The organism is Flavobacterium rivuli WB 3.3-2 = DSM 21788 (assembly GCF_000378485.1).
GTDB classification, from domain to species: Bacteria; Bacteroidota; Bacteroidia; order Flavobacteriales; family Flavobacteriaceae; genus Flavobacterium; species Flavobacterium rivuli.
In genome coordinates, this window is the sequence record NZ_KB899971.1 from 230687 (window position 1) to 276329 (window position 45643).

The following is a 45643-nucleotide window of genomic DNA, read 5'->3' on the forward strand; positions in this document are numbered from 1 at the left end:
GGGCAGCGAAACCATATTTATATTCATGCTTTGTCTTGTGTTTGTATACTTCCTGCTAAGTGCACAGTACGAGAGTTATATATTGCCATTTGCCGTATTGCTGTCGTTACCGTTTGGCCTTGCAGGTGCTTACCTGTTCTCTATTATCTTTAAGCTAAACAGTAATATATACTTACAAATATCGCTTATTATGCTTATTGGGCTACTTGCCAAGAACGGTATCCTTATCGTAGAGTATGCGCTGGACAGGAGGCGAAAAGGCATGCCTATTGTAGAGGCGGCTATAGAGGGTGCTATTGCACGTTTCAGGCCTATCTTAATGACATCGTTTGCATTTATCTTTGGCCTTATGCCGTTAATGTTTGCCAGTGGTGCAGGTGCAATAGGTAACAAATCTATTGGTACAGGTGCTGTGGGTGGTATGCTTATAGGTACCATATTAGGGGTATTTGTTATCCCGGTACTGTTTGTAATTTTCCAAACGCTGCAGGAAAAAATAAGCGGCCCCGCAAAAGAGGGTTATGATGATGACGATGATGACGAAGACGAAGAGCCTGTACTGGCCCTGCCCGAACATACGCCACAAGTATAATTTAGAACACAAAACAAAAATGATAACTAAATATAAGATACCGTTTTTTGCAGCACTTGCCGCTACGCTATTGCTTAGTGCCTGCGTTACAAAAAAATATGAGCGCCCTGCGACTATAAAAACAGAAGATGCCTTTAGGGACTTAAAGGGCACTGATACTGTTACTATGGCAAAAATGCCGTGGGAGAAACTATTTTCTGACGATAAGCTTAAAGCACTAATTGCAAGAGGGCTTGCGCAGAATGTAGACCTTAAAAATGCCGTAGAAAATATGGTGCAGGCACAGGCTACACTAAGGCAGGCAAAGCTGGGATACTACCCTACGCTTAGTGCCAATGCCGATGTTACGCACAACAAGCAATCACGGTCTGCATTAAACTTTCCTGCGGGTATAAACATCCGTACGCTTACAGATACCTACAGGGCATTTTTAAGCACCTCGTGGGAGGCAGATATTTGGGGTAAGTTAAGCGCTACTAAGCGTGCGGCACTTGCCAGCTACCTGCAAACAGATGCGGCAAAAAGGGCGGTGCAAACCCAGCTTATTGCAGATATTGCTAATGCTTACTATAACCTTATTGCCCTTGATGAGCAGCTAAGGATTACCGAAGAAACGGTAGACACAAGGATTAAGAACATAGAGGTTGTAAAAGCCCTTAAAGAGGCTGCTATTGTAAACGGAGCCGCCGTTGTACAAGCAGAGGCTAACCGCTATGCTGCCGAGGTTACCATACCCGATTTAAAACAAAGCATCCGTGAGACAGAAAATGCACTAAACATATTGCTGTCTCAGCCACCGGGAGCTATAGACAGGAACCAGCTTGCCAGCGAGCTTGTTTACCAGGATCTTGCCGTGGGAGTATCGGCGCAGTTGCTGCAAAACAGGCCCGATGTACAGCAGGCAGAGTTTGCCTTTAGAAATGCTTTCGAAAATGTAAACCTTGCCAAAACCTATTTTTACCCAAGCCTTACCCTTACGGGCAATGGTGGTGCATCTACCCTGCATTTAGAAAACTTTTTTAAGCAGTCTATATTTTACAGCATAGTAGGATCGCTTACGCAGCCCATTTTTAACCGTGGGTTAAACAAGCAGCGCCTTACCACGGCACAGTCGGTACAAGTGCAGGCATTAAACACGTTTCAGCAAACCATATATGTGGCAGGACAGGAAGTAAGCAATGCTTTGTACAGCTATGAAATGGCAGTGCAAAAAAAAGATACCCGTACCAAACAAATAGAATCGCTTACCAAGGCGGTTGATTATACAGAGCAGTTGCTACAGTATACGTCTACCACAAATTATACCGATGTGTTAACATCGCAACAAAGCCTCCTTTCTGCACAAATAAGCGGCATTAACGACCAGCTACAGCAATTACAGGCTGTGGTAGAGTTGTACCGTGCCCTGGGCGGAGGCTGGCAATAGTATAGTTAGAGAGGTTTCCTCTTTAATTATTTTAGATTAATTGTTTGTTTTATGTAGGCCACCCGTTGCAGGTAACTGTAGTGGGTGGTTTTTTTTTGTGAATTTTAAGCGGTCGCTGTTGCCTGAACTTGATAATATATGGCTTTGCGTCTCTGCGTCCTGGCGTAACAAATTATTACCTCCTAAGTTACCAAATACATGCCTTTTATACATTTTGTAATATCATTAGGGTTAAATAGATGCCAATTATTATAATGGTATAACGCATTAGGTATAATGTTGTAACCCATACGCAATGGTTTGGGGTAGCTTTGCTAATTACCCGAATACTTGTAATTTTGAATAAAAACGGCACTATAGTACTCCTTGATAACGACACCGCAGCAAGCGATGTTATATGCAATGGACTTAAGGCACTGGGCCATCGAAACGAAATTCTTTGTTTTGATGACTCCGAAGCTGTAGCACAATATCTTGCAGATAACCAGTTAAATGTGTTTTTGCTGATGCAAAGCACAACATCGCCCGGAGTGCAGGTGCCGGATACCCGCAACATGATATTCATGCACGAGTCGTTTAATACAGACAATGTACCTTACAGCTTTTTAGTGCTTACCAAGCAACGGCTGCTTACAGGCAGGCTGCATACTTTTGTACACTGCTATTACAAACCTGCTGCCCTAAGCCATGTTATAGAAACACTTACCGGTGTAGTAGATTTCTGGAAAGACCATGTTTTTCCGCCACGGGTAGAGCAGCATAATTAGATTAGAATTATACTATATACTCATGATGTAAAATATTAGATATGCCCTTTAATAGTTGGCTCAATCTTAATTTACCACAAGGTTCACCAGGATTTCACGAAGATCACAAAGTTTACGCTTCGCTTTTAAGAACACGGGGCTGTGCCCTCCACGATTATAGTTCCTGCCTTGTGTCCTTCGTGAAATCCTGGTAAACCTTGTGGTTAAATGCGGATCAATATAACAGCTGCACATAGTGCGGCTTTTTTTTATGTCCTTACTCCTCCCAATAGCTATCGGGAGGCTCCAAAGAGGAGGGTGCAGCTACACCCAAATGTCTTTAGTTATAGATTAGCCTTAGTATACCCTATTCTTAGCAGAAGGTTTTACCACAAAGTTCACGAGGATTTCACGAAGGACACAAGGTGATGGTAAGCACACGTATATTCCGCCGTAGGCGGTGGGACACTAAGCTATTACGTAAAGCCTTGTGTTCTTCAATCCTGATCATCGGGATTGTTATCTTTATTTAAATGTTACGCTTATCTTTGTGTGCTTTGTGAAAAACCTCGTGTGCTTTGTGGTAAAATAATTGAAGTCTGTAAATAAAACTATCTTATATTTATAAAGTATATTAATTGTAAACAATGAAATCATATTTTATAATAATTTCCCTCTTAAGCTGCCTGATGTTAGCCAATTGCGGTAAAGAAAAACCACTGGAAAAAGCAGAAATTGAATCAGTAGCCCAAAGGCCATTAGCATCTGAACTGGACACGTTTTACCTGGGCGGCAAACTTGTTAGGGTTGAAAAGATTGAAAAATCAGATTTTGAGGAGGTTGATGCTACTCCAGCCATAGATACATCTGAAACTAAAAACCTGCAAAGGGACAGTGACAAAGTACAACGAACGGGCGATACACTGCAAATAAAAACCGCTGCTAAGAATGTGTTTATTGTAAATAACGACAGCGATACCGATGAGTATGCCCAGTATACTTATATGGGTTATAATAAAGCTATAGACCAGTATTTGGTTTTTGGCGGTTTTTACGAATGGCACAATTACCTGCTTATAGATGCTAAAACAGGCAGCCAAACGGTGCTTTGGGGTAAACCTGTAGTATCGCCAAACGGTAAATATATTGTGAGCGGCAATACCGACCTTGTAGCGCAGTTTACAGATAATGGCATTCAGTTATTTGAAAGCGGTAATGCACCAAAAGTAATAGGCGAAAAAATATTACAGCTTTGGGGGCCCGAAGAAATACGGTGGAGTAATGATACTACTTTATTTGTAAAGGCTAATGTATCCGATGAAAAGTCGCCCGACCTGGAGGTTACAAGGTATTTTAAGCTGAAGCTGGGATTGTAGGTTGTATCTTTCGTAGTTACCTTTGCTTCCAACAAACCTATCATAACTTATTTGAAATTTAATGGCATCAGTTCATCCAAATTATATAAAAGCATCTGACTTATTATTAATAAATACAGTTCTAACTATACCTAACGTTTTTCTTTCGCCAAGAAATTTCGCTACTCCGCTTGCGATTTCTGTTCTCATAGCTGTTATCGTATTTCAAATAGTTATAGCTATCGCTATAAGAAATGGCGTAGCGTGGATTAAATATCTTATTTTAGTTCTTTTCTTAATAGGGCTTTTTGAAATATCTACCTTTGTTAAGATTTTTTTAGAAACACCAATTATTGGAGTAATCAATATAATTCAAACTTTACTCCAAATTGCTGCAATAGTTTTGCTTTTTAAAATACAATCGAAAAATATTTAAACTGAATATCTGTTGATAATATTTTCATATAAATGTAGTATTATTTTCTTCTATTAATTATATTGCGCCTGTTAAACTATCAGGTGGAACATCTTTATTTTACAAAATAGGTATATAGCTTTTCTTCTTGAAAGTATGCATAGAAAATGAATTTTACACATAGTTTAGAGAAGCGGAGCTTCAAACTATGGATACTATGCAAACTTTAACGGCATTTTTGCTATGAATTCTATGTGGTAAAATATTCAAACTAAAGATGTGTCAACTCAATATCTAAAAGGAGCAGCTATGGGAACGGAGAAGATAAAAGGGCAGGGTGCGGTTACAAATATCCATAATCATTTTGAAAAGTTTCGTTACGAAAAATCCATCTATGATGATGATTTTGAAGAGAAGGTGGCGAAGACTGAGATACTGGAGGTATTTCCAAAAACAATTGTGAATCCGGTTAAAAGCCCCGATCTGCACATGGCATACAGCATGAACCCTTATCAGGGGTGCGAGCATGGCTGTGCTTACTGTTTTGCCCGCCCCACGCACGAATACTGGGGTTTTAGTGCGGGTATTGACTTTGAGCGCAAAATAATGGTAAAGAAAAATGCCCCGCAATTGCTGGAACAGTTCTTTAAAAAGCGTGGGTATAAGCCCGAGCCCATTTTACTATCGGGCAATACAGATTGTTACCAGCCCATAGAACGCAAAATGCAGATTACAAGAAAGTTACTACAGGTGTTTTTAGACTACCGGCATCCGGTAGATATCCTTACCAAGAATGCCCTTGTGCTTCGCGACATCGACATCCTGAAACAACTGGCTGAAAAAAATCTTGTATCGGTATCGTTAAGCATCCCCACCATAAACGAAGAGTTACGCCGCAAGCTGGAACCCCGCACATCATCTGTAAACAATAAGTTGCAGGCTATAGAAACCCTCTCTCAAAACGGCATACCGGTGCATATTATGGTGGCACCTATAATTCCGGGGTTAAACAGCGACGAGATTTTGCCTATAGTAAAAGAGATCGCTGCCCGTGGTGCAACGAGTTTTGGGTATACGCTCGTCAGGCTAAACGATACGGTAGAACCCATATTCATCGACTGGCTTAACGAGCATTACCCCGACCGTAAAGACAAGGTGCTTAACCATATTGCAAGTATGCACGGCGGCAAGCTGGGCGAAAAAAACGTAGCCAAGCGCAGAAAAGGCGAGGGCAATATTGCCGATATGATACACAACACGTTTCGCATTGGGCGGCAAAAGTTTTTTACCAACCAGGGTATCATGCCGCTTGCAACCCACCTTTTTGACGGGACAAAAGGCGAACAGCTTAGTTTGTTTTAAAGAGCGTGGAACGTGTGGATACAGATACTTGTGTGGTTTATAATATATTATGAATAACACACCCCCAACCCCTCTCAAGAGGGGAGCCAGCCCCAACGCTGGAAATATCCTGGATAAATGGGGTTTAAGGTATGAGTGAAGCTGTTCCCCTCTTGAGAGGGGTTAGGGGTGTGTTACAGATAACTTTTTTTGTAATCTTACTGTCCCCCTTAATAATTAGATTGCTTCATTCCTCGCAATGACAGCAACGGAAACAGTAGTGAGCCCCGGCGGGGCGATATGTTTATAGCAATCAGGTTATCCGTATACGATTGAGCCCCGGAGGAGCTCACGATTCTCTGCTTTCAAATTTTTTGTAGGAAACATTATTAAAGTAACACACCCCCAACCCCTCTCAAGAGGGGAGCCAGCCCCAACGCTGGAAATATCCTGAATAACTAACCACTGTAAATATCCTGGATAAAATTGGGTTTAAGGTATGAGTGAAGCTGTTCCCCTCTTGAGAGGGGTTAGGGGTGTGTTACAGATAACTTTTTTTGTAATCTTACTGTCCCCCCTTAATAATTAGATTGCTTCGTGCCACGCAATTACAGCAACGGAAACAGTATGTGAACCCCGGCGGGGCGGTATGTTTATAGCAATCAGCTTATCCGTATAGATTGAGCTCCGGATTCTCTGCTTTCAAATTTTTTGTAGGAAACATTATTAAAGTAACACACCTCCAACCCCTCTCAAGAGGGGAGCCTGCCCCCAACGCCGGAAATATCATTAATAAAATGCGGTCTAAAGGTATGAGTGAAGCTGTTCCCCTCTTGAGAGGGGTTAGGGGTGTGTTACAGATAACTTTTTTGTAATCTTACTCTCCCCACTTAATAATTAGATTGCTTCGTGCCTCGCTATGACAGCGACGGAAACAGTAATGAGCCCCGGCGGGGCGGTATGTTTATAGCAATCAGCTTATCCGTATACGATTAAGCCCCGGAGGAGCTCAGGATTCTCTGCTTTCAAATTTTTTGTAGGAAACATTATTAAAGTAACACACCCCCAACCCCTCTCAAGAGGGGAGCCTGCCCCCAACGCCGGAAATATCCTGAATAACTAACCACTGTAAATATCATTAATAAAATGCGTTCTAAAGGTATGAGTGAAGCTGTTCCCCTCTTGAGAGGGGTTAGGGGTGTGTTACAGATAACTTTTTTTGTGATCTTACTGTTTTCCTGCCTTAATAATTAGATTGCTTCGTTCCTCGCTATGACAGCAACGGAAACAGCATGTGAACCCCGGCGGGGCGGTATGTTTATAGCAATCAGCTTATCCGTATACGATTGAGCTCCGGAGGAGCTCAGGATTCTCTGCTTTCAAATTTATTAAAGTAACACACCCCCAACCCCTCTCAAGAGGGGAGCCAGCCCCAACACCGGAAATATCCTGAAAACTGTGTTGCTTAAAAGTCTGAGTGAAGCTGTTCCCCTCTTGAGAGGGGTTAGGGGTGTGTTACAGATAACTTTTTTGTGATCTTACTGTTTTCCTGCCTTAATAATTAGATTGCTTCGTTCCTCGCTATGACAGCGACGGAAACAGTAATGAGCCCCGGCGGGGCGGTATGTTTATAGCAATCATGTTATCCGTATACGATTGAGCTCCGGAGGAGCGGCATATAATTCCGCTCCTCCGGAGCTCAGGATTCTGCTTTCAAATTTCTATAAACATGCCGCTCCTCCCGGAGCTAAAAAAACGGGCAACTCTCAGCACCCGTTTATATGTCAATCTTAACAGACTATTTTTCTTAAACTTATTAAAACAGGATTAATAAGAGTACACCCCAACCTCCTCATAATTATCGTACAGAAAGGGGTTGGGGTGTGTTAATTTATCGGGATATCTGCATGCCAACAGATGCGATACACCTAATCTTTAATAATAAGCACCGGTATTTTTACCTTATGCCTAACGGCATCTACGGTAGTGCCAAAAATAAGGTCTTTAAAAAAGTTATGACCGTGTGCACCTAATATCAGTATGTCAAACTCGCCGCTGTCATTCACTATTTTAGGTATCTGTTTTTTAGGGCTGCCAAAGCTTAGCTGCGTGGTAACGGTAAAGCCTATTTCTTCAAGGCTGTTTTTATACTGGGTAAGGTATTCCATATCTGTATTGGTTTCATGGTCTTCGGCCTGATCGCCATACAGCATGGCACCTACGGTTTCTACCACATGTATAAGTGTATAACGGGCATCGGTACCGCCAAGCTGCATTGCGCTCGATAGTGTTTTGCCATCGGTCTTGCTAAAATCAAGCGCTATGGCAATGTTTTGGTACACCTGTTTTTGCGGCAGCATTTGCAATGCCTTAGGGCTAAGGTGCGGCACAAGGTTTTTAACGGCCTTGCTTTTCATTACAAACGGCTCTATGGTAATGTACAAGAGTACCGCTACGGCAAGGGCGGTAACCGGCACTACAAATATCCAGATGTAAATTGGGTCGGCAGACTCTGCAATCCACCCATGTATTTCGTCGTAAACCAAATTGGCGTTAAGCCCTACAATGGTAAGGGCTATAGCCCATGCCCCAATTTTAGTAAATGTGCCTATGGTAAAATCGCCCATCTTGCTCTTATCGCTCACAAAATGTATCAGCGGAATAATTGCAAAGCCCAACTGCAAACTCAGTATTACCTGGCTTAATACCAGCAGCTCTCCGGTAGAATCTTCGCCAAAATAAAGTATGGTAAGGAAAGCCGGCAGTATGGCAATAAGGCGGGTAACTATGCGGCGCACCCACGGTTGTATGCGCAGGTTAAGGTAGCCCTCCATAACAATTTGCCCTGCTAAAGTACCTGTAATGGTGCTGCTTTGCCCGGCTGCTATAAGCGCAAGGGCAAACAATACAGCTGCCCAGCTGCCCAGCATAGGCTCCAGTAATTTGTGTGCATCCTGTATATCGGCTACTTCATGCAGGCCGGCAGTAAAAAAAGTGGCGGCTGCCAGTATAAGTATGGCGGCATTTACAAAAAAGGCAAGGTTTAAGGCTATTACAGAATCTATAAGGTTATAGCGTATGGCCTGCTTTATACCCTGAAAAGAACGGTCGAACTTGCGGGTTTGCACCAGCGAAGAGTGTAAATATAAATTGTGCGGCATTACCGTTGCCCCTATAATACCTATGGCAATATAAAGCGCGGCACTGGTAGGAATTGTAGGTATAAGGCCTTTTGCCACTTCGCCAATATCCGGCTTGGCAAAAAACATTTCGGCTAAAAATGAAAGACCTATAATAGCAATAAGCCCAATGATAAAGGCCTCCATTTTCTTGATGCCCTTGTTCATAAGGAACAGCAGCAGGAAGGTATCAAACATGGTAATGCTTACACCCCACAGCATTGGTAAATCAAACAAAAGTTTTAAGCCTATTGCCATACCCAGCACTTCGGCAAGGTCGCAGGCAGCAATGGCAACTTCTGCCAGGGCATATAAAAATATGTTTATGTGTTTGGGGTACGTTTCGCGAGATGCCTGCGCAAGGTCGCGGCGGGTTACAATACCCAGGCGCGCACTAAGGCTTTGCAGCAACAGTGCCATAAGGTTACTCATGAGCAGTACCCACAGCAGCGAATAGCCAAACTCGCTGCCCCCGGCAAGATCTGTAGCCCAGTTGCCGGGATCCATATAGCCTACGCTTATCATGTATGCCGGGCCAAAGAACGCTAATATTTTTTTCCAGCCTTTGCCGCTGCCGCCGGCAGAGACCGACTCGTGTACGTCTTCGAGCGAATGGTTATTGTGTGGCATGTATTATACGGGTTTTACAAAAAGGTTAGAGGCTATTTTGTTAGATACGGTTACGTTTTTACCGTCTACACGAAGGCTCAACGAATGGTCAAAATCTTCTTTGGCTACCACCTCTATAGATGAGCCAAGGGCTATTTGCTGCTTATCAAGATATTGTAAAAAAGGGGGGGAACTGTCTTTAACACCTACACAGATAACTTTTTTGCTAACGCCAATTTCCGACAGTAGTTTTTTATCGATGCTTGCTATCCTGCCGTCTTTATCGGGTATGGGGTCGCCGTGAGGGTCTTCGGTAGGGAAGCCTAAAAACTCGTCGAGCTTGTTTGTAAGCTTTTCAGATTTTATGTGTTCCAGCTGTTCGGCCACATCGTGTACCTCATCCCATGAAAAATCGAGTTTCTCTACTAAAAATACTTCCCAAAGGCGGTGTTTGCGCACGATCATGAGTGCCATGAACATGCCCTTTTGTGTAAGGGTTACGCCTTGGTATTTTACATATTCTACAAGTTCTTTGTCGGCAAGCTTTTGCACCATATCTGTAACAGATGATGGCTTGCTTTCCATAACGTTAGCAATAGCATTAGTACTTATGCCTTTGTTTGCAGTGTGCGATAAGTGGTAGATAACCTTAAGGTAGTTCTCTTCAGAGTAAGTCATTATAAGCTATAGTGATAGCTACAAATATAATGAATTATTTGATACAGGTAAAAACATTTTTAGTCTTGGCTAAACATTAAGATTTGTTCAGGAAGATAAATATGATTTAGAGGTCATTTCACATCAAATTGATAAATGAGGTATTAAGATGATGAATTGCCGTAGGATATTATACCAACGTCAGTGCTTAATAGTAAATATTTTTTTCACGCAAAGGCGCAGAGCCGCAAAGCTTAGCACTCTTTAGTAAGTATCTTTTTAAGCGACTGTTAAGTCGCTGGGGTGTACCAGTCTATCATTCCCCGCTTTGCGGCTCTGCATCTTTACGAGACATTAACAAACATATTGAACTTATAACATTTCTTTAAATGCTATTACACATAGATTGCCATATAAACTACCCTGAACACAACTCTAAACTTTACGCGAGTCCCTCCCACCATTTAGTAAATACTGTATTGGTATCGTTAAGGCTTACCTTCTCCCCTATCATTGGGGTAACAACGGGCATATTTTGTCTTGCCGCTTCAGTAGTAACGCGGATAAGAGGCTCATCCCAGGCATGAACGCTTAACGCGAATTTAGAATGGTGTACCGGCATCAATCTTTGTGCACCAAGATCGTGTGCGGCGGTAACCACCTCTTCGGGCATCATGTGTATGTATTTCCAGTATTCGTTGTATTGGCCACATTCTAATATAGCAAGGTCAAACGGGCCATGCTCCTGCCCTATGGTTTTAAAGTGGTGGTCGTAACCGGAATCTCCGCCCAGGAATAATTTAAACGATGGCGTTTGCAGTACAAAGGCTGCCCATACCGCCTGGTTGCGCTTAAAGCTGCGCCCCGAAAAATGCCTGCCGGGAACGGCGTGTACCGTAAAACCTTCGTTTAAAACTACAGCTTCGTTCCAGTTGGGTTCGCTAATAATGGCGGGGTTATAACCCCAGTATTCTAAATGTTCAGCAGTGCCCAGGCTGGTAACTACTTTCCTGACTTTAGGCTTTAATTTCAGCACCGTTTGGTAATCAAGATGGTCCCAGTGGTCGTGCGATATAAAGAGGAAATCTATCTGCGGAAAATCTTCCACCGCATACACATCGCTGCCTGCAAAGGCTCTTGTAGTAGCGGGAATAGGCGATGCACTTCCGCTAAAAACAGGGTCTACCAATATGGTCTTACCGTCTGCCTGAATAAAATAGGACGAATGCCCAAACCACACTATCACATTTTCGGACGGGTCCAGGTTTTTAAGGTCGGTTTTTTGCGATGGCAGTGGCTGCGAGGGCTTGTTACGCCTGTCTTTACCAAAAAAGAATTTAGTAAGTACTTTAGTATAAGTAGCACCTTCGGCAAGGTCGGGCGTAAAGCTTTGGTTCTGGAACTGCCCGTCTTTATAGTTTGCTGCCTGCTGAATTTTAATGAGCCTGCTACCCGATGGTTTCCTGCCAAATCGTGGCGATTGCATAAAGATAACTGTAGCTGCTGTTATAAGTGCCACTATGATTATAAAGATCATTTGTATTGTATTAGAATGGCAAAATTAGATAAAAAAGAAATCGCGTATTTTGTTGTAACGTTCATTATTACTTGATGAACTCATCATGACTTTTTTCAATTGGCTGCAAAATGATCTTTTCGCCCCCTATTTTACCTGTTTTATTATTCCGTAGCGCTGCTATGCAATGCAAAAAAGCTAAAATCTGAAACAAAAATCTCCATTTTTCGCTTCAATCAAAAAAGTCAAGACGAGTTCGATAAATTTATTGCAGCAAACAACCTACTCTTCCCTTTTACGCAGCACATAATTACGAATGGGCTGGCCATCTACAATAACATCAGTTACAACGACATTACCTTCTTTTACCGCAACAAGGGCATAGGCCGGTTTTGTATTTTCCTGACGGCTATAGTCCCGGTAACTGTCTTCGGCTTCCTGTGCTTTGCCTTCTTCCATGTAAAAACGGTCAAAAGGCAGGTTAATATGCAAACTGCCATCAAAATAATAATTTGTTTTAACCACAATATAGTCATTGCCTGTTTGGGGCCGGGTTTTAGTAATGGCAGTTATTTTTGCAAAGCCGGCAGCATTTATACTTAGCAACGCATAAACCTGTTCATTGCTTTGCCAAACAGTATCTTTTACCCTAAGGATATTTTCTTCAAAATTGAGGCTCACATATTTTCCCCTAAACGGGTCTGACGGGTCTATAGGTTCTGTCTTAAACTTATACACAGTGCCGTGGCTCACGGTCATTTCGTTATCGTACACCATTTTTAAAGGTGCAAATGCCTGCAATAATGCTGTTACTGCAAAGGCTATAAATACATATTTAGTTTTCATGGGTATGGGTATCAGGTTGTTCTTTCTTTTTCTTTATAACTATGTAATTGGCTGCAAAAAAGCCAATGCCCACTATTAAAAAAAGGCTGCCGCGAATGGCAAAAGAAATATTGGTATCAAAAAAACGGATGGTGGTAAGTACAGCCAGTACCAGTATCCCAAAATTTAAGGTGCGAAAATGCAGTTTATTAATACCGTTACGAATGGTTAGTATGCCAAACGCTAATATAACCAGGTTAGTAAGTATGGTAGCGAGGGGTACATTTACCATTGCTATAAAGTATAACACCGGGAACAGGAATGTTGCCCACTTAAGGCTGCTAAACGTAGCACTTTTATACCTGAACATTAAAATTGCACTTATGAGCAGGAGCACAGCCCAGATTATTATAAAATGGCTCTGCACGGCATAAATTCCGTATTGCATATTACCGGTTATCTCTAACCACATATATTGTGCAGATACCATAAGCAGCACTATAATAATACCTAACTCGCCAAAGGCAAGATAGCCCGTTTGCTTTTTTAAATTGGCAAAGAACGGCAGCGAGCCTACGTTGTACATAAGGCATAGAAAAGCCATATACATAACCACTACAAAACCATCGGCACCTTTAAGAAAGGCCCCAAAGGCAATGAGCAGGCTTAAAGGCATAAGCCAGTTAAGTACTACAGCCAGGTTACTGTTTTTACCGGTTTTTAAATGCCCTATGTAAAAAGGTAATAACGCGGCAATAAATAACAGGTACCAATACGGCCTTTCCCATAACGAGTAACCGGCTACTGCACTATACCAGGTGCTAAAAACCAGGAGCAGTATTGCCGCAGCATTAGAGTTAAGAAGGTATACCAGCGGCAGGCACAGCAATATCCAGGTTGTTAAAAATGCAGGAAAATCGCCGGATATATTATATATCTGCGCCACGAGCGAGATGGATGCCCCTACCGCAAAGAACAGTAGTGTTGCCGCTGTTTCTTTCCACACGCTGCTTTTGTTTTTTAAGATAGAATATCCTGCAAGTGCCTGCGCTATAAATAAAGGCAGCACAGCAAGGCCGGTCTTAATAGTTTTACTAAAGTTGTCCCAGTTATGGGCAAATATGAGTATTATGCCCAGGCCTGCGAGTATGCCACCCAGCACCCCAAATATGGTAAGCATAATATTTGTTTGCGGATTTACCCTTGCGGCATAATACCTCTCTATATCGGTAGCGGTTTGTGGTGATATAACGTTGTTTTCCACCAGCTCCGGCAGGTCTTTTAATAAGGTTGCCATAATTGTATTTTGTTTAAATGTACAATAAAATAAGTATGTATATAAAAAACCCCACAGCCACCGGTTAAGGCAGCCATGGGGCATCCGCTAAGCGTTTACGCCGACTTTAAGTCGCGGGTATTTTTTTGTACGGCTATGGCTGCAAACAGGCTCAGGGCAAAAGACATCCCAAAGAAGCCTTTCTCGCTCAGCAGCAAATCAGCATTCCACAGGCCTATTACCAGTAAAACTATAGAGGCTACTGTGGTAAACCAGCTTATACCATAATAGATATCGGTTACGGGGATGCCTTCCAGCCTATCCCTCACACTTTTTTGTACAGATATTACAGAGAACAACCCAAAGAGCAGTATGGTAAAATAGTAGCCTTTTTCGTTAAGCTGCATGGTGGCGTTAAACAGCCCTATGCAATATGCTACAGCACCTGTAAGCAGCGCCATCCATGAGGCACCCACAAAGGCATTGGTAGGTTTTAACGAACGCGGCCCTTCGGGTGTTGTTGTTGTTGTTGTTGTTGTTGTTTCTTTTTTTGATGGTGAAGTTTCATTTACTTCAAAGGATTTTAGCGGTTCCATAAGTATTGATTTTGTTATTAATTATAAGGCAAATCTCCGTCAAAAAATAAAGCGGTAAAAATCAATATCATTATAAAACTGACGATATAAAACAGTATTTTTATAATTTTAAAACTATATATAAGTATCATGAATGCCATACACGAAATCATTAACTTAATGGACAACTATGATAAAAAGGCATTTAAAAATTACCTTAACGAAAAGAACAAGCGCAGTGATGTACAAAACATAACGCTTTTTAAATTGCTTGAAACTGACGATATAATTACCATAAATAAAATTTACGGTACTAATAACGCGGCATACCATGCGCTTAATAAACGCCTTTATGATAACTTAGTATCGTTCATGGCAGGCCGCACGTTTATAAACAATTCCGGCGAAGCCCACGAGGTATTGCGCCTGCTCGTGGTAAGCCGCCTGTTTTTAGAACACAAGCTTACTAAAACCGCTTTTAAATGCCTGGCTAAAGCCGAAGCCAAAGCTATAGAGCTGGAACACTTTAGCCTGCTTAACGAAATTTACCACACCCAGATACAGTATGCCCACCTTAACCCACAGCTTTTGCTAAATGATGTAATAGATAAATTTACCGCCAATAAAGAAAAACTAAACCGCGAAGAACAGCTTAACCTGGGCTATGCACTCCTGCGCCGCGAACTGGCAGAGATCGTGCACAAGGGAAAGGTTATAGATTTCAGGGAATTTATAATAGGCACAATGGGCAATCTTGGAGTATCACTTACAGAGATACTTACGTTTAAATCGCTGTACCAAATTTTATTTATTGCTAACGAGTACGCTTCCTTAAACAGCAACTTTACCCTTGTAGAGCCCTTTGTGCAAAAAAGCTACGCTTTTATTACCGGTAAAGAAGAAATGGCAGGCAGGCAGCTGTATTACCATATTTACATTTTGTATTTTATGGCTAATTTTCATTTTCGCAATCGCCGTTTTACAGAAAGCGTGACAATACTGGAGCAGATGCACAACCAGATGCAACAGCAAAACAAAAGGTACTATCCGCTGTTTTACATAAGGTATTTTCTGTTGGTATCTCTTAACAAAAATTATAACGGCGAGCCCGCAAACGCTTTGGCTATTGCCGAAAAAGCCCTGAAAGACGCCTCTAAAAAAGCCGACCTTGTTGATGTGAACGACCTGCGGCTTGCTATCATCGTGTTTTGCCTTCAGCAGGAAGACCGCGCCGTGAGTAAATACATGCGGCAGTATGTGCACAGCGACAGCTGGTACGAAAAAAAGCTGGGTATGGTATACGCCATCAGGAAAAGCCTGGTAGAGATATTAATGCACATTCAGTTTGAGAATACCGAACTGGCTTTGTCCCGGATTAAAAGTTTTAAGCGGCGCTACAAAAAATACCTTGCCGAAGTAAACGAAACCCGCGTTATGAATTATGTATTGCTGGTGGAAAAGTATGTGCAAAAACCGGAAATAGTTACAACATCTGCCTTTAAGCTGGGCATAGAGGCAATGGTGCAGCCTAATGCACAGGAGGATATTTTCGTGTTGAGCTTTTTAGGCTGGCTGCTTGCTAAAGCATACAAAAAACCGGTATATGAGGTTACTTTGGGGTTAATGAAAGGTTGATGCTTTTACCAATAAAGTTTTTTTACCACAAAGGTCACCAAGCATTTCACAAGGTGCACAAAGCAATATAAATATTTAACAATAAATATAAAAAAGTTGTATTATTAGAGCACAAAGCTTTATGGCTATCTGTGCACTCAGCTTTGTGTTCTCAAAGAGCAAAGCATTTTCTTTGTGCCCTTTGTGCTATTGATCTTAATTAGCACTCGTGCCCTTTGTGGTAAAATGTATAAAACGCTATAAATAAAGACTACTTCTCCCCGTTCCACTCTGCAAAAAACTGTGCCAGGAATGTTTCCATAAAGGCATGGCGCTCCTGTGCAATAGTTTTACCGGTAGTAGTATTCATTTTGTCTTTAAGCAGCAACAGCTTTTCGTAAAAGTGGTTTAGCGTAGGCGAATTGCTTTTTTTATATTCCTCCTTAGTCATGTGCAGGTTTGGCGCAATAGCAGGGTCATACAATGAGCGGTTCATAAACCCGCCATAGTTAAACGTGCGCGCAATACCTATTGCCCCTATCGCATCAAGCCTGTCGGCATCCTGAACAATAGCCAGCTCTGCCGAATGGAAATGCTTCTCGAAATTACCACCCTTAAACGATATGTTTTCTATAATATTAACCACCTGCATGATAATAGCTTCGGGTACATTTTGCGACTCTAAAAATTCCCATGCCAGTTTAGGGCCCACGGTTTCGTCGCCCTCATAAAACTTGCTGTCGGCCACATCGTGCAGCAGCGCGCCAAGCTGTACAACAGTAATGTTGCACTCCTCACCTTTGGCTATAAGCAACGCATTGTTATACACGCGCTGGGTATGAAACCAGTCGTGCCCGCCTTCGGCACCCTGTAGTTTTTGTTGTACAAAAGCTTTGGTGTTCTCTATAATAAGGGTAGTGTCCATGTATGTTTATTTGATGGGGTAAAAGTACGAAATGGTGTGGGGATACCATGAAAGAAATTTTCATTTCGACGAAGGAGTCGTGTGGACACAAATATTAACCTCGCCCCTCCCGATAGCTATCGGGACTCTCCAAAGGAGAGGGGGTAGCTACACTCAACTTGGTAAAATGCATTTTCAAAATATTTTCACATCAAGATTACAATAAGATACCCATTACTGGGCACCCCTCTCCTTTGGAGAGGGGCTGGGGGTGAGGTCAAAAAAAGAAGAGTTTCAGAGATATGTATCCGCACGATAGTATTGAGAGAGGTTAGGCGGCGTGATAAGAATGGGATATTAGCTCTGCCTTTTATTTGATTATTCATTATGACGTGCCGGCAAGAAAGTAAAAACTTTCAACTTTAAGACTTTCTATCTTTAAGACTTTTGTTTATTTTTAACCCATGAGAACAATTTTAGCAGTAGCGCTATTATCGGCATCCGGCCTTTTTGCGCAAAAAAGTCCCAATGCGGGCTATTGGCAACAGCACGTTAACTACAAGATGGATGTATCTGTCGATGTAAAAACCTTTAAATACACCGGTAAGCAACAGTTGGTATACACCAATAACTCGCCCGATACACTGCGCCGGGTGTTTTACCATTTGTACAATAACGCGTTTCAGCCTAACAGCGAAATGGATGCGCGCCTGCAGGCCATTGCCGACCCCGACAGCAGGATGGTAATCACCACTAAAGTGGGCGATAAAACTACTAAAACAAGCCGTATTGCGCCGCTTAAGCCTAACGAAACAGGCTACCTTAATATAACTAATTTTAAGCAGGACAATGTCGCTGCCAAAACTATAGTAAGCGGCACCATACTGGAGGTTACCCTTGCAAAACCAATACTGCCGCACAGCTCTACTACGTTTACGCTTGATTTTGATGCGCAGGTGCCATTGCAAATTCGCCGTAGCGGCCGCAATTCTGCCGACGGTATAGCCCTTAGCATGACGCAGTGGTATCCTAAAATGGCCGAATATGATTTTGAGGGCTGGCATGCCGACCCTTACATAGGCCGTGAGTTTCATGGCGTATGGGGCGATTTTGATGTAAACATTACTATAGATAAAACCTACACCATAGGCGGCAGCGGTTACCTGCAAAACAAAAATGAGATAGGTAAGGGCTATGAAGATGCCGGTGTTACTGTAGAAATCCCTAAAAAAGCCAAAACGCTTACCTGGCATTTTTTCGCACCAAATGTGCATGACTTTGCCTGGGGTGCCGACCCGGAGTATATTCACGATAAAATTATTGGAGAAAATAGCGTAGAGCTGCATTTCTTTTATAAAAACAAGCCTGAATTTTTAGACAACTGGAAAAGGCTACAACCTAAAACGGCTGAAATATTAGCGTATTATGACAAGAACGTAGGCCCTTACCCGTACAAGCAATACAGCGTAGTGCAGGGTGGCGACGGCGGTATGGAGTATGCCATGTGCACCCTTATTACCGGTGGCCGCAGCTTTGGCAGCCTTGTAGGTACAACAGCGCACGAGTTTGCACACTCATGGTTTCAGCATATTTTAGCTACTAACGAGAGCAAGCATTACTGGATGGATGAAGGTTTTACATCATACATATCAGACCTTGCCATGGATGCCGTACTGCCTCCTAAAGTTAAGGAGGATGAAGCTCCGGAGAGTCCGTTTAAAGGTGCTTACGACAATTATTTTTATTTGGTAAAAAGCGGTAAAGAGCAGCCGCTTACCACGCATGCCGACCGTTACAACTCTAACACGGCATACAGCATTGCGGCATACAGCAAGGGCGAAATTTTTCTTGCACAGCTGGGTTATGTTATTGGCGAAGAAAAGCTGGCGCAAACCCTTAAGCGTTACTTTGCCGATTATAAATTTACCCATCCTACGCCTAACGACATTAAGCGTACCGCAGAAAAAGTGAGCGGAGCCGAACTGGACTGGTATTTAACCGACTGGTGCCAGACTACCAATACTATTGACTATTCTATTAAAGAGGTTAAAGAAGCGGGTGCCAACACTACAATTACGCTGGAGCGCATAGGCCTTATGCCCATGCCCATAGATATTATTGTGGCGTATAGCGATGGTACACAGGAAAGTTTTTATGTACCGCTTAATTTAATGCATTATACAAAAGACAATCCGTTCCCTAAGCTTAAGCGCACCGTTTTAAAAGAGTGGGACTGGGCACACCCTACCTTTACCTTTACCATAAACAAGCCTAAAGATGCTATACGCATTATGGCGATAGACCCATCTGAAACTATGGCAGATGTAAATAAGGCCAACAACCTTTATAGCAAGTAACACATACTTACTAATACAAAAGCAGCATTTATTAAGTGCTGCTTTTTTTGTGGGTTTAATCCGGAATATAAATGGCTTGTGCTTAAATTAAGGCTGTATTACTAATAAGCAAATTCCTCTTTGTGCTTCTCTATAAAATCGGCCCAGCGGGTAGGCTGCTGCCCGGTTATTGCTTCAAAGTTATCAAACACATCGTCTGCTCCGGGAATAGTACCTTCGGCATAGCGAATGTAATGTTTGTATACACAATCCATATATGCCATATCGGCGCCATTAGCCTGCATCGTCCTTAAAAACTCTTCGGGGGCATGGGGTACATATTTAAATGGCTTGCCTATAGCATTGGTCAGTAAATTTGCAATATCATAATACGACTGCGCATCGTAGCCCAAACGGTAGGTTTTACCGTTATGTATTTCGGGTTTTAGCAATGCCTGGGCCGCAACAGCAGCCACATCGTTAACATCTACCCAGCTTTTGCGGGCATCTTTTACATACTGCACAATAATGCCGTTATTAATAACCGGGGCGCCGCCATAGCTAAGCAGGTTTTGCATAAAAGTTTCGGGGCGCAGGTGCGTAAACGAGAAGCCGTGCCACTCTATAAAACGCTCTACAAGCTGGTGCCATGCCCAGTGTGCTACGGTGGTATTATCGCGACCGCACGCACCCAGGTGCACCACGTGTTTAACACCGGCAACTTTAGCAGCATCCAGCAGTGCCTTGCTCTGGCGAAGCATATCTACCGTGTAGCCGGTTACAATAAATATCCTGTCGATATCCTTAAGGGCATCGGCATAAGTGGCTTCGTTATCAAAATCAAGGATTACTGTAGCAATGCCTTTATCATGAAAAGCCTGTGCTTTTGCAGCAGTGCGCACAGCAGCCACGATTTCTATACTATCGTTATTTTGTAAAAAGGAGATTGTTTTTTGTCCCACCTGTCCGGTTGCTCCGGTTATCAGTATTCTGGGTTTTTGTGCAGACATAAGGTATGTGTAAAGTGAAATTTAAGCTTACTATAAACTTAAAGGCACACAAATGGTGCTACACAAATATAAGCTATAAACACAAAACAGACATGACACAAGAGCGTAAAATTTAAAGTGAAGATTACTTACTAAGGGTTTATTAAGGTAGTACTCACCTCATTTATATTATAAAACCCATCAATTGTAAACGAAAATCCTTCAAGGCTAAACGACTTTAAAAAAGCAAGTATCTCCCACTTATATTCTAGTGCTACTGGGAAGTAGCTTTTAGAAAACTGGAGGTTTTTATAATGAATTTTATTAAAAATAGTATTAAGGCCATCCTCTACAAAAGAAAGGAACTCGGGCAGGTCTTCTACTGACACTATCTCCGACAGGCGGGGATAGTATCGTTTTGCTATTGTGGGTGTGTAGGTGGCATAATTTAAAATTTAATTACTTATACTTTAGTGCCTTCCAAGGGTGGCTCTAATAGAAAATTCAGATATTCAGTTAGGATGGATTTGAAGTCGATAATTGGAATATTTATAGTTTGTCCCTGATCCTCAATTTGAACATTGCTTAATGCTAAAGTGGTTGTTTCGCTACCTACGCGAATATTACTTTCAAAAGGTATTCCTTGCAATGCTTTATTAACATCATCGAGTATATCAGTAATATGATCAGGACCTTCAATCTGACTCAAATAAAAATAGAGTCCTTTAAAGGCCGTGTTACTGGCAATTATATATTCGACAGTTTTGAAAATTGTTTTGTCAAACACTTTATTTACAAATTGAAGATTATAGTTTTTATGTGTTGAACTCATATGATGATTTTTAATAGTCAAACATTAATATATTATCTAGGTAAGTCTGGCCAGTAGTTGGATTAGTCTTAATAATTAACCTCACTCTCACATTATTGCTAAAAAATGAGACATAGGTACCCTCTTGTGTAGGATTGCCCGCTTTCCACAAGGCGAAACCTATTTCCTCCTTTACTTTTTTTACTGACCAAAAATCGGGTAATAAAGTTGAAGCGCCCCTTTTTGTTCGTGTTCATTTAAAGACGATATGAAAATTTTAACTTTTGCTCTTTAAATCCTAGCAGGAGATTTCTTATATTTTCTAATTCTACCGAATATTCCGTTCCCTCCAATGCTGCCTCCACAGACGGGAGATGATGCCCACCGGTAACTGTGTAGCATCCAGCAGTGCCTTGCTTTGGCGAAGCATATCTACCGTGTAGCCGGTTACAATAAATATCCTGTCGATATCCTTAAGGGCATCGGTATAAGTGGCTTCATTATCAAAGTCAAGGATTACTGTAGCAATGCCTTTATCCTGAAAAGCCTGTGCTTTTGCAGCACTGCGCACGGCAGCCACAATTTCTATACTATCGTTATTTTGTAAAAAGGAGATTGTTTTTTGTCCCACCTGTCCGGTTGCTCCGGTTATCAGTATTCTGGGTTTTTGTGCAGACATAAGGTATGTATGTAAAGTGAAATTTAAGCTTACTATAAACTTAATGGCACACAAATGGTGCTACACAAATATAAGCTATAATAGCAAAATTTTCATAATGCAGGCACACAAACTTCTATGCACAATGTTACTTTTTAAGCTTTAAAACGGCAGGGTTAGAATATAAAGTACCCTCAAAAATTTCTATTTCATTTTCTGTTAATTCATCTTTAAGATATTTAGGCAGTGAGGCTTTTAAGGCTTTTGCTTTGCACTTATAAAATACCTGAAATGTGTAGCCTTCCTTTAAGTTATTAAACGCTGCAGCACCGCCATTACGTAATATACGGTCATGTTCTAAAACAATGGGCAGGCTTACAAGTACCTTAAATGTTTTGGTTTCACTAGGATGCAGTACTACCGAATTATCAATATAATTATCTATTTGCGGAGACGTTCCCAGTAAAGCCTGTTTTTGCCATTTAAGTTCCATTTCATGTAATTTAATATTAACATGATAATGATCCTCACTATTGTTAGCATAATCAATTACTGACGGACTATGTTTAATAATAATGCCATTTTTATCTTTTATTGTAAATCCTAATATGCCACGAGATACAGGTTCTCCGTAGTAAGGAAAAAAATCATTTGTATCAATTACAAACAGCAACTTTTTATTGGTAGGGTTGCTTAATGTATAACTTATCACAGTAACAGATTTGTTTCGTAATGAATCAGTGCTATAAGACCTCATGTCTGAACCTTGAGATGACGTATCTACAAAATAAACTTCCTTGTTATTAAGTTTAAGCACAGCATCCTGTTCTTTTAAACAGCTGCAAAGGCTGAGGAGCAGTAATAAGGCAATAAATTTATGCATAGTGTTAAAAGTTTTGTGGTGCTGTGGTTTATAAAGTAGCTTTACGGTTAGGGTACAGGCAAATATAATCGCTAAACTTTAAACCACAAGCCATTAAAATTTTAAGTATTTTTGCAGCATGGAAACAAACAGGCAAAAAAAAATAGGCGCACTGCTGCAAAAAGACCTTGTAGATATATTACAGGGCGAAATACGCAAAAATGGCGTGAGCAATCTTGTATTATCGGTATCTAAAGTTTTAGTAACTACTGACCTTTCTATTGCAAAGGTATATTTAAGCGTGTTCCCGTCTAACAAAGGCGGCGAAATACTGGCTGCCGTAAAAAGCAATGCCCCGCTTATTAAGCACGACCTTTCGCAGCGTGTAAAATTACAGCTTCGCAAAGTGCCTAACCTTGTGTTTTTTATTGATGACACACTGGACAGGATGGAAGTTATAGACAAAGAACTTACCGGAGAAAGCAACCCTATTACAAACCCGGAACTGCTGGAAAGACGCAGAAAAATGTAATTTAATTTGAGCTTCTCCCTATATATAGCCCGGCGCTACACCATTAGCAAAAGCAAAAGCACTGCCGTAAACATTATTACGATTATTGCTGCGCTTGGTATTTTTGTAAGTACTGCCGCGTTATTTATACTTATGAGCGGCTTTAGCGGCCTGCGCGACTTTAGCCTCTCGTTTGCCAATGCTACCGACCCCGACCTTAAGATCATGCCATCTGCCGGGAAATCTTTTACGGTGTCGCCCGCACAGCAAAAACAACTTAATGCCATTACAGATATTGCTGCTTACAGTGGTGTGGCAGAGGAGCGCGTTCTTTTTTATTATAACGAAAAAGAACAGGTGGCCTACCTTAAAGGGGTAGATACCCTTTACAGTACCGTTACAGGAATGAGCGATAAAAAAGTACTGTTGGGCGGCAACTGGCTTAAAATGTATACCGGGCAGGCAGTGGTAGGTGCAGGTATATACAGCAAGCTGGGCTTAGGCCTGTTTGATATGCAGCGGCCGCTGGAAGTATTTGTGCCTAAAGCAGGCGATGGTGCTATTAACTCTGAAAAAGATGCCTTTAATAAAGAAGAGCTTATTGTAGTAGGGGTTTACTCTATTAGCGAAGATGTAGATAACCGCTATGTATACTGCAGCCTGGACCTTGCCCAGGAACTGTTACAATTTAAAAAAAACCAGTATAGCGCGCTGGAGCTTAAACTGAAACCCGGCACCAACGAAGACCGACTTCGCGAAAGGTTACAGGGTATTTTTAAAGCTACTGTAGAGGTTAAAAACCGTGCACAGCTTAACGACTCTCTTTATAAAATGCTTAATGCCGAAAATTTGGTTACCTACCTTTTTAGTTCTCTCGTGGTGGTGCTTACACTGTTTTGCCTTGCCGGCGCACTTATAATGCTTATACTGGACAAAAAAGAAAATATAAAAACCCTGTACAGCCTTGGTGCCGAAATACGCACCCTGCGCCGCATCTTTTTTTACCAGGGCATTTTTATAACTACACTGGGTACTTTTTTTGGCATTGTATGCGCTACCATACTTATTGTTTTACAGCAGCAATATAGCCTGTTCATGATAACGCCCACTATGGCTTACCCTACGGCTTTTATTGTAAACAATGTATTTATTGTATTGGCAACAGTATTTGGGTTGGGTATTTTTGCATCTTATGTAGCCTCTACACGGGTTAACAAAGAGCTGCTGGATATAGCGTAATTTGCTCTTCATTCTGCAAAAGTTAAAACCCTCATTGCAATAATTTTTACTATTCCTTTTTAGTATTGTAACCGTCTATGTTATGCTATACGAAGTTGATCTGTTACATGCTATTCAATTTCATATTCTTTTTTAAGTATGTTTATAATACCTTCTTTTGTAACACCATCTTTAGAAGTTAGGTTTAGGTTGATTAATGCTTCGCCCCCATAGTACCTGTCTTTTGTATAAAGCGTATCTAACAGGGTTTGCAAATAATATTGCTTTACAGTAATGCCATGTATCTTACCACCGGTACTGTCAATTTTTATGCTTTGCTCTTTGTCGTTATCAAAAAACAGTTTTTCCTCTATCGCAATGGTGTAGTTTTTAGTGTGCTCCGTATAGGGTTCGGTATACGAAACCTCTACTGCCGGTATTGCGATCATGACCATAAAATTCCACAGGGCATGATACAGGAATCCCCAAATAAAGTTAAGCCTTACCCTTATAAATGTAATTACTAACCCGCCGGTAAGCTGGGTTAAAATAATGAGTGGCGACAGGGCATAAAATAAATTACTGCTGTTTGTATAATTGGCAATGTGCATAAAGCCAAAACAAATAGCAAAGGAGTATACTAAAAAAGGGAAAAACCTGCTCCATGCTGCCGCACTAATTACCTTGGTTTTTAATCCCTTATAGCGTAAAAAATACCTAAACAAAAGTTCTTCGCCAAAAGGAACCACGATAACAAAAAGTATAACCGATTTTAAGGCCGTGTAATATTCATTATCTACCGACCTTAAGTTTAGTATACTATCTATTTCTTCTAAAACCGGAAATATAAAAAGGTAGGATAGTATAAATTCAAATACCAGTAAAATTAATATGTACAGGAACTTGCTCTTTACGGTTAACCGGCTTTGGGTATCATCGGGCTTTTTTATAAAGCTGAACAAATCCCTGAGTATTGTTTTGATCATGAAAGTAAACGCAAAATTATGGTAGCGCAAATAACCTAAAATTAAGCATACCATACAAGTTAAGAATTTTACTAAGACCCAAAAACGTCTCGCCACCTGCCTATAACCCTTTTTAACAGACCATTAAGTTTTAATTAGGCACCACCATTTTTGTTATAAAAAGTTTGCCTTTAGGTAAAAGCAACGTTTAAATATAACATTTTACAAGGCTATGGTTAATATTGGGGTTACTCAGTTGCTAAGGGTTTTAATGTTTGCTTAACGGCGGGGCTTTTTTAAATCGCAATTTTTGTAAGCAACTAATTAAATGCATACTTAATGAAACGATTAAAAGAAATTTTGTTTAGTGCCCTGCTTCTGCTTGCGGGCACCGTAGCATGGTCTCAGGAAACAGTAACAGGAACCGTTATAGACGATGCCGGCCTGCCACTACCCGCAGCAACCGTTGCCGTAAAAGGCAGCAGCGATGCTACAACCACAGGCATAGATGGTACATTTACAGTATCTACATCAGTAACATCGGGCGAAATAGTGGTGTCTTTTTTAGGCTTTCAAACAAAGAGCGTTGCTTTTACCATTACTCCCGGACAGGCGTTAAACGTGGGCACAATTAACCTGGCTGCAAACAGCGAAGAGCTGGAGAACATAGTAATTGTGGGTACCGGTATTATAGATCTTGAAGAAGACAGGCGCACCCCGGTAGCCTCTACTACCATAAGGCGATCTGAAATTCAGCAGAAAACGGGTAACCAGGAATTTCCTGAAATCATGAAAAACACACCATCTGTATATGTTGCCAGCAGCGCGGGTGGTTATGGCGACTCGCAAATGTTCCTGCGCGGTTTTGACCAGACTAATACGGCATTCCTGTTAAACGGGCAGCCCATTAACGGTATGGAAGATGGTAACATGTACTGGTCTAACTGGCAGGGCATGACCGATGTGGCCAATGCCATACAGGTGCAGCGCGGGCTTGGGTCATCTAAACTGGCAATATCATCTGTAGGGGGTACGGTAAATATTGTTACCAAGGCTACAGAGCTTAAAAAAGGTGGCTTTGCGCAAAGCATTGTGGGTAACAATAATTATATAAAAACCACGCTGGGCTACAATACCGGCATGATGCAAAACGGGTTTGGTGCCAGCGTAATGATTACAGACTGGAGCGGAGACGGTTACAACCGCGGCACGCGTGGCGAGGGCCAAAACTATTTTGTATCGTTAGGGTATAAGCCTAATGACAGGCATACGTTTAACTTTTTGCTTTTTGGCGCACCACAGCAGCACGACCAAAATTATACAAAAGCTATTTCAAACTATTTAAGGTACGGCCGCAAATACAACAATAACTACGGTTTTCTTGATGGCGATTACCTTAGCGAAAGAACAAACTATTACCACAAGCCGGTGGCAAACTTTAACTGGGATTACAATATAAACAGCGATATGCAGCTCTCTACCGTGCTGTATGCCTCATGGGGCCGCGGTGGCGGTACAGGCAACTGGGGTAACGGTAAAAAAACCACGGCAGACGGGCATGTAGATTTTGCAGCCATAAGAAATAACAACATGGCCTTGCCGGGACGTATAGGCACCCTTGCAGCACGTACATCGCCAGAGGCGGCTTATGCCATACGCAACTCGGTAAATAACCACGCATGGTACGGCGTTGTAAGCAACTTTAACCACAAACTTACCGAAACCCTTAGCTATAACGCAGGTATAGATTTGCGTACCTATAAAGGTAACCACTACCGCGAAATATCTAACTATTTAGGGTTAGACGGTTTCTCTGTTACAGATAATAAACAGTATCCTGACGGGTATATAGTAACAGAACAGTATAGTGCAAACCCGTGGAGCGCGCTTACCAATAACCCCGCAGATAACCAAAAGGTAAATTATGATTATGATGAGCGCATAAGCTATGGCGGTATTTTTGGGCAGTTAGAGTATGCTGCAAATTCATTTTCGGCTTATGTGCAGGGAGCGGTATCATCGCAATCGCACGTGCGCTGGGACAGGTTTGGCTACACACAGGCCGAAGAAAAATCGGCTAAGGTAAGCAACACAGGCTACAACATTAAAGGCGGGGCTAACTACAGCTTTACACCTCAGCACAGCATTTTTGCCAATGCAGGCTTTTACAGCAAGCAGCCGTACCACGATAACATTTACCTAAACTTTGGTAACGATGTGAACCCGCTTACCAAGAACGAAAAAATTACAGGGCTGGAGGCCGGTTACCGTTTTAAAAGCCGCTTTGTAGATGTTAATGTAGATGTGTACCGTACCGGATGGAAAGACAGGGTTACCACAACATCTACCACAGACCAGGCTACCGGCCAGTTAGTATATACTAATAACAGTGGTGTAAACCAGCTTCATAAAGGTGTAGAGGTTAGCTTAGTGGCACGCCCGCTGCAATCGCTAAACATTAAAGGTTTTGCATCGTTAGGCGACTGGGAATATGATGATAATATTTACCAGAGAAAATATGACGAAAACCAAAGGCTGCTTGAAGAGACCATTCAGGAGGTAAAAGGCGGTAAAGTGGGCCCTGCTGCACAAACCACCTTTGGCCTTGGCGCAACCTACCGCATTGTAAATGGATTATCTGTAGATGCCGACTGGAGAACATACAGCAACATGTATGCAGATGTTGTTACTAAAGATAATATAGAATTGCCCTCTTACGACCTTGTAGATGCCGGTGTTACCTACACCCTGAAGTTTGCCGAAAACTCGCTTACCTTCAGGCTTAACGTAAACAATGTTTTTGACGAGGTGTACCTTTCTGAAATGACTACCGCCAATGCTGCAGAGCCCGGTGCCGAGTTATACAGGGGTATTAACGTGAGCAACAACGTGTTTTTTGGTAACGGCAGAACGTACAATTTCGGAATGAGGTTTAACTTTTAAGTAGTTTTGTTTTCATATTGGTTTAGTGCCTAAAAGGCTCCTGCAATTGCAGGGGCCTTTTTTTTAATATGCTATGCAGCAACAACATAAAACAAAAATCAGTAATTTTAGGTAAACCAACCACACCTAAAATGAAAAAGTTACCACAAGGAACGGCAAAGATTAGCTATAGATATACGTATTAGTTGAATCATTTCTATTTGTTACAATTATCCTGTGCAACACACTCCTAACCCCTCTCAAGAGGGGAACACTCAGTTGTGCTCACTCAAGTGTCTGAAATACTGTTGTTCTTAACCGCCGAGTGTAGCTGGTTCCCCTCTTGAGAGGGGTTAGGGGTGTGTCTTAAAATTATGCCATTCTTTATAGATTTATATAATACATAAAAGCCTTAACAATATAGTATATAAAAAAACGCATCCCGTTACAGGATGCGTTCTTAGCACTATAAGTCAGTTTTTGTTTTCTTATTTTATGCTTGCAAAAAGATATTCCCTGTTCATACGGGCAATATTTTCAAGAGAGATACCTTTAGGGCACTCCACTTCGCAGGCTCCGGTATTGGTACAGTTACCAAAACCTTCTTCATCCATTTGGCGTACCATGTTAAGTACACGCTGTGTAGCCTCTACTTTACCTTGAGGTAGCAATGCATATTGCGATACCTTAGCACCTACAAACAGCATAGCACTACCGTTTTTACAGCTTGCCACACAAGCACCACAGCCTATACATGCAGCAGCCTCAAAAGCCCTGTCGGCATCATGCTTAGGTACCGGGGTAGCATTGGCATCTATAGTATTGCCCGATGTGTTTACCGATACAAAACCACCCGCCTGCTGTATCCTGTCGAACGAGCTACGGTCTACAATAAGGTCTTTAATAACCGGGAATGCTTTACTTCTCCACGGCTCTACATATATGGTATCGCCGTCTTTAAACGAGCGCATGTGCAGCTGGCAGGTAGTAACCTGGCTTGCCGGCCCGTGCGCCTGGCCGTTTATGTATAGCGAACATGCACCACAAATACCTTCGCGGCAGTCATGATCAAAAGCTATGGGTTCTTTTTGGGTATTTATAAGCTGCTCATTTAACTGATCCAGCATTTCAAGAAACGAACTGTCTGTAGATACATTATCAAGTTTGTACGTTTCTATGCTACCTTTAGTTTTGGCGTTTTTCTGACGCCATATTTTAAGGTGTATGTTTATATTTTTATTAGAAGCCATGGTGTTATTTTATTTGTAATTCCTTGCGGCAATTTTTATGTACTCGTATTTAAGCTCTTCTTTGTGCAATACCTCGGCATTAATATCATTGCCCTGATATTCCCATGCGCCCACAAATGCAAAGTTTTCATCATCACGAAGGGTTTCACCTTCTGCATCCTGGTACTCTTCCCTAAAGTGGCCACCGCAAGACTCGTTGCGCTGTAAAGCATCGCGCGCCATTAGTTGCCCAAGGTCTATAAAATCAGCCACACGAACCGCTTTTTCAAGCTCTGTGTTTAGCTCATCCGTAGTTCCCGGTACATAAACATCCCTAAAGAATTCTTCTTTAAGTGCTGCAATCTCGGCAATAGCCTCTGTAAGCCCCTGCGCATTACGGCCCATACCCACTTTGTTCCACATAATGTGGCCCAGTTTTTTATGGAAAAAGTCAACCGATTTTGTTCCTTTATTGTTAAGGAAACCTTCTAACTGAGAACGTACAGCATTTTCTGCCTCTGTAAATTCAGCCGAATCTGTAGGTATCTTACCTGTGGCAATTTCGCCGGCAAGGTAATCAGATACTGTATAAGGCAGTACAAAATAACCATCGGCAAGACCCTGCATAAGTGCAGATGCACCAAGGCGGTTAGCACCGTGGTCACTAAAGTTAGCTTCACCGGCTACAAAACAGCCAGGTATAGTACTTTGCAGGTTATAATCTACCCATACACCACCCATTGTATAGTGTACCGCAGGATAGATCTTCATAGGTACCTCATACGGGTTTTCGTCTGTAATTTGCTGGTACATCTGGAAAAGGTTACCATATTTTTCCTCAATCCATGCCTTACCAAGCTTAATAACCTCATCGTCGCTTGGGTTATGGTTACCCGCAGCATAAGCAGTTTGCTTACCTTTACTTATTATCTCTGATGAGAAATCAAGGTAAACACCCTCGTTGGTAGCATTAGCCTCTATACCAAAACCGGCATCGCAACGCTCTTTTGCAGCGCGGCTTGCTACGTCCCTTGGTACAAGGTTACCAAAGGCAGGGTACCTTCTTTCAAGAAAATAATCCCTGTCTTCTTCATTAATATCTGTAGCTTTTAGCTTTCCTGCGCGGATAGCTTCTGCATCTTCTTTCTTTTTAGGAACCCATATACGGCCTGAGTTACGTAACGATTCCGACATCAGGGTCAGTTTCGACTGGTTCTCGCCGTGTACCGGTATACATGTAGGGTGAATTTGTACAAAACAAGGGTTAGCAAAATAAGCCCCTTTTTTGTGTATTTTCCAGCCTGCGGTTACGTTACTTCCCATAGCATTTGTAGAAAGGAAGTATACGTTACCATACCCGCCAGATGCTATAATAACAGCATGGCCGGAGTGGCGCTCAAGCTCGCCCGTAACAAGGTTACGTGCTATAATACCACGCGCTTTGCCGTTTACCTTAACAATATCGAGCATTTCGTGGCGGTTGTACATTTGTATACGCCCCTGCCCTATCTGGCGCGAAAGCGATGAGTAAGCACCTAATAGTAACTGCTGGCCTGTTTGCCCTGCAGCATAAAAAGTACGCTGTACCTGTGTACCACCAAAAGAGCGGTTATCCAGCATTCCGCCGTAATCGCGGGCAAAAGGAACACCCTGAGCCACACACTGGTCAATTATGTTACCGGACACTTCTGCAAGGCGGTGCACGTTAGCTTCGCGCGCCCTGTAGTCGCCCCCTTTTATAGTATCATAAAACAACCTGTATATACTATCACCATCATTCTGGTAATTTTTAGCAGCGTTTATACCACCCTGTGCAGCAATGGAGTGTGCACGGCGTGGAGAATCCTGAAAGCAAAATGCCTTAACATTGTAGCCCATCTCTGCAAATGATGCAGCGGCAGATGCTCCTGCAAGGCCGGTGCCCACTACAATAATATCAAGCTTAGGCCTGTTGTTTGGGGCAACCAGTTTTAAATGATCTTTATAATCGGTCCATTTATCGGAGATATTCCCTTCGGGTATTTTAGAATCTAACTTCATGTTTATTGACGTTGATTATTTAAGTAAAAAGTGAATGTATAACGGTATGATAGCAAAAAGGGCAGGCACTATGATAGAGAAGCCTTTACCTATATTTTTGATAAGACCGTTGTATTTAGGGTTGTTTGCACCAAGCGACTGAAAGGCACTGCCAAAACCGTGAAACAGGTGAAAGCCTAACACGATCATTGAAAGTACATATAATATTGTGAAAGGCAAACCATAAGTAGGCTGCTTAAAAAACTCTATAGTAATTTTATAAAGGTCTTTGTAACCTTCTTTAATTTTTACATTGGCCTGACCATCATAAAAAGATGTCCTGTCGTGTATTTTATATGCGCCCTGGTCTACCTGTGCTTTTGGTATGTAGCCACCATCTGTAGTTACATAAAATTCCTGTGGTGCACCACCGGCGTTAATGGTTATGGTTTGCAATGGCATATTTTCATCAAAGTGCATTTTTGCCCAGAAGCTTACCATGTGCGATACAATGAACACAAGGATAACCGTACCTAAAACCGCCATGTTGCGCGATGCCCAGATGGTGTTTCTTTCCGGTTTGTTCATTGCATAATTAATAGGCCTTGCTTTTTTGTTTTGCAGTGTAAGTATAATACCATCTATAGCATGAAAAAGAATAGAAATATAGGTAACGTAAGATAAAATTTTAACTGCCGGGTTAGTAGTCATGAACAAAGCATACTGGTTAAAGTGCAATGCAGCGTCATCCGGGGTGGTATGCCACAAAGTAGCCAGTAATTGAAGGTTACCCGCCAAGTGCCCTACAAGGAACAAGCAGAGAAATAAACCTGTTAAAGCCATCCAGTACTTTTTAGCTATGGAAGACTTCAAAAATGCAGATTTTGCCATAATGTATGATTAAAATATAAAAGGTTTTTTAAAAATCAAACAAATTTAAGGCTAAATGAATTTAACCGCAACCCCTGCCACCTAATTTATAATGAATATAAAGTGAAGATTTTTTAAAGTATTATCAGTCAAAAATTATAATTTCCATTTTTTTACATTAAAAATACCTAAAAAAACGCAACAGAATCAAAATTCCGCATTTCATATATTTAAGATGGTGAAATACAACTACACCGTTTTAGTACTTTAAAACGATAGCTTATAAGGAATTGCAGGCTTTGTGAAGTGTATGTAAAAGTTTAGCTTTTCCCGTCTTTATACTATCGTGCGGACAATCTTTCTGTTCTCTCCCTCCCGATAGCTATCGGGACTCTCCAAAGGAGAGGGAATTCCGGCCGATCTACTCAAGCGGATTTTCCAGCAGAGTATAGCTATGGCCTAAAACTTCGTTGCGTTAAGCAAAATATAAGTTGGAGCCTTGTCCCGATAGCTATCGGGATTGTTTCTTTTGTTTCAAGACAAAAGAAAAGATACACACCCCCAACCCCTCTCAAGAGGGGAGCCAGCAACACTCATACGCGCTACCCAAATGTATTTAATTACTAATTACACTTATATTGCTTTGTACTACATTGACTTTGACTGAAGAAAGGAGCGGCTTAGTAATAACACACCCCTAACCCCTCTCAAGAGGGGAGCCAGCAACACTCATACGCGTTTACTCATCCAAAGAACTGCGATCTGAATACTGAATACTGATTACTGACCACTGACCACTGACTACTGAAAAACTTAATACGTCTTCGTCATATCCTCATCTACAACAAGGATAAAGTCGGCCTGATTTAAAAATTCGGTATCGAGATTATTAATATCTTTTTGGGTAACGGCGGCAATGGTAATAATTTTTACGCCCGGCTTGTCTTTTTTAAGGTACCAGTTTATACCCTCAAAACCATCGCTGTGGTAGGAGCCGTTGTAGTGTATAAAAATAGTGCCCGGCTTAAGGTTTTGGCTAATAAAATACCCCATAGTAGCATCTTTAACCGCCTGCGCTTTAGGCAGGTTATCGCCACCGTGGCCACCGGCCATAGCCAGCATTTCTTTATAGCCCGGCAATTCGGGGTCATAAGCAATGGGCAGCGGGGCTATCCATGCTTTCTCTTCGGGCGTTAATTTATCTAAAGCATCAAAACCCTGTTTATATACAAGGCTGGCATAGCGGCGCGGAATGTTAGTTGCTACAAATGGGTAGTGCTTTTCTTTAGCAAAATCTACGAGCGGCTTATAGTCGGTTTTATGGTTGGGCCACAGGCGGGCAACGCTGTCAAAAACCTTTTGGTCTATCTGCCCGGCAAGGTATTGGTTAAGCTGTTTCTGGTTATCTGCCTCGATCATTTCGGCACCCAGCACAAGGGGCTTTTTTTCGGCAAGGTCTTTAGTAAGCTCTAACTGCAGCCAGTGTACGAGGGAGTTATCGTGCTGCTCGCCAAAGAACAACACATCGGTACCGGCGGCTGCCTTAAGCAACTTATCGTAAGTAGTTTTTTTACCGGCTTTGGTGTACAGCTGGTAACCCTGCTTGTCCTGAGCCTGCGTTGCAAGGCTTACTATAAAAATGGCTAAAAGGAAATATCGTTTCATGCTTATTGATAATGAATATAAATAAAGCTGCTAAAATAAGGATTGTTAGCCACGAATTGCACTAATTAGCACAAATAAAATATGTTTTTAAAACCGCTTTTTACCCCCATCAATAATCGATACCATAAAAATTAGTGCTAATAAGTGCAATTCGTGTAAAAACTGTAAGCCCTTCGGGATACTGTAAAGAGGTGTATTGGTTCGTGATAGTTTGTGCAATTCGTGGCTAACTCCCATGCACAATCCTTATGTTACATTATTTATTTTTAAATTTGCGTTAATACCCATAAACAAAGACCATGACTACCGGAATAGACGCTATTGCGTATGATATTGCTAAAATTCACCTCCCTATAACAACCCTGGCGCACGCCCGTAACATAGACCCCGATAAACTGGAAAAAGGCCTTGGGCTCATTAAGATGACCTTGCCCGATTTGCATCAGGATGCTGTGGTTTTTGGTGCCAATGCCCTTACCCGCCTTATTACGAATAACAACCTTAACCCTGCCGAAATTGCACGTATATATGTAGGCACAGAGAGCGGTATAGACAGCTCTAAGCCTATAGGCTCGTTTTTAGTATCGCTCATGGAGCAAAAATTTGGGCATAACGCATTCCTGGAGTGCGACACGGTAGATTTTACTTTTGCCTGTATAGGCGCGGTAGATGCCCTGCATAACTGTATAGATTATGTAAGGCTTAACCCCACTAAAAAAGCTATTGTTATTGCTACAGATATTGCCAAGTACGACCTGGAGTCTACCGGAGAATATACACAGGGTGCCGGCGCGGTGGCTATTTTAGTTTCGGCAAACCCGAGGATTTTATCTATAGAAAATAACTGGGCGGTAAGTACTAAAGGGGTGTTCGACTTTTTTAAGCCCTACCGCACAATAAAGAAAAGTGATATTACAAATATAGCGGCTAACGAGCCGTGGTTTGGCAACCTGGAATCGGTTATCGAGATCCATAAAGACCAGCCCGTTTTTGATGGCCAGTACAGCAATACCTGCTATACAGATCGTACCCGTGAGGCATACAACACCTTTAAAAAACTCACCAATACCACCTCATCTTTATACAATACCTGGGAGAGTATTATTATGCACCTGCCGTATGCATATCAGGGGCGACGCATGTTTGCCGAGATATTTGCGCTGGATGCCGATACCCCATTGCTAACAGGAAACGAAGACCCGGCAGATTACCAAACCCGTCTGCGCGAAATTAGCAAAGGCGATGATTACCGCGCATTTGTAAAACAAAAACTTGCTCCGGCAGAGCCTGCCTCGTCGCTTATAGGCAACCTGTATACGGGTTCTGTATTTATGGGTTTTCTTTCGGCCATAGCGCATTATGCTGCCACAGATAACGATGTTACCGGCAAAAAACTGGGCTTCCTGGCCTACGGAAGCGGATCTAAATCGAAGGTGTTTGAAGGTACATTGCAACCCGGCTGGAAAGCTGCCGCCACTAATGCCCGCCTTTTTGAAACCCTTGCGCAAAGCCATACCATAGATTTTGAAACCTACCAAAAGCTGCACAAAAAAGAACAGACATACAGTGTGCTTGCCCCCGTTAACGAGTGGGTGCTTGATGCTATAGAAACAGAAATACCTAACCTTACAGGTGCCCGGTACTACAAGTGGGCAGAATAGTTTTGCGCCCCTTAAACTAAACGCTATAACATGCCATCCCTCTCCGGGACTTAAAATTGCGATACAAATTTAACAGCCATAAGCCTGCAAGGTTTTTTTCAGCCTTGCAGGTTAAATAATCCATATAATTTTTAAGATAGACGGTTTATAACTCATCGAACACCCTCATAGTAAAGGTCCTGAAATTATCTTACCGGCACATACTTACCATTCGTCGAAGCAAAAGGGTGCATTGGCTAAATAATAAATATTTACTTACAAAGCCGCTGTATATTTGTCCTGTAATTAAGAAACACTATTTGTAACAGCAGCAATGCTTAACCAAATATAAAGCAGACTTTACTACTACAACATATTGGCGAACGTCCCTTTTTTGGCCCCCCGAAAAAGATATCATACTATACTACACTTACTAATGCCATACAAAAGATACCTGTCACGCCCCCGGACAGATTTCTTTTTTTATTAGCTGTAGTACAAAAAAGCTGCATTAAACAACTCCTAAATTATTACTACTACGCAGGCCTGCAACTACTTTTAAGGTATCTTTACTATTCAAATTTAAAATGCATAGCTAATGGCTGCCCAACCTGTTATTGCCCCAAAAGAGATACTTACCGATGCCGATACTGATCGTATTATAGAAATGGCATGGGAAGACCGCACACCCTTTGAAGCCATATACTACCAGTTTGGCCTTACCGAAGACCGCGTTAAGGAACTCATGAAAAAGACCTTAAAATTTAGCAGCTACACCCTGTGGCGCACCCGCGTAGAAAATTGCCACACCAAGCATGCTAAAAAGCGCAACGGCAGCATTACCCGTTTTAAGTGCGACAGGCAAAGGGCTATATCATCTAACAAAATAAGCAAACGATAATGGCACAGCGCACCTACGTTTTCGCCGGGGCATCGTCGGCCATGGCGGTGCAGGCATTGGCTGTTTTAAAAGAACAGGGGCATAAAGTTATTGGTATATCGCGCAGCGAAAACAATCCGGGGTATGACGACTATTATACGGTGCAAAACTACGGCTTTGGCACATTCCCAAAAATTGGAGAAGCCGTTAACGGGCTGGCTTATTTTCCGGGAACCATAAACCTTAAGCCCTTTAACCGTATTAGCGAAGCCGACCTTACTACCGATTTTTCTGTTAACGCGCTGGGAGCAGCAGCCTTTGCTCAGGCTTATTTGCCAAATCTTAAAAGTGCCGTTGCACCGTCTGTTGTGCTTTTTAGTACTGTAGCAGTGGCAACAGGCATGCAGTTTCACGCATCTGTGGCTATGGCAAAAGGTGCCGTAGAGGGCTTAACACGATCGCTTGCCGCAGAGCTTGCCCCTAAAATAAGGGTAAACTGTATAGCGCCCTCGCTTACAGATACGCCCCTTGCCGAAAAACTGTTAGGCTCTCCTGAAAAAACAGAGGCCGGTAAGAACCGAAACCCACTAAAACTGATAGGCAGCACTACCGATATTGCAAATGCCGTTACCTTTTTACTTAGCGAAAATGCCAACTGGATTACCGGGCAGGTGCTTGCTGTAGATGGCGGTATGGGTGCAGTACGATTGTTGTAAGTTTTTATATCGTAATCATACACCATACATTAAACCTGCAAGGTTTTTAAAACCAGAAACCTACACTAAACCAGGTATAGTGCTTGCCGGTTTCGGGCGACCAGCTGTGCTTTATTTCCAGCGGGCCTATAATGGTTTCCATTCCGTAGCCCACTGCATAGCCGCTGTAGCTGGGCCAGGATATTAATTTACCTTCCCGGTACAGGTGGCTGCCTACGTTTGCATAATTTGCAGTAACGTTTAGGTGGTTTTTGCGCACAAACTCATAATCAAGCGTGGCAGCACCTTTTAAGTAGCTGTTGCCCGAGAGGCTCACAAAATCGTAGCCAAAAAAGTGCCTGAAGGTATGAAACGTATTGTAGCCGTAGCCACCCAGTATATAATCAAACGTAGCAACATTATCGCCTATGGTAAGGCCGCTTTCTGCCTCCAGCTCTATGGTAAGGTGGCGGGCAATGGTTTTTGCGGTGCTTATCTCGGCTTTTATGGTAGTGAAATTATTAAAGGTATTGGTATAATCTGACGAGAATAAGTATGCCTTAGCCTCTGCTGCAAAAAAGTAACCCTGCGTAGGGAAATGCTTGTTGTCGTAAGAGTCGAACTTAATGTACGAGTATGCCGATACATAATCGCTGTCTTCAAAAACGGGGTTTAAATTTTGCAGCGTAGGCGATTTTATTTTAAGGTGTTTATACTCTGCCCCGCCGCCTAAAAGAAAACGCTGTGCAAATATGGTTTGTATGTATATTTGGTTTGTAAAATCGGTAAAATCTACATTTATGGTTTCCAGGTTAAGCAGTGTGGCAGCATCGGCCACGTAACTTGCAGATACGTTCCTGTTAAAGCCATAATAATGGGAGTGCAGGCCGTAGCTTATGTAAAAGCCATTATCTATATAATAATCAAGATTGTACCTAAAGTTGTCGCCCAGTATAACATCCAGCGAGGCTACGTCGTTGCGCTTTAAAAAATTCTTCTGGGTAAGGTTTACCACAATGGCACTTTTAAAAAGCCCGTCGTAATGCAGCCCAAATTTTAAAAAACGGGTAATGGGCGTTTCTGTCAGCCGCAGCCTCAGCACTTCGGGGTCGCCTGCATTTGCCTTGTCAAATGAGTAAGCTATCGATGTAAAGTTTTGCGTAGCATTAAGGTTTGTAATACCGTTATTAAACACATCATAGCTTACCTTATTGCCCGGCTTAAAGCTTAGCTTGCCTATAATATAAGAGCGTGTATAATTTTTAAGCCCGCTTATTTCTATCTGCTCTATGCACAGCGAATCTTTAATGCCAATGTGCGGCTTTACTATCGGGATGCCCGACCCCAGCTTTCTTAGCGTATCTAAAATTTTGAGTGCCGCATCTTCGCCTTTTTTTATAATATCTACCCCCTCTTCAAACGAAACTACAGAGAATCCCGAAATATCCGGCTTAATATAAATATCGGTAGCCTTGCGCTTGGCATCCATTTTTTTAATCATCTGGTAGTTGTTTATCTGTACCAGTACGCCCGTTGCACCCTTAATCTGGTCTCGGGTTTTTAGCGGGTCCTGCACGTCTACCCCAATAATAATATCGGCACCCATTTTTTTAACCTCCTCTATAGGGTAATTGTTGGTAACGCCACCATCTATAAGCAGGCGGCCGTCTATTTCTACCGGGCTGTATAACGATGGGAATGCGCCGCTTGCCAGTATGGCATCGGGCAGTACACCTTTATGCAGCACTACTTCTTCGCCTGTTTCAATATCTGTAGCGATACACACAAAGGGTATGGGCAATTTATCAAAATCGCGCACATTGCGCACGTGGTCGGTAAGCCGGTTAACGGTAGTATAATTGTATAACCCTTTAGAAAATGCTGTGGGAAAACCTATTTTAAAATTTTTAAACGGCAGCGTTAACGCATACATTTCGTCATTACGTTTCTCGAAAAAATTCTTGGAGCCACGCGGGGTAAAGTCGCGCAGGAGGGCATCGGCATCAAGGTCGCGAAAGATGGAATCGAGTTCGGTAGCACTATACCCTGCGGCATACAAACCGCCCACAATGGCACCCATACTGGTACCGCCCACGTAAGATATTTCTACCCCGGCTTCTTCCAGTACTTTTAGCACGCCAATGTGTGCCAGGCCTTTTGCCCCGCCGCCGCTAAGCACAAGCCCTATTTTAGGCTTCCGTTTTTGGGCAGGTTGCTTTTCCTGTCCGGCAAGGGTGCCGAAAAGTGATACACACAATAACAGGAGCAGCAGTTTTTTCATTTATGTTATAAGATACAGTATAATTACTAACGCAGTAATATGCTATTTAGCTTTAGCCTTGTAAAAGTCGGTTATTTTTTTTGCTTTTGATGGGCCAACCACCTTAGCAATTTCTTCTTCGGATGATGCCGCCATACGCTTAACCGATTTAAAATGGGTAATCAGCGTGATCATGGTTTTTTCGCCAATGCCGGGTATCGTTTCTACCGATGTTTGCAGTGCCCCCTTGCTGCGTTTATCGCGGTGGTGGGTAATACCAAAACGGTGTGCCTCGTTGCGCAGGTGCTGTATAATTTTTAGTGTTTCGCTTTTTTTGTCGAGGTACATGGGTACAGAGTCGCCGGGATAAAACAGTTCTTCCAGCCTTTTTGCAATGCCTATTATGGTAATCTTGCCACGCAGCCCAAGCTCATCGATACTTTTTAATGCCGATGATAACTGCCCCTTGCCACCATCTATAATAATAAGCTGCGGCAGCGGCTGGTTTTCTTCCAATAAACGTTTGTAGCGGCGGTGCACCACCTCTTCCATCGATGCAAAATCGTCTGGCCCCACTACCGTTTTTATATTAAAATGCCTGTAGTCTTTCTTGCTCGGCTTGCCGTCTTTAAACACCACACAGGCACTTACAGGGTTTGTACCCTGTATGTTACTGTTATCAAAACACTCTATATGGCGTGGCTCTACCGGCAGGCGCAGGTCTTTTTTCATTTGCGCCATAATGCGGTTGGTATGCCTGTCCGGGTCTACTATTTTTTCCTGCTTAAGCTGGTCCATCCTGAAAAAGCGTGCGTTACGTTCAGATAAATCCAGTATCAGTTTTTTATCGCCCAGCTTGGGTACGGTAACATTTACTTTTTCGCCCAGGTCTATAGGGAACGGCACGAGCACCTCTTTACCCATAAGGTTAAAGCGTTCGCGCAGCTCTACCACGGCAAGCTCTAACAACTCCTCGTTAGGCTCGTCGAGTTTTTTCTTAATTTCCATAGTGTGCGACCGTATAATTGCCCCATGCGAAACCTGAATAAAGTTTACATAAGCCATTGTCTCATCGCTTATTATGGTAAAGCAGTCCAGGTTATTAATACGTGGGTTAAATACCGTAGAGCGTGACTGGTAATTTTCGAGCACCTCTATTTTTTGCTTAATGCGCTGGGCTTCTTCATAGCGCATATCGGCAGCAAGCTCCATCATCAGCTTTTTAAAATCTTTAAGGCTTTCTTTAAAGTTGCCCTTAAGTATTTCTCTAATAGCATCTACATGGTGCTGGTACACCTCATACGGTTCATGGCCTTCGCACGGGCCTTTGCAGTTGCCCAGGTGGTATTCCAGGCACACTTTATATTTACCGCTTTGTATATTGTGCGGGCTAAGGTCGTAGTTGCAGGTGCGCAACGGGTACAGCTCCTTAATAAGGTCTAACAAGGTATGCACCGTGCGAAAGCTGGTATAGGGGCCAAAGTATTCGCTGCCGTCTTTAACCACAGACCTTGTAGAGAATATACGGGCAAAGGGTTCTTTTTTAATACATATCCACGGGTAGGTCTTGTCGTCTTTAAGGAGTACGTTATAACGGGGCTGCAGCTTTTTTATAAGGTTGTTTTCCAGCAGTAACGCCTCGCTCTCTGTAGGTACCACAATGTGTTTTATGTTCACAATTTTGCGCACCATTACACGGGTGCGGCCTACTTCGTGCACCTTGTTAAAGTAAGACATTACCCGCTTCTTTAAGTTCTTGGCCTTGCCTACATAAAGAAGCTTTTCGTCTTTATCGTAATATTGGTAAACCCCCGGGCTGTCGGGTAGTGTTTGTATTTGTAATTCCAGCGGAGTTTGCATGTAACAAAGTTAAAAAACATTATCCATAAGTAGTGTTGTGGTTACGCATAGGATAGTGAGTTTAACATAATTTAGTTGGTCTTTCTTTAAAGTTGCTATTTAAGCGCATTAAGGAGGCTATACCGCAAAGATGCGCAAAGGGAGCACAGAGATACACAAAGTAAATTCTATCAGATAAGATTGCACCCCTGGCGCGAGACCACAAAGCTATACCCTATAGTCGCATGGATAATTTCTACTTTAAGTATCCATAGCCATACTGCTTTGTGGCCTCGCAACAAAGTTGCCAACTTTTCTTTGTGTATCTCTGTGCTCCCTTTGCGCATCTTTGCGGTATAACTCCTAAAAACCTGCACTACATTAACAAAATTAAAAAACAAATAAACCCCTAAACCATAAAAACCCCACAATTATTACCCGCACGTAAACTCAAATTACTAATTTTATGCTTTAACAAGATTTTGCTTATGCCCACTAAAGATATAATTATACACGGCGAAACCATATTGCCCGGCCAGAGCAGGACCATTAATATGGAAATTGCCCGCCTGCACACCATGACCAAGCTAAAGATACCCGTAATTATAGAGCGCAGCAAGGTAGATGGCCCCGTGGTATTATTTTCGGCAGGGATACACGGCGACGAGATAAACGGGGTAGAAATTGTGCGCCAAATCATTGTCCGAAAAATAAATAAGCCCAAGACCGGCACTATAATATGCATACCCGTGGTTAATATTTTTGGCTTTGTAAACCAAAAAAGGGAGTTCCCCGATGGGCGCGACCTTAACCGCGTGTTTCCCGGCAGCAGGAACGGGTCGCTTGCCAGCCGCTTTGCATGGCACATACTAAATGAGATAATGCCGCATGTAGATTACTGCATCGATTTTCATGCCGGTGGCGCAGCCCGCTTTAACGCGCCGCAAATACGGGTGGAGCCCGATAATAAAAAACTAAAAGACCTCTCGGATGTTTTTAATGCGCCGTTTACGCTGTTCTCTAAAAACATTGCAGGCTCGTTTAGAAATGCCTGCGGCAAACTGGGCGTTACCATGCTGCTGTATGAAGGCGGAAAATCGCTCGACCTTAACAACGAGGTTACACAGGAGGGTGTGCAGGGTGCTAAACGCGTGCTACAACACCTGGGCATGCTTAACATACGTAAAAATGCCAAAGCACCAGAGAGGCCGCCTATATATATTGAAGACTCTGCATGGGTGCGTGCACGCCATTCCGGCATGTTCCAGAACCGCATACACGCCGGGCAGTTTGTTACCAAAGGTGAGGTAATTGCCATTATAACAGATCCGTTTGGTAAATTTGAGCAAAAGGTAAAAGCTCCAAACAGCGGCTACATCATTAACAGCAACGACGCCTCTATTGTGTATCAGGGCGATGCTATTTTTCATATAACGCAGCGGCTGTCGTAATTATAATGTGTGTTATTTTTAAGCATAGCCGGCAGCAATGGTATTTGTATTCTGTATAAAAATTGCAGAGGGGTTGGGGGTGTATTTCGCAACTATTGATTTAAATTTGAAAACAAAAATTAATGAATTTTAACTATTTAGGTATAAGTGTCTTAGTAGGGTTGGGCGCAGGATTATATTATTTATACATAAGTCCTGGTTACAACACGTAAAGAATAACGATTCATTTTTTGCATCCGATATTAAATTTAAGACTATAAAAGATTGGATAATTATAGTTAGCCTCTTAATAGTTGCTGTAGTATATTTTTTTAAATCGATTTTATAAATTAAACTTCTGCAAATTATCCGGTACGGCCATAAAAACCGTAACACTGCCTTAACCCTGTACCATGTTAAGGAAATATTAAGATGATTGTGTGCCAAATGCTGCCCGATATCAATATGTAAATAAGCAAACATTTATTTGTACCTACAGTTCAGGCTTTTAACATAAGAATTAAAAACACCGATAAGGATTAACGTTTAAGTATAATTGCTATCTTTGTTTTTCGCCCGAAACACAAAATGTAGAATGAGTTTAGTTACCCCTAAAGAGGTTGCAAAAGCAATAAAGACAGATAAATATGGGTTTTTAGGGACTTTTTCAGGCTGGCTGCTGATGAAAATCCTGAAGATCTCGACGATGAACAAGATATACGACAGGAACAAACACCTTAGTGACCTTGAATTCCTTAACGCTATACTTGGTGAGTTCCAGATAAAATTTGAAATTCCTGAAGAAGACCTTAAAAGACTGCCTAAAAGCGGACCCTATATTACCGTATCTAACCACCCGCTGGGCGGCATAGACGGTATTTTATTGCTTAAATTAATGGTAGAGCGTGAGCCCGACTTTAAAATTATAGCCAACTTTTTACTGCACCGCATAGAGCCCCTTAAGCCTTATGTAATGCCTGTAAACCCTTTTGAAAACCATAAAGATGCCAAGAGCAGCATAAGCGGCATTAAAGATGCGCTGCGCCACGTAAGGGACGGCCACCCGTTAGGGATTTTTCCTGCCGGAGAGGTGTCTACCTACAAAGACGGCAAGCTTATAATAGACCGCCCGTGGGAAGAAGGTGCCATAAAGCTTATTAAAAAAGCACAAGTGCCCGTGGTGCCCATATACTTTCATGCCAAAAACAGCCGCTTGTTTTACTGGCTCTCACAAGTAAGCGATACCCTGCGTACGGCAAAACTGCCAAGCGAGCTGCTTACTCAAAAAGACCGTGTTATTAAGGTGCGTATAGGCAAACCTATATCTGTAGCAGAGCAAAATGAGCACGAAAGCATGGAGGCTTTCTCTGAATTTTTACGCAAAAAAACCTATATGCTCTCTAACGCTTTTGAAAAAGAGACCAAGCTTATAGATACTTTTATAGACACCTCTAATCTTAACCTGAAGCTTAACAAAGGCCCCAAGCAAATTGCAGGCCCCGCGTTACAGGATAAAATTGTGGCCGAGGTTGCACAGCTGCGCAAAGGCGATGCACGCCTGCTGCAAAGCAAAAACTATGAGGTGTTCTTTACATCGGCAGATAAGATCCCGGCGATACTGCACGAGTTAGGCCGCCTGCGCGAAATTACGTTTCGTGCTGTGGGCGAAGGTACTAACGAGTCGCTCGACCTGGACCAGTATGATAAATACTACCACCACATGTTTTTGTGGGATGATGATACCCAGCAAATTGCCGGGGCTTACCGCATGGGGCTTGGCGCACAGATATACAAAAAATATGGCATAGACGGTTTTTACCTGCACGACCTGTTTAGGTTTGAGCCCGAGCTGTATGACATGATGAGCAAAAGTATCGAGATGGGGCGTGCCTTTATTATTAAGGCGTACCAGCAAAAACCCATGCCGCTGTTCCTTTTATGGAAGGGTGTAGTACACTTAACCCTGCATTACCCAGAACATAAGTACCTTATAGGCGGCGTGAGCATAAGCAACCAGTTCTCTGATTTCTCTAAGTCGCTTATGATAGAGTTCATGAAATCGCACTACTACGACCCTTATATTGCCCAGTATGTACACCCTAAAAAGGAGTATAAGGTAAAGCTTAAAGATGGTGATAAAGACTTTGTATTTAACGAAGCGGAAGCCGACCTTAATAAATTTGACAAGATTATAGAAGAGGTAGAGCCGGGCAACCTGCGCCTGCCGGTACTTATAAAAAAATACATAAAGCAAAACGCCCGCGTTATTGCCTTTAATGTAGACCCTTTGTTTAATAACTCGGTAGACGGGCTTATGTACATTCGCATTGCCGATTTACCCGAAAGCACCGTGCGCCCCGTTATGGAGGAGTTTCAGGCAGAACTGGAACGCAAAGTTTTAGAAAAAGGCGAAGAGTTGTTGTAACAACAACTTTAATAGTATAATGAAAGCTCCTGTTTGGGAGCTTTTTTTATGGTAATTGCAATCCACAAAATATATGCTGTATGTCATTCTGACGAAGGAAGAATCTCTTTAATGTTTGAGATTCTTCGGCTTTAATACTATATGAAAGCTCCTTTTGGGAGTTTATGATAATTACATTCCACAAAATAATATGCAGTTTGTCATTCTGACGAAGGAAGAATCTCCTTAATGTTTGAGATTCTTCGACTCCGTTGCACTTCGCTCAGAATGACACACTGGATAACGGTTCAGTATGTCATTCTGACGAAGGAAGAATCTCCTTAATGTTTGAGATTCTTCGGCTCCGTTGCACTCCGCTCAGAATGACACGACCGGTATAGTATGTCTTA

General features: G+C 42.2%; 35 protein-coding genes (1 of these 35 only partly in view). 16 read left to right on the plus strand and 19 right to left on the minus strand.

Translation table 11 applies throughout. The features are described 5' to 3' along the window. The 6 genes from F565_RS0114140 to F565_RS0114170 all read left to right on the plus strand — a co-directional run. Nucleotides 1–592, plus strand: the final stretch of a protein-coding gene (locus F565_RS0114140; protein ID WP_020213890.1) for an efflux RND transporter permease subunit. 2591 nt of this gene lie to the left of the window's left edge; the window shows 592 of its 3183 coding nt (coding positions 2592–3183); its start codon lies off the left edge, out of view; its stop codon occupies nucleotides 590–592. A gap of 19 nt (nucleotides 593–611) precedes the next feature. Next, on the plus strand, nucleotides 612–2018 hold the full coding sequence (locus F565_RS0114145) for an efflux transporter outer membrane subunit (RefSeq protein WP_020213891.1): 1407 nt from the start codon (nucleotides 612–614) through the stop codon (nucleotides 2016–2018). A gap of 338 nt (nucleotides 2019–2356) precedes the next feature. After that, on the plus strand, nucleotides 2357–2785 hold the full coding sequence (locus tag F565_RS0114155; protein WP_020213893.1) for a hypothetical protein: 429 nt from the start codon (nucleotides 2357–2359) through the stop codon (nucleotides 2783–2785). A gap of 668 nt (nucleotides 2786–3453) precedes the next feature. Then, nucleotides 3454–4140 carry a hypothetical protein gene (locus F565_RS0114160; protein WP_020213894.1) on the plus strand — a complete coding sequence of 229 codons (687 nt, stop codon included), beginning with the start codon at nucleotides 3454–3456 and terminating at the stop codon, nucleotides 4138–4140. 61 nt (nucleotides 4141–4201) lie between these two features. Beyond that, complete coding sequence (locus F565_RS0114165) at nucleotides 4202–4555, plus strand: hypothetical protein (RefSeq protein ID WP_020213895.1); 354 nt, start codon at nucleotides 4202–4204, stop codon at nucleotides 4553–4555. Between the two features lie 288 nt (nucleotides 4556–4843). Continuing rightward, nucleotides 4844–5896, plus strand: coding sequence for a PA0069 family radical SAM protein (locus tag F565_RS0114170; RefSeq protein ID WP_020213896.1), 1053 nt, complete (start codon nucleotides 4844–4846; stop codon nucleotides 5894–5896). Between the two features lie 1907 nt (nucleotides 5897–7803). Here the strand turns inward: F565_RS0114170 and F565_RS0114175 are convergent. The 6 genes from F565_RS0114175 to yiaA form a co-directional block, all read right to left on the minus strand. Further along, on the minus strand, nucleotides 7804–9684 hold the full coding sequence (locus F565_RS0114175) for an Nramp family divalent metal transporter (protein ID WP_020213897.1): 1881 nt from the start codon (nucleotides 9682–9684) through the stop codon (nucleotides 7804–7806). Nucleotides 9685–9687: 3 nt separating this feature from the next. Next, the gene (locus F565_RS0114180; protein ID WP_020213898.1) at nucleotides 9688–10341 is read right to left on the minus strand and encodes a metal-dependent transcriptional regulator; all 654 of its coding nucleotides are present in this window, start codon (nucleotides 10339–10341) and stop codon (nucleotides 9688–9690) included. A 421-nt stretch (nucleotides 10342–10762) separates the two neighbouring features. Further along, nucleotides 10763–11857 (minus strand): MBL fold metallo-hydrolase, encoded by a 1095-nt coding sequence (locus tag F565_RS0114185; protein WP_020213899.1) that lies wholly within the window; start codon nucleotides 11855–11857, stop codon nucleotides 10763–10765. A 261-nt stretch (nucleotides 11858–12118) separates the two neighbouring features. After that, entirely contained in the window at nucleotides 12119–12682 is a 564-nt protein-coding gene (locus tag F565_RS0114190; RefSeq protein ID WP_020213900.1) for a GDYXXLXY domain-containing protein, read from the minus strand. Then, nucleotides 12672–13958 carry a DUF2157 domain-containing protein gene (locus F565_RS0114195; protein ID WP_169336030.1) on the minus strand — a complete coding sequence of 429 codons (1287 nt, stop codon included), beginning with the start codon at nucleotides 13956–13958 and terminating at the stop codon, nucleotides 12672–12674. Before F565_RS0114195 ends, F565_RS0114190 begins: the two co-directional genes overlap by 11 nt. Nucleotides 13959–14053: 95 nt before the next feature. After that, nucleotides 14054–14533: an inner membrane protein YiaA gene (gene yiaA / locus F565_RS0114200; RefSeq protein ID WP_020213902.1), complete on the minus strand. Its 480-nt coding sequence runs from the start codon at nucleotides 14531–14533 to the stop codon at nucleotides 14054–14056. A gap of 129 nt (nucleotides 14534–14662) precedes the next feature. On the opposite strand from yiaA, the gene F565_RS0114205 reads away from it, so the two are divergent. Beyond that, entirely contained in the window at nucleotides 14663–16147 is a 1485-nt protein-coding gene (locus F565_RS0114205) for a hypothetical protein (RefSeq protein WP_020213903.1), read from the plus strand. A gap of 250 nt (nucleotides 16148–16397) precedes the next feature. On the opposite strand, the gene F565_RS0114210 is transcribed toward F565_RS0114205, so the two are convergent. Further along, a complete protein-coding gene (locus F565_RS0114210) occupies nucleotides 16398–17051 on the minus strand; it encodes an HD domain-containing protein (protein ID WP_020213904.1) in 654 nt (217 codons plus the stop codon). Nucleotides 17052–17494: 443 nt separating this feature from the next. On the opposite strand from F565_RS0114210, the gene F565_RS0114215 reads away from it, so the two are divergent. Then, nucleotides 17495–19387 (plus strand): M1 family metallopeptidase, encoded by a 1893-nt coding sequence (locus F565_RS0114215; protein WP_020213905.1) that lies wholly within the window; start codon nucleotides 17495–17497, stop codon nucleotides 19385–19387. A 101-nt stretch (nucleotides 19388–19488) separates the two neighbouring features. On the opposite strand, the gene F565_RS0114220 is transcribed toward F565_RS0114215, so the two are convergent. From F565_RS0114220 to F565_RS0114240, 5 genes are all read right to left on the minus strand, one after another. Beyond that, the gene (locus F565_RS0114220) at nucleotides 19489–20376 is read right to left on the minus strand and encodes an SDR family oxidoreductase (protein ID WP_020213906.1); all 888 of its coding nucleotides are present in this window, start codon (nucleotides 20374–20376) and stop codon (nucleotides 19489–19491) included. Between the two features lie 131 nt (nucleotides 20377–20507). Beyond that, nucleotides 20508–20744, minus strand: coding sequence for a hypothetical protein (locus tag F565_RS0114225; RefSeq protein ID WP_020213907.1), 237 nt, complete (start codon nucleotides 20742–20744; stop codon nucleotides 20508–20510). 74 nt (nucleotides 20745–20818) lie between these two features. Continuing rightward, entirely contained in the window at nucleotides 20819–21187 is a 369-nt protein-coding gene (locus tag F565_RS0114230; RefSeq protein ID WP_020213908.1) for a hypothetical protein, read from the minus strand. A 307-nt stretch (nucleotides 21188–21494) separates the two neighbouring features. After that, nucleotides 21495–21845, minus strand: a complete 351-nt coding sequence (locus F565_RS0114235) for an NAD(P)H-binding protein (protein ID WP_020213909.1) — start codon at nucleotides 21843–21845, stop codon at nucleotides 21495–21497. A 127-nt stretch (nucleotides 21846–21972) separates the two neighbouring features. Further along, on the minus strand, nucleotides 21973–22707 hold the full coding sequence (locus F565_RS0114240) for a hypothetical protein (protein ID WP_020213910.1): 735 nt from the start codon (nucleotides 22705–22707) through the stop codon (nucleotides 21973–21975). 118 nt (nucleotides 22708–22825) lie between these two features. Here F565_RS0114240 and rbfA point away from each other — a divergent pair, with 118 nt between their 5' ends. Both rbfA and F565_RS0114250 read left to right on the plus strand, forming a co-directional pair. Then, nucleotides 22826–23218, plus strand: a complete 393-nt coding sequence (gene rbfA / locus F565_RS0114245) for a 30S ribosome-binding factor RbfA (RefSeq protein WP_020213911.1) — start codon at nucleotides 22826–22828, stop codon at nucleotides 23216–23218. Between the two features lie 6 nt (nucleotides 23219–23224). Then, complete coding sequence (locus F565_RS0114250) at nucleotides 23225–24436, plus strand: ABC transporter permease (RefSeq protein WP_020213912.1); 1212 nt, start codon at nucleotides 23225–23227, stop codon at nucleotides 24434–24436. 110 nt (nucleotides 24437–24546) lie between these two features. Here the strand turns inward: F565_RS0114250 and F565_RS0114255 are convergent, their stop codons facing one another. Further along, entirely contained in the window at nucleotides 24547–25401 is an 855-nt protein-coding gene (locus F565_RS0114255) for a CPBP family intramembrane glutamic endopeptidase (protein WP_020213913.1), read from the minus strand. Nucleotides 25402–25719: 318 nt separating this feature from the next. Between F565_RS0114255 and F565_RS0114260 the strand changes: the two genes are divergently transcribed. After that, nucleotides 25720–28323: a TonB-dependent receptor gene (locus tag F565_RS0114260; protein WP_020213914.1), complete on the plus strand. Its 2604-nt coding sequence runs from the start codon at nucleotides 25720–25722 to the stop codon at nucleotides 28321–28323. 467 nt (nucleotides 28324–28790) lie between these two features. On the opposite strand, the gene F565_RS0114265 is transcribed toward F565_RS0114260, so the two are convergent. The 4 genes from F565_RS0114265 to F565_RS0114280 all read right to left on the minus strand — a co-directional run bounded on the left by F565_RS0114265 (nucleotide 28791) and on the right by F565_RS0114280 (nucleotide 34085). Next, nucleotides 28791–29552, minus strand: a complete 762-nt coding sequence (locus F565_RS0114265) for a succinate dehydrogenase/fumarate reductase iron-sulfur subunit (protein ID WP_020213915.1) — start codon at nucleotides 29550–29552, stop codon at nucleotides 28791–28793. Between the two features lie 9 nt (nucleotides 29553–29561). Continuing rightward, nucleotides 29562–31571, minus strand: coding sequence for a fumarate reductase/succinate dehydrogenase flavoprotein subunit (locus tag F565_RS0114270; protein ID WP_020213916.1), 2010 nt, complete (start codon nucleotides 31569–31571; stop codon nucleotides 29562–29564). Nucleotides 31572–31586: 15 nt separating this feature from the next. Further along, nucleotides 31587–32441: a succinate dehydrogenase cytochrome b subunit gene (locus tag F565_RS0114275; RefSeq protein ID WP_020213917.1), complete on the minus strand. Its 855-nt coding sequence runs from the start codon at nucleotides 32439–32441 to the stop codon at nucleotides 31587–31589. A gap of 792 nt (nucleotides 32442–33233) precedes the next feature. Further along, nucleotides 33234–34085, minus strand: coding sequence for a ChaN family lipoprotein (locus F565_RS0114280; RefSeq protein WP_020213918.1), 852 nt, complete (start codon nucleotides 34083–34085; stop codon nucleotides 33234–33236). 299 nt (nucleotides 34086–34384) lie between these two features. Here F565_RS0114280 and F565_RS0114285 point away from each other — a divergent pair, with 299 nt between their 5' ends. The 3 genes from F565_RS0114285 (at nucleotide 34385) to F565_RS0114295 (ending at nucleotide 37321) form a co-directional block, all read left to right on the plus strand. Then, nucleotides 34385–35746 (plus strand): hydroxymethylglutaryl-CoA synthase family protein, encoded by a 1362-nt coding sequence (locus tag F565_RS0114285; protein ID WP_020213919.1) that lies wholly within the window; start codon nucleotides 34385–34387, stop codon nucleotides 35744–35746. Nucleotides 35747–36323: 577 nt separating this feature from the next. Then, nucleotides 36324–36626, plus strand: a complete 303-nt coding sequence (locus F565_RS0114290) for a TIGR03643 family protein (RefSeq protein WP_020213920.1) — start codon at nucleotides 36324–36326, stop codon at nucleotides 36624–36626. Next, the gene (locus tag F565_RS0114295) at nucleotides 36626–37321 is read left to right on the plus strand and encodes an SDR family NAD(P)-dependent oxidoreductase (protein WP_020213921.1); all 696 of its coding nucleotides are present in this window, start codon (nucleotides 36626–36628) and stop codon (nucleotides 37319–37321) included. The genes F565_RS0114290 and F565_RS0114295 overlap by 1 nt, the downstream gene beginning before the upstream one ends. A 46-nt stretch (nucleotides 37322–37367) precedes the next feature. Here the strand turns inward: F565_RS0114295 and F565_RS0114300 are convergent, their stop codons facing one another. Together F565_RS0114300 and uvrC are read right to left on the minus strand one after the other, a co-directional pair. Continuing rightward, nucleotides 37368–39581, minus strand: a complete 2214-nt coding sequence (locus tag F565_RS0114300) for a patatin-like phospholipase family protein (RefSeq protein WP_020213922.1) — start codon at nucleotides 39579–39581, stop codon at nucleotides 37368–37370. 42 nt (nucleotides 39582–39623) lie between these two features. Continuing rightward, on the minus strand, nucleotides 39624–41420 hold the full coding sequence (gene uvrC / locus F565_RS0114305; protein ID WP_020213923.1) for an excinuclease ABC subunit UvrC: 1797 nt from the start codon (nucleotides 41418–41420) through the stop codon (nucleotides 39624–39626). A gap of 467 nt (nucleotides 41421–41887) precedes the next feature. On the opposite strand from uvrC, the gene F565_RS0114315 reads away from it, so the two are divergent. Continuing rightward, nucleotides 41888–42850 (plus strand): succinylglutamate desuccinylase/aspartoacylase family protein, encoded by a 963-nt coding sequence (locus tag F565_RS0114315; RefSeq protein ID WP_020213925.1) that lies wholly within the window; start codon nucleotides 41888–41890, stop codon nucleotides 42848–42850. Between the two features lie 574 nt (nucleotides 42851–43424). Continuing rightward, a complete protein-coding gene (locus F565_RS0114320; RefSeq protein WP_020213926.1) occupies nucleotides 43425–45254 on the plus strand; it encodes a GNAT family N-acyltransferase in 1830 nt (609 codons plus the stop codon). The last annotated feature ends 389 nt before the right edge of the window (nucleotides 45255–45643 follow it).

Bases quoted from the DNA above. Each gene is read 5' to 3' on its own strand.
- F565_RS0114145 (WP_020213891.1), top strand. From the start codon at position 612: ATGATAACTAAATATAAGATACCGTTTTTTGCAGCACTTGCCGCTACG.
- F565_RS0114160 (WP_020213894.1), top strand. From the start codon at position 3,454: ATGTTAGCCAATTGCGGTAAAGAAAAACCACTGGAAAAAGCAGAAATT.
- F565_RS0114165 (WP_020213895.1), top strand. From the start codon at position 4,202: ATGGCATCAGTTCATCCAAATTATATAAAAGCATCTGACTTATTATTA.
- F565_RS0114170 (WP_020213896.1), top strand. From the start codon at position 4,844: ATGGGAACGGAGAAGATAAAAGGGCAGGGTGCGGTTACAAATATCCAT.
- F565_RS0114175 (WP_020213897.1), bottom strand. From the start codon at position 9,684: ATGCCACACAATAACCATTCGCTCGAAGACGTACACGAGTCGGTCTCT.
- F565_RS0114180 (WP_020213898.1), bottom strand. From the start codon at position 10,341: ATGACTTACTCTGAAGAGAACTACCTTAAGGTTATCTACCACTTATCG.
- F565_RS0114185 (WP_020213899.1), bottom strand. From the start codon at position 11,857: ATGATCTTTATAATCATAGTGGCACTTATAACAGCAGCTACAGTTATC.
- F565_RS0114190 (WP_020213900.1), bottom strand. From the start codon at position 12,682: ATGAAAACTAAATATGTATTTATAGCCTTTGCAGTAACAGCATTATTG.
- F565_RS0114195 (WP_169336030.1), bottom strand. From the start codon at position 13,958: ATGGCAACCTTATTAAAAGACCTGCCGGAGCTGGTGGAAAACAACGTT.
- yiaA (WP_020213902.1), bottom strand. From the start codon at position 14,533: ATGGAACCGCTAAAATCCTTTGAAGTAAATGAAACTTCACCATCAAAA.
- F565_RS0114205 (WP_020213903.1), top strand. From the start codon at position 14,663: ATGAATGCCATACACGAAATCATTAACTTAATGGACAACTATGATAAA.
- F565_RS0114210 (WP_020213904.1), bottom strand. From the start codon at position 17,051: ATGGACACTACCCTTATTATAGAGAACACCAAAGCTTTTGTACAACAA.
- F565_RS0114215 (WP_020213905.1), top strand. From the start codon at position 17,495: ATGAGAACAATTTTAGCAGTAGCGCTATTATCGGCATCCGGCCTTTTT.
- F565_RS0114220 (WP_020213906.1), bottom strand. From the start codon at position 20,376: ATGTCTGCACAAAAACCCAGAATACTGATAACCGGAGCAACCGGACAG.
- F565_RS0114230 (WP_020213908.1), bottom strand. From the start codon at position 21,187: ATGAGTTCAACACATAAAAACTATAATCTTCAATTTGTAAATAAAGTG.
- F565_RS0114235 (WP_020213909.1), bottom strand. From the start codon at position 21,845: ATGTCTGCACAAAAACCCAGAATACTGATAACCGGAGCAACCGGACAG.
- F565_RS0114240 (WP_020213910.1), bottom strand. From the start codon at position 22,707: ATGCATAAATTTATTGCCTTATTACTGCTCCTCAGCCTTTGCAGCTGT.
- rbfA (WP_020213911.1), top strand. From the start codon at position 22,826: ATGGAAACAAACAGGCAAAAAAAAATAGGCGCACTGCTGCAAAAAGAC.
- F565_RS0114255 (WP_020213913.1), bottom strand. From the start codon at position 25,401: ATGATCAAAACAATACTCAGGGATTTGTTCAGCTTTATAAAAAAGCCC.
- F565_RS0114260 (WP_020213914.1), top strand. From the start codon at position 25,720: ATGAAACGATTAAAAGAAATTTTGTTTAGTGCCCTGCTTCTGCTTGCG.
- F565_RS0114265 (WP_020213915.1), bottom strand. From the start codon at position 29,552: ATGGCTTCTAATAAAAATATAAACATACACCTTAAAATATGGCGTCAG.
- F565_RS0114270 (WP_020213916.1), bottom strand. From the start codon at position 31,571: ATGAAGTTAGATTCTAAAATACCCGAAGGGAATATCTCCGATAAATGG.
- F565_RS0114275 (WP_020213917.1), bottom strand. From the start codon at position 32,441: ATGGCAAAATCTGCATTTTTGAAGTCTTCCATAGCTAAAAAGTACTGG.
- F565_RS0114280 (WP_020213918.1), bottom strand. From the start codon at position 34,085: ATGAAACGATATTTCCTTTTAGCCATTTTTATAGTAAGCCTTGCAACG.
- F565_RS0114285 (WP_020213919.1), top strand. From the start codon at position 34,385: ATGACTACCGGAATAGACGCTATTGCGTATGATATTGCTAAAATTCAC.
- F565_RS0114290 (WP_020213920.1), top strand. From the start codon at position 36,324: ATGGCTGCCCAACCTGTTATTGCCCCAAAAGAGATACTTACCGATGCC.
- F565_RS0114295 (WP_020213921.1), top strand. From the start codon at position 36,626: ATGGCACAGCGCACCTACGTTTTCGCCGGGGCATCGTCGGCCATGGCG.
- F565_RS0114300 (WP_020213922.1), bottom strand. From the start codon at position 39,581: ATGAAAAAACTGCTGCTCCTGTTATTGTGTGTATCACTTTTCGGCACC.
- uvrC (WP_020213923.1), bottom strand. From the start codon at position 41,420: ATGCAAACTCCGCTGGAATTACAAATACAAACACTACCCGACAGCCCG.
- F565_RS0114315 (WP_020213925.1), top strand. From the start codon at position 41,888: ATGCCCACTAAAGATATAATTATACACGGCGAAACCATATTGCCCGGC.
- F565_RS0114320 (WP_020213926.1), top strand. From the start codon at position 43,425: ATGAGTTTAGTTACCCCTAAAGAGGTTGCAAAAGCAATAAAGACAGAT.